Genomic DNA, 57,671 nt, shown 5'->3' on the forward strand with positions numbered 1-57,671 from the left:
AGAGATTGATTGGATCAACGAAGTGTTGAAAAAGTATCCGAACCGCAAAGCGATTCTGAACTTCCATGAATTCATGCTCGTTTCCAATAACCGCGCTCCGATGGCGGAGAAAGTATTTGAGCGTGTTATCAAGCCTAACAAGAACGTCATTGCCGCTCTTTCCGGTCATTATCATGATGCTGAGCTGAAAGTCGATCCGATCGACGATAACGGCGATGGCGTGCCGGACCGCAATGTGTATCAAATGCTAGCCGACTACCAGGGTGCGCCGGAAGGCGGACTTGGGTATATCCGATTGATGCAGTTCGATTTGGCGCATGGCAAAATCAACATGAAGACTTATTCGCCTCATTTGGACGATTACAACTTCTATGAACCGGATGAACATCCTGGGAAAGACGAGTTCAGTTTGGATCTGAATCTGGATGCCGTGACCAAACGTGTAGCTACAGATTATATCGGTGTGAACGTGTATACGAACAAAACGATTGGAAGCGCAGCGAGTGTGAAAAGCGGGGAAAATGCCTCGGTAACGTGGCCGAACCTTGCTCAGAATACGACCTATCAGTGGTATGCTGTCGCAGAGGATGCGTACGGCGGTTTGAGACAGTCGGATATCTGGAAGTTTACGACCAAAACGGCGACGACTGTTCCGTCCGATTCGGTTAATGATTTGAGCGGACTTAGTCTAAGCAGTGGAGCTCTCAACGAGCAGTTCGCGGCATCAAGAACGAATTACACACAATCGGTTGCGAATAACGTTGAAAGCGTGAAGGTTACTCCGACAGCAGCTGGTGCTGCGGCAACAGTGAAAGTGAATGGCGTGCAAGTTGCAAGCGGTCAAGAGAGCAGCGCGCTTCCTCTTCAAGTAGGAGAAAACACGATTACCATTGTTGTAACGGCTAAAGACAACACGAGCAAAATCTACACCATCGTTGTCACAAGATTAAGTAACAATGCATTGCTAGCCAACATGACGACAGATAAAGGCGTGCTAAGTCCTGCGTTTACTTCTACACAGTCTGATTACAATGTAGAAGTAACTAACAGCGTTACAAGTTTAAATCTGAATGTAACCAAAGATGAACCACACCAAAAAGTAACGGTAACCAGTGCGGAGAATGGCTCTGTTTCCGGCAATGTGTACACTTATACAGCTTCGAATCTGGTTGTTGGTTCTAATCCAATTCATGTTGAAGTTACGGCGCAAGATGGGACGAAGAATTCGTACAATCTGACAGTAAAACGCGCAGCTGATACATCATCGGATTCTGACTCGGATTCTGATTCTGGTTCATCTTCACCATCTGTCCCAATCGATACTAAAGTTACATCGACAGATGGTAAGCTAACACTTCCAGTAGGTAGTACGGGCGAAGTTAGCTACGAAAATGCGGTTACCGTCGCAATTCCGGCGGATGCCTCAGTGAAAGAATTGAAGTTGACTATTGAGAAGTTGAATGAAACGAAAGACCTTTTGACGAATAATGAGGTTCTAGCGAGTCCGATCTATGAGATCCTCAAAAACTTCTCCGAGAACTTTAATAAGCCGGTCACCTTGACGTTTACTTTCGATCCGGCAAGCTTGAAGGGCGACCAAAAAGCAGCTGTCTTTTATTATGACGAAGTGAAGAAGCTGTGGGTGGAAGTAGAGGGTGGCAAGGTCAATGGGAATCGCATCAGTGTAGAGGTCAATCACTTTACGAAGTATGCGGTTATGGCAGCTGGTTCATCCGTAGTGGAGCCAACCGCGCCGGCCATTACCTTAAGCGACATCAAAGGACACTGGGCAGAAAATAACATTCTTGAATTAGTTAAAGCGGGATCCATTAACGGTTACCAAGATGGAACATTTAAACCGGAAAATCGCATCACACGAGCTGAATTCGTTTCAATCGTTGTGAAATACCTGAAATTGAACGAGCAAGGCAGCAGCAATAAGTTCGCAGATGTAGCGAACCACTGGGCGAAGAATGCGATCGCCACAGCTGCAGCGCAAGGCATTATTACAGGATACACGGATACAACCTTTGGTCCGGATGATTTCATTACTCGTGAGCAAATGGCGGAAATCATCGTTCGTGCCGCTCATTTGGACAAGGTGGCAGGGAATACGAGCTTCTCCGATAACGCTGCGATTTCTGCTTGGGCACAAGCGGCAGTAGCTACGTTAACCTCCAAAGGGTTCATGAACGGTTATGAGGATGGTACGCTGAAGCCGCAAGGATTAACAACTCGCGCAGAAGCATCTGCACTCATTCTCAGAACATTGAAAACAGGAAAGTAGAAATGAAAAGGGCTCCTTCGTCTGAAAAGACGGGGAGCCTTTTTGTGTTCACAGGGTCTCGTGGGCAGGTGAAGAGGAACTACAGGGCGCTATTTTGCCCAAAACAGCCCTTTTAGCGAGGGAGGGGGAACTGTGTTCCGCTATTTAACCATTCTGGACAGATTGTTGGAAGGGAGGAGGTGAAGTAAGACCCTGTAGCTCCCCTTCATCATCTAAAACTCAAGATTTTCCCTAAATAAGGGAATGGAGTTCCCTTATTAATAAGACTACCTGCGTTTGCGCTTGGCTGTTCCGGATTTGGTGCCGCCTTTGCGTCTTTGGGCAGTCCCGGATTTTTTACGGCGTTTGCGTTTCGGTTTGAACACTTCAACCGAATCTTCCGAGGCGACCTTGCCTTTGCCAAGAGCGTTAAAGATCGTTTTCACCATCGGTGCCATTTGCTGAAAGCTGGACATGAACTTCTGAACCTTGCCCATCGTGCCGAGGATGCCGTCGATGCCGCCCATCCGCTCAACGAAGCCGGAGATTTGCTTCATATTGAGACCGCTCAGCGGGTTAGAGCTCCCGCCGCCTGCCGCAGCTCCGCCTCCTCCTCCGAGAAGGTTGCTGAGGAAATTGCCGCCACCGCCACCTCCGCCGGCATTGCCGCCGCCGCCAAAAAATCCGCCACCGCCACCACTGGGGTTACCGCCGCCAAAAAGCCCGCCACCGCCACCAGGGTTACCGCCACCAAAAAATCCTCCGCCGGCATTCCCGCCGCCTCCGAAAAGATCGCCGCCTCCTTGGAAAGGAGTAGGGAGACCTCCGCCTTGTGCGAAATCCGAGAACGGATTGCCGCCACCTAAGCCGGGATACTGACCGAATGCGCGATCATCACCAATTTGCGGGGGTAAAGTTGTGATACTTCTTGTATGCACATTAGGACGATTACCGCCGTTACCACCATTACCAATGAGTTGTCTTGAGTTAGTCACTGGGATTCACGATCCTTTTTATCAGATTTGTCTCCTACAGGATATGTCACTTGCCTATCGTTGGTATGGACGAATGTCACGGGTCCTAGATATTTGTCACAATTCAGCTCATTAACGCATAGAAATTTTAACGTTTCGCAATCCTAAAGGCAGGATTTAAACTCGCCGTGTCGAATGATACTCTGGAGCTTACTATGATAAGCTAACATGCCTTTCTACCAGGAGTTGATAACGTATGCAATTAAAAAAATTAAATGATAAAGCTATAGACCAACTTTTTGAGGCCATACTGACCCTTAAGGATATAGAGGAGTGCTACGTTTTTTTCGACGACTTGTGCACCGTGAATGAAATTCAATCGCTTTCCCAGCGTCTGGAAGTTGCCCGCATGCTGCGCAAGGGCTGCACGTACAATCAGATCGAAGCGGAAACTGGCGCATCTACAGCTACGATTTCCAGAGTTAAGCGCTGCTTGAATTATGGAAATGATGGCTATGTGCTGACATTAGATCGTTTAGGCCGTTAATTATTTGTGTTCTAAAAGAGTTCAATGATCCTGCATTACGATGCGTAATGCGGGATTTTTCGTGTTTATTGAAGGCTCAATTGACATGTGAGAACACATTCGTTAGCATAGGGTTGTAGGCATGGTTAGAACGGGTGGGGAAAACATAATGAGTAAGGTTGGTGTCCTGGTCATAAGCCATGGATCTAGGGATAAAGGCTGGGTGGAGCTGGTCGATGAGGCCGTATCTGCGGTTAGCACGTCGCCAGATGTTCCTATATATGCCTCCTATCTGGAGCTGGTGGAAGGCCGGTTAATTCAAGACGGTATTTATAGCTTAGAGGCGCAGGGTGTGACCGACATCATCGTCGTCCCCTTGTTCGTGTCCTCTGGGAGTACGCATATTGATGAAATCAGCTACGCCTTAGGGGTCATCCCGCAGCCGCTTCTGGAGACGGATATGGAGCCCTTCGATATCAAGGCGCGCATTCATTTTACATCGCCGATTGATGACGACCCTGTCATTGCTGAAATAATTTATGCGAAAATCAAAGAGCTGTCCACTGCGGGGGGCAAGGAAATACTCCTGCTCATCGGGCATGGCAGTGTAGAAAAGGGCTTTCATGAGAAATGGCTCCATGGACTGGAGCAGCTTGCTGCACGTTTGAAAGCATTAGGTGGCTATGCGGAGGCGGATGTCGCGATGCTTTTGCCGGATCAAGTGCATGCCCAAATGACAGCATGGACGCTTAAGAAGCCTGGTCATACGGTTATTGTGGCTCCACTTTTTTTGAGTGAAGGTTATTTTACTAGTCAAGTGATCCCTTCCCGTTTGGAGGGATTTGCATATAAATACAATGGACGGGCGCTGCTGCCAAGTCCGCTAATTTCCAAATGGATGGAGAAGCAGATCGCTTCCGCAATTCTAGACGGTGAACAGGTGATGAGACATAATGGTCAAAAGAGCAAGACTGATCTATAATCCGACTTCCGGTAGGGAAGAAATGAAAAAGCGCCTGCCGGAAATCCTTCAGCGCCTAGAGCGCGGCGGCTTCGAAACATCCGCTCACGCGACAATCGGCGAAGGGGATGCCACACTTGCTGCGGCTGAGGCCGTGAAACGTGGCTTTGATCTCATTATCGCCGCAGGCGGAGACGGCACCTTGTGCGAAGTCGTGAACGGCATGGCCGAAAGAGCGGGACGTCCTCCACTGGGCATTCTGCCGCTGGGGACGACCAACGATTTTGCCCGTGCGCTGGGCATCCCCAAAAATCTGGAGCAGGCCTGCGACCTGATCATCCAACAATACACAACCGACATTGATGTAGGCAAAATCAACAACCGCTACTTCATTAATATCGCCGGCGGCGGCTCGATGACCGAGCTGACGTACGAAGTCCCGAGCAAGCTCAAAACCATGATCGGCCAATTGGCCTATTATATGAAGGGACTCGAAAAGCTGCCTAGGCTGAAGCCTATCGAGCTGTACGTCAAAGCAGGCGATATGGAATTCCACGATGAAGTCATGATGTTCCTCGTCGGCAACTCCAACTCCGTCGGCGGCTTCGAGAAGCTGGCTCCGGAAGCGAGCATGAACGATGGGTTGTTCGATGTCCTGATTCTGCGCAAGTGTAACCTTGCGGAGTTCATAAGAGTAGTCACACTCGCGTTGCGCGGGGAGCATCTAAGTGACCCGAATCTGATATATTTTCAGACAAATCATATCGAGATTAATTCGCCGGACTACGTCCAGTTGAACTTGGATGGGGAATTCGGGGGTACGCTGCCTTGTGTCATGACGAATTTGAAGAGTCATCTCCAGATCATCGTCGATCAGTCCGGTCAGTCGATTTATAAAAAGAAGCTGATTGAGACGTTGACGACGCCGTTTCATTTGAAGGAGCGGCAAGGGGACGAGGAGCAAGAGTGGCAGTAGTAACCGCATAGGGAATAATGGCGGGGAATATAGGCAATACAGGGAAAGAAGAGATAAGTGAGGGTACTATGAGCGTAAAAGACAAATCTGGCTCAATGTCAGGTAAAGATAGAAGGACTGCGAAGTCAAACCGTGCAGGGAAATCTGCGGACAGAAGAGCAGGAAATCCTGCAGAACTTAGAGCAGGTAATTCTGTGGATCGAGGAGCAAGGAATTCCGCGGAACATAGAGCAGGTAATTCTGCGGATCGAAGAGCAAGGAATTCTGCGCCTAAAGCGGCGCCGGCCTGGATGGCTGATCTGCCGGTGCAGATCGGAGAGCAATACGAGGCTGAAATCATTGGGATTAGCCATGATGGGGAAGGGGTAGGCCGTGTGAACGGCTTTACCCTTTTTGTTGCTGGTGCGCTGCCAGGTGAGCGTGCGCTCGTGCGGGTGGAGCATGTGAAGAAGCAGTATGGGTATGCACGGCTGCTTCGTTTGGTTGAAGAGAGTGCAGAGCGTGTGATGCCGGATTGCGGCATTTATGAGGAATGCGGCGGCTGCCAGCTGCAGCACCTCAGTTATGAGGCGCAGCTTCGTGTGAAGCGGCAGCAGGTTGTGGATAATTTGCAGCGGATTGGGAAGTTGGCTGTACGGTCCGAAACATCTGAGGGCATTATTGTCCATCCCACACTTGGGATGTCCGATCCATGGCGGTACCGGAACAAGGCACAGGTTCCTTTCGGGGAAGAGCGCGGCGGCCTCATTGGCGGATTTTATGCGCAGGGGAGCCATCGCATCATTGATATGGAGGAGTGCCTGATCCAACACGAGGCCAACGACGAGGTTGTCGCTCGGGTGAAAGAGATCGGCGCGCGGCTTGGTATTCGTGCTTATGATGAAGAGCGTAATGCTGGACTGCTGCGCCATGTCGTCGTCAAAGTGGGCTTCCGCACGGGCGAGATCATGGTCGTCTTGGTGACCAACGGCAGCACGATTCCGCGTGCGGACGAGTGGGTGGCTGGCATTCGCGAGGCGCTGCCTGCGGTGAAAAGCATTTGCCATAACATTAATGTGAAGCAGACCAATGTTATTTTTGGGGATGAGACTCGCGTCCTGTGGGGCAGCGAAGTCATCTATGACTATATCGGCGATGTGAAATTTGCAATTTCCGCGCGATCTTTTTTTCAAGTGAACCCCGTCCAGACGGAGGTCTTGTACGGGAAGGCTTTGGAGTACGCCGGGTTGACCGGCGATGAAGTCGTCGTCGATGCCTATTGCGGCATCGGTACGATCTCCCTGTTCCTGGCGCAGCGCGCGGGACAGGTCTATGGCGTTGAGATCGTCGAAGAGGCGATCGCGGATGCACGGAAGAATGCCGAGTTGAACGGCATGACGAACGTGCATTTCGAAGCGGGCCCTGCGGAAGTGGTCCTCCCCGAGTGGACACGTCAGGGCATTCGCCCGGACGTGATCGTGGTGGACCCGCCCCGCAAGGGCTGCGACGCCGCGCTGCTCGCGACGATCTTAGAGCTGCAGCCGCGCCGCGTCGTCTATGTGTCGTGCAGCGCATCGACACTGGCTCGCGACTTGCGCGTGCTGGTTGATGGGGGCTACGGCGTCGCGGAGGTGACGCCGGTGGATATGTTTCCGCATACGGTGCATGTGGAGTGTACAGTGTTGCTAAAATGGGAGGAGCAGTAGGTTAACCTACGCTCCCTTTTTTGCTGTTGGATTAATAATGTTGAAATGAATTTTAATACGACTATCATCAAACACATCAACTTTTAGAACTAGCTTACTAATAACCTGTTTCAGGATCTTCTCATCTTCAAAATCGAGAGAAAGGAGCTTGTTGACTTGCTTTTCAAAAGCTTGGAAATCACTGTCTAAGTCATCTTCCTTTTCAGTTAATGTCTGTAACTCTGACTTGCGATTCGTAAGCAGAGTGAACTCGTCTCTAACAAGAGTGTTATGAGTTCGCCACTCTTGTTGAGTAAGATCACCATCATTCAGGAGATCAAGCAGTTTGCTCTGCTTTCTTGTAAGCTGGGCGATTTTGCTATCCACCTGTTTGATTTCCTTTTCGTAATTAACTGGAACGTGTCCTGATTCCTTTTTCAGCACATCAACAAGCTTTCGAGTTTTAACCCCATTACCCAATATCAGTGATTTGAGATTGTCCTTAACCTTAGTTAGCAGATCGTCAGCCTTAATGTAGTGAGAACTACAGTGCTTTTTTCCATACTTTCCGTATCGTCCACATGTATATCCACCTCTATCCTTTTTGAAGTGCATACCCATCCCACAATCGGCACAGACTGCAATATGGGCAAAGAGACTTTCCCGACCATTGCTTCTCTGCTTACCCTTCTTCGTCAGCTTGTTTTGAACTTCCTCGAACTCCTCCATTGAAATAAGAGCAGGGTGAGTGTCATAAACCGCTGTTCGGTCCTCCAAAGGAATTTTCTTTCGCTGCCTTGTTCGGATACTTACCGTCTCACTTCGATTTTGAATCATGTTACCCGTATATACTGGATTCGTTAAGATAAGCTTTATTATACTTTGCTGCCAAAGTTCACCTGCATTCTTGGCCCCAACCACTGTTCTAGGGGTTGGTATTTTTGCGTCGATTAGGTGGCGGGAAATCTTGTAGAGTCCCCAATTCTCATACAAGTAAAGACGGAATATGTCTACCACCACTGGGGAATATTCAGGGTGCAGTTCCAGAGTGTTGCCATCTTTCGTATAGCCGAAGGGCGGGAGGGAACCGTTAAACTTCCCCTTTTTCGCTTTTTCACGTCTCCCGAACTTTACCCGTTTGGAAATACCCTCGCAGCACTGACCAGGAATGCGCCGACGAAGGACATGAATTTGATTCAATACTTGGACCGTGCTAAGCAAAAGGGAGCTATCTCAAAAGAGGATATCATCGATGAAAAGCAAGTGAAATTGTTTGGATTCGACGCTTTACAATTAACTTATGTAAATAGACAGGATTGGGACAAAAGAATTGATACGTTAATTATATTCAAGTCTGGGTCGCAATTTTATAGCGTTCGAAATTCTTCCTATGAAGTTACATATAAAAGCTCGATTCAGGATTTTCAAAGTTTACTGGAAAGCATGAAGTTTAACGATAAGAAATAATATGTATTGTGAGGAAACTTTAATTCATTACGAGCAAAATAACTAATATTCGCTTGATAAAATGAAACAGCGGCTCGACTCCCCATGCTTTATGAACCCTATCCATACAGTCGTGATAAAGTGAATTTAATGCTATACAATCACTACTTTGCTCAAGAAAGCGACGATCTCGCAAAAACTACGACAATATTCGAGAAATATAATAGAAATTTAGATATTTTCACTTTCTTCCACTTTGCATAAAAGCTAGAATCTGATAGTATATAAGAAAATACCGATAGATTTAGTAAGAATTAAAAGGAGGCACCTTTCCATGCAAAAACTGATGCTTGATTCCATACAAGAAATGACGCATCTGGATCAACTCGAGGCTGAAGCGATTTATATTATCCGAGAAGTAGCGGCGGAGTGTGAAAATCCCGTGATGCTGTACTCGATCGGGAAGGATAGCTCCGTGATGCTGCATTTGGCGCTGAAGGCTTTTTATCCCGAGAAGCCGCCGTTTCCTTTCATGCATATTGATACAACGTGGAAGTTTAAAGAAATGATTGAATTCCGCGACCGCAAAGCGAAAGAATTTGGGATCGAGATGATTGTTCACTCCAATCAAGAAGGAATTAAACAAGGGATTAACCCTTTCGATCACGGTTCCGCGTATACGGACATTATGAAAACCCAATCCCTGAAACAGGGATTGGACAAATACGGATTTACGGCTGCATTCGGTGGCGGAAGACGTGATGAGGAGAAGTCGCGCGCGAAAGAGCGGATTTTCTCGTTCCGGAATAAGAATCATGCTTGGGATCCGAAAAACCAACGGCCGGAAATGTGGAAGCTCTTTAACACAAGAATCAATAAAGGTGAGAGCATCCGCGTCTTCCCAATATCCAACTGGACGGAAAAAGATATCTGGCAATATATTCGCAGAGAAAACATCGATATTGTGCCGCTCTATTTTGCCCAAGAAAGACCTGTCATCGAACGCGACGGACATCTCATAATGGTGGACGATGATCGCATGAAGCTGGAGCCTCATGAGAAAATTGAAATGAAGAAGATGCGATTCCGCACGTTAGGCTGCTATCCTCTTACTGGCGGAGGCGAGTCGGAGGCGGATACGCTGGATGCCATTATCGAAGAAACGCTTGGTGCGGTTTCATCCGAACGGACAACTCGTGTTATTGACCAAGAGGCGGCGGGAAGTATGGAAAGACGCAAACGGGAGGGTTATTTCTAAGATGAAAAGTTTGCTTAAATTTATTACTTGCGGAAGTGTAGACGACGGGAAATCCACCTTAATTGGACATATGCTTTATGAGGCGAAGCTTTTGTTCGCCGACCAGGAAAGAGCGTTAGAACTGGACAGCAGACTTGGCAGCCGCGGAGGCAAAATTGATTATTCGCTGCTTCTTGACGGGCTCTTGGCAGAGCGTGAACAAGGGATAACGATTGATGTGGCCTACCGGTATTTTACGACGGATCACCGTTCTTTCATTGTAGCGGACACGCCGGGGCACGAAGAATATACACGTAACATGGCCGTAGGTGCGTCCTTTGCGGATCTTGCCGTCATTCTTGTGGACGCAACCAAAGGCGTGATTACCCAAACGAAACGCCATACCCGGATTTGCGCACTTATGGGAATTAAACATCTTGTATTAGCTGTGAACAAAATGGATTTAGTTCATTTTGATCAAAAGATATTTAATGAGATTAAAGAAGATTTCTCCCAAACGTCCGCTGAATTTAACTTTCAAAGCATACAAGTGATCCCTGTTTCTGCCACAGAAGGGGATAACATTACCAAAAAATCACAACATACTCCTTGGTACGAGGGCCTTGCTCTATTATCGTATTTAGAAAATGTGGATGTTCTTGATACCAATGACACGAAACATTTTATGATGCCAATACAGCGTGTATGTCGACCGGACCATACGTTTCGCGGTTTCCAAGGTCAGATTGAGGCTGGGAGCATCGCGGTCGGCGATGAGTTGATGACTTTGCCGAGTCGCGAGAAAGCGAAAGTCAAACGTATCTTAGTGACAGACCAAGATAGGGAATCAGCCTATGCTGGACAACCCGTAACCATTCAATTGGATCGAGAAGTCGACGTTTCAAGAGGCTGTGTGTTCACGAAAGACAATGAAATCAAAGAGGCTGATCGGTTTACCGCTACAATTCTTTGGATGGATGATTCCGTACTGACCCCCGGTAAAAACTATTTGGTCAAAGTAGGAACGAAAGTCCTGCCCGGTACCGTGACGGCAATTACGCATAAGATCGATATTAATACTGGAAATACGGTTCCAGCCGATCAGATTGTCAAAAATGAAGTGGCAAAATGTGAATTCTCATTATCGGACGACATCGTTTTTGATTCTTTTGAACAATATAAAAGCATTGGCGGTTTTATTCTGATCGATCGTGTAACCAATATGACATCCGCTTGCGGAGTGATCGAACAAGCCCTTCAAAATTCCGACAGCGTTGTACGGTTAGATACGGAAGTTACCAGAAGTGTTCGTGCTGAGCAAAAAGGACAGAAGCCCTTGACCCTCTGGTTCAGCGGTTCGGTTTCGGATAACTTAGCCCTTGCGAAGGAAATCGAGAAACGTTTGGTATCGACAGGCTACCATACCATGCTTCTCGAGAATGGCCAGGGAGAATCGACGCGGCGATTGGCGGAAGTTGCCAAAGTGTTGAACGATGCGGGACTTATTGCATTGGTAGCGAATCAGAATGACAATGACAGAGCAATCGTGCGAGATATCATTGGTCAAGAGTTGATGGAAGTCGATACAAGCAAGAATTCGACTGAAGAGGCTGCCAGTGTTGTGAAGCGGGTTATGAGGTATTTGATTAATTCGTAGAAAACATTGTTCATAATTCAATAGTAACGAATAAAAAAGAGCGACCGCGGAGATCTCCGTAGTCGCTCTTTCATTTTTTCTTCAACAAGTTATCCCTCGAAATCTATACTAGTCATCAAGACAATCCTCACCTAAATACATATAAGGGCATGGCATCATTCGTTGAGAGGGGAAATGCCCGTGACCCAAGTGATCAGCATCATCAATCTCAAAGGTGGAGTTGGCAAAACAACAATCACCGTCGCTGTTGCGGAATTCCTGGCGGTAGAGCATCAGAAGCGCGTTCTGGTTATCGATCTGGATCCTCAGACGAATTCGACAGTGGCTTTGATCGGGGAGGAGGAGTGGGCGAAAAGAAATCAAAACAGCCAGACGCTGCACGCGCTATTTAAGGATCACATTGATGATACGTACACTTTTGAAATGGAGAAGAGTATTGTTCGTAAAGCATCTAATCTGCGGGGTGGGTTGGAGAACCTGCATGTGCTGCCGTCCAGTCTGGATTTTGTTAAGATTCAGGATCGACTCATTAACATCTGGCAGACAGCACTCATTCGTCCTTATGATGTATTGAAAAATGCAGTAAAAAGTCACCTAGACGATTATGATTATGTGCTGATCGATTGTCCGCCGAATCTCGGTATCGTGACGCAAAACGGCCTGAACATCAGCCATTGGTACCTCATTCCGACTATTCCCGACCACTTATCCACGTACGGCATCCCGCAAATTATCTCCAGTGTGAAAAATTTTAACCGCAAAAAAGAGGGCGGAGAAGTCAAGCTACTAGGCGTAGTTGCCTCATTGTACCGCTCATCAGTGAACAGGCATAACAACACGCTTGACCGATTAGCAGCAAAAGTTCAAAGTGGCGAACTGCCACGGCTTTTTGAAACCAGAGTACCTTTAGCTTCTAAGGCCGCAGACGCGACTTACTACGATGTAAACGGGATAAACACTCTCAAACAGAAGTACGGCAATTCGACTGAAAATTTGTATGGATCCTTTCAAAGCTTAACGGAGGAGCTTCTTACGTATGTCCAAATCTAACGATGCTGCGTTGAGGAAGCAGTTAGCTTCTATGCTCGTCAAGATTGCTGAACGTATTGAGCAGGATGAGGAGTTTGCGCGGTGGCTTTTGGAGGGGACGATCTGGGGTGCCGCTAATAAGGGTTCAAAAAGTAAGAAGCCAAGCACCGCAAGCGAGCTTCCGTACACGCCTGCAGGCAAAAGTCCATTACCCGACATATATGATATATTTTCCAAAGATGGGGCAGAGGCTTTACGAGAACTTTTGAATACATACGAAGTTGGATTTTTAATCGAAATTGTATTGGCGAATGGTTTGGATCCGGTCAGAAAGGTACGCAAATGGAAAACGAAGCACAAAATCATTGCTTATATGCTCGAGGCAGTTGCGAAGCAAATGGCGAAGGGGAAGGCTTTTGTAAAGTAATGGAATATTTAATACCCCATCCTCTAGCGGGTGGGGTTTATTTGAGCAATAGAACTAAATAGAAGTTTTGTGAAAGTTAATTATAGTAATAATTGCGTGTGTCGTAGAATCCATTCTATTTATTAATCTTTTGTCAAGATGTCGAATGCCGTAAAATTACCATGGAAAATACTGGGATGCTATAGTATGATTCAATTTAGTAGAAAAACCAAATATAGAAGGGACATCGTTTCATGAAACTTAGAAGAAAGAAATGGACTCTATTCGTATTATTGTTATTAATGTTGTTTAACTCATGGGGGATTGCTGCCCCGGTAGCCAGCGCGGACTCACCAACGGCGGCTCTGGAGCTTTCTCTTCCGAATGATTTGACAGACTGGATTTTGGATGAAAACGCGGGGTATATATATGCAATCTCTAGCACGGCGAATAATCTTTATTTTATTCGACTTAGCGATTTGAAAATTGAAAAAACGCTTAATGTTGGTTCAAACCCTTATTCTCTTGCGCGGGATGGGCAGTTTCTGCAGATTGCGCTTTCTGGAGCGACTATGATCAAGACGGTTAATCTTACAACTCAGCAAATTTCGGATACGATTACTACTAGCGCCACTCCTTACTCAGTAGCAGCTTCTTCTAACTATCTTTTTTACGGGAGTAGGGACGGGAAGATCTACAAGTATAACAAGGGTGCTCGTACAAGCAGCTTATTATTTAGTAATTTTATATCTAATGATTTAGCTCTATCGTTTGATGAATCAACGAACACACTTTATGCAGGCAATGTATCATCTTATGGCGGTATAATGGCTATTAATGCTGATACCGGAGCAAAGCTAAGCGAGGGCTTAGATGATAGAATGGAGTTTGGAGGATTTGCTTTATCACTTAAACATGTTTTTATTGATGATCAATCGGTATATTTTGGTGGACATCAAATGAATAAGGCGAACCTGCTGGAGACCACAGGAACCTACTCTAGAACGAATGACGACTACACCTATCTCGAATCGGTCATATTGGGTGTAACGGACGCTTATGTACTCACAACGCAAGGGGTATATGATAAAAATACTTATACGCCGTTGGTTCTCTTCCCTTCCAATAAAAGGTTTGCTTTGCTTGACTCGAAAGGTCATGCCTATCTTGCAGGCATTGAGAATTGGTTTACGGATGCAAATAAAATTACTCGAATCGATCTTACTATACCACCGAGGATTACCGCTAACTTTACAACGGATTCCAATTCGATCAGAAGCAATCAAGCGATTACGGATTGGACTACCACAGACAATTCTCCTTATATCTATGCCATTACGGCAAGTACCAACGAGTTGGTCATTATTCGCAAGAACGATATGAGTGCAGTCAAGAAGATGTATATTGGTTCTAACCCTAGTGAAATTAAAGTTCTAAATCATATGGCTTACGTCATTTTTAAAGGTGAAAACCACATTAAGGTAGTAGATTTAGGCGACGGTATCCCCACAGAAGCTGACATTGCGGAAATCACTACGAAGAACTTTCCGCTTCATGTTTATCCGGATAACAATAATCGGATATTGTATAATGGGGGATTAATTACTGGCAGCCTTAGCGTGACCTCTTCTGTCTACACTACTGTTACGGACACAGTTTATGAAAAAAGTACAGGAATTAATTCCTATAGTAACTACACGTTAGACCTCAAGAAGAACATTCTCTATGGCGCGGATAGTTTCGCCATGAGTAAATTTGATAGTCAAAATTTCAAGTTTCTTGAAAGCAAAAAGTTAGATAACCTTTCAAACAACTACAATCTTCTTCTAGACGAAAACGATCTGTACTTTGGCACTCGCAGGTACGATGCAACTGTAATTTCCACCGTATACGGGACATATCCGGAATACATTATTTACGCCCATGGCGGTTATGTGTTCAGTAGTGGTGCCATCTACGACAGAGACAGTTTTACAAAAATCTATGATTTGTTAACGTTCATCACACGCGCATATGTTGGCGCAGATCATAGCATTATCGTATCAACTGACAAACGTTTATATAAATTTAATAGCGTTGAAGAGATGCAGAGGGTAATGAGTGAGACTCGCCTGCCCTCTAATGCTGCTTTCTTAGATGAAGATTTGACACCTGGCCGCATAAAGGGGTATTTGACCTTTGATGCGCCGACCGATCAGGATGGCATTAAGAGGTATTCAGCGTATTATCTTGATCAAAATGGCAATAGGCTTCAGCAGATAGGATTAAATAAGAATATGGAAATATCGACTGATTCACGCTTCGTATACGAGATACCATATTCAAACCTTCCAAGTGGTGCAGTTAGCATTGGGCTGTACCCGGTCGTTTCTTTTAATAATGGCCTTGAGCGTATGTTGGACGCCCACCTTTCGGTTCCAATCTATGATGCACCCAACTATTTGCCTGTAGACTTGTCAGTGGCGGATATGAATCCGGACCCGAACAAGTTTGCTGGTTTAGTTAAATGGAAGCCGGGAACTGCTGAATTACTAGATGCTCGTTATAATTTGTATTTTATAAGTGAACAAGGTCTCGTTGGAGATAAGATAACCGTTGTGAATGGCGGACAAAGGGAGTACTCCATTACTATTCCAGAGACGGATGTGCCGACGGTTGCATTTGGAATCGGCCTTTTCATTGAAAATGATAATTTTGCATCCCCGTTTTATATCAGAAAACTATTAGAGGATAAACGAACGCCGGCTATCCCGTCATCATCCATTACCGTTCATAAATACATGGTACAAGCGGACAATATTGTCGTGAACAACCTTGCGCCTGGTGATATTATTCGTGTATACAATGAGGGACAAACCGCTATTATAGGGGGCGGGATCGTTGCACAGAGCCAGAGTTCCATTACAATTACCATTGGAAATCTTGGAAATCCAGGAGACAAGCTTTTTATAACTCGACAAACCTCCAATAGGGGTGAGAGCACGGGGACATTAGTTGTTGTACCACCGCTTACGAATGATAATAATGGTGTTGGTGGTATCGGTGGTGGCGGAGCCGGAGGCGGCGGAGGCGGTGGCAGCACAAGTCGGCCGTATACTGATCCTAATGGTAAAATGACGTACGAAGTGCAGCCAGGCCACGTTGACATGCTAATCGCCCTTAGCACTGATGCGAAGGAACTTGTATTGGATGCTACAGCTAAACAACATCTTGATATCACTACAGTTAGTTTTGATGGCGACATTGTGAATAAAGCGGCATTGAAGGGGAAAGCAATTGTTATAAAAGCGAACGAAGTTCAGCTCAAATTTCCTATTAATGCTATACCTGTAGCAAACGAAAACAACATGATGAAGTTCAAAGTTTCGTCTGAAGCAGCACCAGAATTGAGCAATTTTACTGCTGTATCTTCAGTACTGGATTTCACGTTGGCTGAGAAGGATTCGAAAATTATAAGCTTTAATACACCGATTGAAGCCACATTCCATTATGACCCTTCCAAAGTGAAGGAGACGAGTAATCTAGGTGTTTACTGGTTAGACGAGACAACGAACACGTGGACTTCCATGGGAGGGATGGTGAATGGTGATGGGACTATTACTGCTAATGTGCCACACTTCTCCAAGTACGCCGTCCTAGAGAAAACAGGAAGTGCGCCAACCTCCTCAACCGATGTAAAAACATTTGATGATATTCAAGGACATTGGGCACAAAAGGACATTGAGGAGCTTGTAAGCAAGCAGATTATTGATGGCATGAGCGATCAAGTCTTCCAACCGAATCTTGAGATGAACAGAGCGCAATTAGTTACGATTCTTACGAAGGCAATGAAACTTCAGGACCCGAACATGTCCAAAACCTTCGATGACGTTGCATCCGATGCTTGGTACAAGGATGCCGTGTACGCAGCTTACAATGCCCAAATCGTAAGTGGGGTTAGCGACAACTCCTTTGCACCGAACGCAAACGTAACTCGTGAGCAGCTAGCGGTTATGGTGGTAAATGCCTATTTGAACGCAACCGGTAAAATGTTGAGCGATGTCGCACCGGCACAAGCAGCTAGTTATGTTGACGCCATTAACATAAGCGATTGGGCTAAGCCATATGTGAGCGCAGCTACGGCTCTCGGACTGCTGAACGGTGTGGATGAATCCCACTTCGCACCAATGGAACAAAGCACAAGGGCACAAGTGGCTGCCGTTATGGTACGTATGCTTGGGAAGCTCGCTGAAGTCAAGTAAGTCTTATAATAGATCCCTTCATCATAGTGATGGAGGGATTTTTTTGCATCCTCCTTTGGATCGGAGGCAGATATCAGGACATGAATTTGAACGAAATGGAAAAATTTATGAGGAGTCGTAATACTTTCGCCATGTTCGTTATCTCAGAAATAAGCGAAGATAGGTACAGAAGGCCGATGCAGTAATGTGGCGGCTGACTAGATCATTGAGGCGCATGGAAGGGTTACTTCGACTTTTAATCGGCTTGTCGTTGGTTCGAGTCCAACTTTCTCCCAATGGAGGAATAGCTCAGTTGGTAGAGCAGCATGTACCTTTCCGACCAAATTCCTCGGGTGGTCTTTAACAAGTGATTAGCGAAGCGAGGCGCCAGAAAGGGTTCCTTCGACTTATTAGGGATAAGTATTGATGGTGTCTGTCGGACACTAACGGCCTTTTCAACTTATTTCCTCGCTTCGTTAAGAAATATTTTAATCAGCCGGTGAGGCGCCGGGATGGGTTACTTCGAGCTTAATCGAGCAATGGTTACCCGGGCAATACGGCAGGTTCGACTCCTGCAGCAAACCTATCCAGCCTCTTCCTCACCGGTGATTCTTCAAAAACGTTTAGGAGGGGAATCAATCATGAGTATTGCTAAAAAACTGTTCGGCTCACTTAGACCGAATACATTCAATAAAGAGCATTACCCGGCATTTACAAGATCTCTGGAGGAGCAGTACTTGCAGACACTTCTGACCAATACGATGAGCAACACCTTCTATGCAGATCGCAATGAACTGCTTGCTGATGCGGAGCAGATCCATCATGAGATAGCGGACAGCAATCCCAATTTCATGGCTAAGGCAATTGTGTTTGCTCGGAACGAGGGTTTTATGAGGCTGCAGCCATTGTTCGGCTTGGCGATCCTCTCCATTTATCGTCAGGATTTGTTTGCGAGGATCTTCCTGCAGGTGGTGCGGTTTCCTTCCGATTTGTCTGACTTTCTAACGATATTGCAGGGGCTGGGACGCGGGGAGGGAGGCCGTGCCGTCAAGCGGCAGGTCAATCGCTTCTTATACGGAGTGTCCGAGTATTGGGCCATTAAATATAACGGCCGTGGACGCGGATACAGTTTAGGTGATGCCATTGCAACTGCCCATCCTAAACCGGAAGATGTCAAGCAGCAGGCTTTGTTCCGATATTTGCGGGGATTGGAAGCAAACCTTACTTTGCTTCCCCAAGTCGAGGCTCTGGAAAATCTGAAGCTCGCAACAAACGAGGAGGATCAGATCGAGTGGATTGAACGAGGCAGGCTTCCATATGAAACAGTTACCGGTGTAATCAAGCCGTCCAAAGCTGTTTGGGAAGCGCTGCTTTACCAAATGCCGACATTTGCGCTGCTTCGGCATATGAATGCTTTGCAGAGGGCCGGAGTGTTGGAGGAGAAACGCAACCTGGACTATGTTGTAAACCGAATAACCGATGAACAGGCGCTGAGGAAAGCCAAAATCCTGCCGTTCCGCCTTGCGAGTGCTTTCAGCCAGGTGGATCATTCGGAGCTTCGGGATGCTTTGCGGGAAGCTGCCGAGCTTACATTCGCTAACCTCCCCGAACTTGGAGAAAAGACAGCGATTTTCCTTGATATCTCGGGTTCGATGAACGGTCAATACTTGGAGATCGGTTCGGTATTTGCTCTGGCTCTATACAAAAAAACGCAGGGCAGCTCGTTGTTCTGGTTGTTCGATACAGAGGTTACAGATGCCAAGCCTTCTCGTAAAGATAGTATTTTAACGCAGGCGGCGCAAATTCATGCCCGTGGAGGTACGGATACGGGGGTGCCCGTTCGGAAGCTGATCGAGGAGCGAAGGAAAGTTGACCAAATTATTATTATCACGGATGAGCAGCAAAACAGCGGCAGTCCTTTCTATGAGCAACTGAGACTGTACCGTTCGAAAGTGAACGGGGACGTGAAGGCATTTATTGTTGATATTGCCCCGTACCGGCATGCGATGGTACCGGAACAGGATCCTCAAACCTTCTACATTTATGGTTGGAGCGATACTGTGCTCTCCTACATCGCACAGTCTGTACAAGGCTATTCCTCGTTGATGGAACGGGTAGAGGGATTAAGTTTAGACTTTTAAAAGATAGAGAACAGATTGTGGATGCTGATCCATGGCCTGAAGGATTATGTGAAAAAGGTGATGAAAACAATGCTTATTTTCTTCAATAAAGCTGTCCGGCCTCTTTGGGAAGGCAGGCCCTCCATTTATTCATTTATGCTGGAGCAGGGCGAATCCGTAGGCGGATCCCTACCGGATGACGAAGAATTCTGGTCCGGCAGTAAGTTGAGGTGGGTAGCGGGCGGCCTGGATGGAGCTTTCGGGCACCACGCGGGGCCAGGTCAGATGACAGATGAGACACGCGAGTTGGTCCACCTGCTGGCGAAGCAAGCGAGAAAGCCGAAGAATTCAATTAGAAAGGCACTGTATGCTAAGCTTGTGAAGACGGATATCGGCAGCAAGATTGACGCCATTTTAGACGAGTTGCGCAAACAGCCGGGCATACAACCAGATGCCTTATTCCAAGAGGCACGATGGTTAGCCGAAAATGGGGCTCATCGCAATGTCGTTAAATTCGGAATTGCGCTGCTTGGCCTTTTTCAGAACGAGCAAGTGAAGGAACTGCTTCTGACACTGGGGAGACACGATGAATTTACGTTATATGCCGCGGTTGCGATTCGGAATGGAATGGAGGACAGCAACCAGGTTCTATTTGAACTAGCTAAGCACGTCCATGGGTGGGGGAAAATCCATCTCGTCGAGAGACTCGAGCCGGCTACTGAGGAGATCAAAGACTGGCTGCTGCGCCAAGGCTGCCAAAACAGCGTCATGAACGAATACTTAGCTTGCATTTGTGTGAGGAATGGCGGTTTGCGGGAGGCGTTATCGGCCAATTCTGTAAATAGTGCATTGTTTAATGGGGCGACGGATATCATGGAAGCGTTATTGAATGGCGGGCCGGCAGAGGACATCGACGATTACGAGTATGGTCCGCAGGTCGTGTCCGATTACGTGAGGCTAGCCCGGGAGATGGGCTCATCCGCTAAGCATTTGTCGGTTGTATTGAGCATTCGCGACTTCTTGGCTCAGGATGAGAAGAATTGGTCCCGGCGGATGTCGGAGGGATGGACCGAGCAGTTAAGAACCGATAATAGGGATGCATGCGAATCGATGATGGCCGAAGCCAAATGGGTAAGCATTGTAATGGATGCTGTTAGAACCGGCGATCCGTCGGATCGCTACTATGGTGCAGCATGTGCGGATAAGCTTGGCGTAGATATTTGGGATACGCTGTATGGACAGCTTGCCGCAGATCCGCTGCAAGATTTTCATTTCTTTCAGCTCATGAAATCGAACGATCCAAACCGTATCCGGCAATTGGTTCAATTCGCCACCGAACATCTTCCTCTTCAGCACATTGCTGCCGGTCCCGGTGATGAGATGGGGTTTGGCCAAGAATATACGGCACATCGGAATTTGGATACCATTTTGCAGAGTTTGGATCAGTATGAGGGGATTGGTGTAGAATTGATCCTGACCGGTCTGAATAGTCCTGTAACCCGAAATCGGAATATGGCGATCAAGGCATTAGAGGGTTGGCCTGTTGCCTCCTGGGATGATCGGCTTATTGAAGCGGTCAATCATTTATCGCAGATAGAACCCGACGACTCGGTCAAAGAACGGGTTCATAAGCTCCAGGAAGGCAAAGGGCTCTAAACACGGGGAAAGTAAACATGTAAGTAGGAGTTGAAAGATCGTGGCTTATCAAAATATAGACGGCGTTCGTGTCTGGGGAAATCCCGACAGTGGAGCGCTAGCTCAAGCAAAGACGTGTGCGGAAACCGGCAATGTTGTTCAAACTCTGCTTATGGCGGACCATCATAAAGGGTATAGCCAGCCGATTGGCGGGGTTGTCGTATACGATGGGCAAATCTCTCCTTCCGGTGTGGGATACGATATTGCATGCGGGAATAAAGCGGTGCGGACTAACTTGTTTGCCCCAAATATCAAGCCAACATTGGCAAAGTTAATGGATGAGATCGCCCGCAAAATCTCTTTCGGCGTGGGACGTGTGAATAAGGAGAAGGTCGATCATGACCTTTTCGATGATCCGGATTGGGCTGTTTATAACGCGGTAGGCAAACAAGAGCACGACAAGCTGAAAGCTTTGGCGCAGAGTCAGCTTGGTACAGTCGGCAGCGGCAACCACTTCGTAGACTTGTTCGAAGAAGCGGGAACCGGCCGGTTGTGGGTTGCGAATCACTTCGGGAGCCGCGGTTTCGGACACAAAACGGCAAGCGGCTTTATCAACTTGGCTGCAGGCAGAGAGTTTCTCGCGAACGCCCCCGGTGAGAAGATGGATCAGTCGCCTGTCCTGCTTAATCTAAGCAGCGAGCTTGGCGATATGTACTATCGCGCGATGAGGCTGGCGGGACGTTACGCCTATGCTGGCCGGGATTATGTAATTAAGGAAGTTTTGGCGATAATAGGAGCGGAAGCGGACCAAGAGGTGCATAACCACCATAACTATGCTTGGAAAGAGGTGCACAACGGCAAAGAAGTCGTGGTCGTCCGTAAAGGGGCAACTCCCTCGGCACCTGGTCAGGTTGGTTTTATCGGCGGCAGTATGGGGGATATTTCCGTTATTGTAGAAGGTAAGGATAGCATAGAGAACCGGGACTCTTATTATAGCACCGTGCATGGAGCGGGGCGGACCATGAGCCGGACTCAGGCGGCAGGAAAAATGAACTGGAGAACCCGCGCCCGAAGCGGCGGTCAAATCAGTACGGAGCAAATGATGAAGGCTGTTCGGGAATATGGTGTAGAGCTGCGCGGCGCGGGTACGGATGAGAGTCCTTTTGTCTATCGGAAGCTGCAAGAAGTGCTGGATGCCCATGCCGAGACGATCGAGGTCAAGCACGTGCTGAAACCGATCGGTGTTTGCATGGCTGGAGCGGATGAGTTTGATCCGTATAAGGATTAATAGTGATCTAACCAGCACTGCAGTTCCTGCCCTGTAAACCAGACATTGCAGGCTTTGACTGCTTCAACGACTTCGGTCGGCTTCCCTTCAATGGGAATTTGATTAGGGACTGAATCGAGCTTTACTATTTTACTACTGGAGTGATTAATGGTGTTAAATCATTGTTATAGTTTCATCACGCCTAGCCTGTAAGGGATAGCATGGATCCCCTTGGTTCCTTTGCAGGCTGGGCCTTCTGCCAAGGGGCGTGATGGAATGAAAAGCAAAGTTAAAAATCGTACTCGAGCGTATTACCGGCATCATCGAAAAAGGGTTATCTACCGTAAGAGTAAGATTGCAAAACGAATCGGTTGGTTTGAAGACTGTGTAGGGAAGTTTGCAAAAGGTAAGGTACATTGTTCTTGTCATTATTGTAGGGAAAAGACGTGGGATCTGGGATTCTCTAAATCTGATCTTGTAAGGCTTGAACGTATGAAGGATTTAGATGGCTTGGAATAGCAGGTAGTTGCAATGCTTGAAATCAGTCGTAGACGAAAAATCTAAGGCAAGTGTGCCTAATGAGGATAATATAGTCCAATTCCTAAGCAATTCCCGTAAGAAGGAGAATAGCCCCAAAACCCCATCCTAAAGTAGGTGGGGTTTATTTTCATTCGCTTATTTAGAAATATAAAAAGTGTTGTTTTCAAAATTTATGGTTAAACCCAACTCATCAACGGCATAGTGCCATGTCATTGGAAAATAAGTCACATCGTTTAATACCAACAACGGATATTCCTCTGATCCATTATCAATCCATGCATCGTTCACATAGATATTAAAATCTGGTTGACTAGCATACAGGTTTGAATTTGTAGAACCATAGTCAAGTTCAAGCTTTCCAGCTTTATTGGAAGTCTTTCGAATGACGAACCCAACTTCAGCATCCCATACTGTTTCTAGAGCAAGCGCTTGAGTAAACTTAAATGTCATTGGAAAATAAGTAACGTCTTTATAAGAGATGACGGGATATTTAATGGATGAATTTGCAATTGAAGTACCATTTACGTTAATACTGTATGTTGGTTTTCCAACCTTGAGATGTCCACTTGGAATCGTTTCTACTGGGGTTACTGGTTTAGTATTGGAAGTTGACCCGCCGGATGATGCTGATGATGAACTGCTTCCAGACGAAGAGCCGCCATTGTGATAATGATAGCCAGAACATAACCCTTTGGCCTTCGAGCTTGCTGAACAGTTATGCCCTCCACTGGAATCTGTTCTACCAGAGTGAGCATAAACAGATTGTGATAAAGATAATGTTGCAACTAATGTTAATGTTAGTAGTCCGATTTGCCTGAATTTCATTTACTTTTACCCCCTAAAATCTAGTATTATTTACCTGTGTGATAGTACCAGATATTTCAAGTATGATCAATTTTTATTTATAGACCCTAATTAATCCGACTGAACTTGGTAGCGGCAAAACGATTAAATCTACGGTAAGCGGCGCTTACTCGTATCCGTAAGGAGGACGGCTAGAAGGAACAACTGAACCAGGTGCGCAGATTCGAGTAGGATATGGAGACAAACAATCCATAGAAACACGATTGGCCGGAAGCGAATGTTTCCGGTTTTTTTGTTTTGCCTCACGATCAAAGCCTGCTTTCATGCGACCATTAGAGAATATTGAAAGAAATCGGAAGTTCCCCTCATACCCAACAAACGGTGAAGGCTGTAACATTATGAGTGAGCTGCCACGCAAGACGATTCGTTGATCTTTTAAATTCTAATTAGGATGTGAGCGAATGAAGCTTTTAACCTCAGCTTTAGTTGGTACAGGTGGAATTGCGGACTGGTTGCATGTACCCATTCATAAGAAGCTGCGAGGGTCTGAGTTGAAGTGGGTGTGTGACACGAATGCACAGGTTGCCAAAGAGTTCGCAGAGAAGTGGAATGTTCCCAATTGGACGGATCGCCTGAAGGATGTCTTAGCGGATACAGCTGTTGATTGGGTTGACGTTGCGGTACCGAACCGATTTCATGAACAAGTAACGATCCAATCTCTTGAGGCTGGTAAGCACGTACTTTGCCAGAAGCCGATGGCTGATTCCATCATGGCTGCGCAAAGGATGATTTCCGCGGCGGATAAGTCCGCTCGCAATTTAGGCATATACATGTGTTTTCGCGGAGATCCCGCATTTCGAATGATGAAACGAATGATTGCTGAAGGCGCCTTTGGCAGCATCATCTCTTTTAGAGGCAAAATGATATCGGGCAATGGGAAGAATTTGCGTGCAGGGCAGTGGCGTATGGATGATGCATCGGGAGCTTTGGATCTACTTGGCATCCATCTAATCGACTTGTTCGCTTGGCTGCACAGTGATATCCAGTGGGTCCAGGCATATTCCAATACGTTGTACGCAACAATGAAAGGCGACGACGTAACAACGGCCATTTACGGGCTAAAGGACGGCGTAACAGCTGTATTGGAAACGACCTATTGTTCCTACTCAGGTCCGGATATGCCTATTTATTTGTTTGAAGTCAATGGAACTGCGGGATATGCAAGCTATAACTTTGATATTGGGAAATTAGTTGTCCAACTTAAAGAGGGTTACCAATCCGAGATGTTCAGCTGCAAACCGAATGAAGTAAAGAACTGTACGATTGAGCATGCCCTTAACGGGGGGGGCTCCATTGCAAACGTACATCAAGATTTTGTTGACTCAATCCTGAGAGGAGAAGCTTTTGAAGCGGACGGTCAGGTAGGGATGAAATCCATTCACGTTATTGAAATTACTCGATTTGCTGCTAAAGAGAGAAGACAAATTATGGTTTTACAGTAATTCCGGTTTCGTGATTTCAAAACGAGTTTTTGTTTCATACCAACATTAGTCGGAGGGGATACCATTGAAAACATGTTTACATTCCGTTAGTTATTCGGGGACTTGGGGTGGACAGACTGCTCTTACCTTAAAGCAATTTATTGAAAAAGCATCTCGGCTAGGCTTTGAAAGTGTGGAGTTTGCTGCCAAAAGACCGCATTGTTCACCTCTCGACTTGGATAAAGAGCAAAGACAAGAAATTAAACAGCTGCTAGAGGAGAAGGGATTAGAGCTGGCTTGTATAGCCAGTTACCATGATTTTTCTGCTTTCTTCGAACATAAAGATATGGCTTATATGGAAAAAGAGCTGTTGTACATGAAGAGTATCATTGAGCTCGCCTCCGATCTGGGCTGTTCTCTTGTTCGAACGTATACGGGATATTTTAAGGAAGGGATACCTTACCGGAGCCAATGGGATGCTTGTGTAAAAGGGATAAAAGAGAGCGCGCAAATGGCAGCGCCCTATGGGATTACCATTGGTGTCCAGAATCATTCGTGCATTGCCAGCGATCCCGAAAGCTTGCTCGATTTTATGGCTGAGGTTAACGAACCTAACGCCAAAGTGGTGCTTGATGCGCCATTCATCGACAACCATTTTAGACCCATGCGTGAAACGGTACTTCAATTTAAAGGGATGATTGTTCATACGCATCTCACCGATTATATTCGCAGAGAGAAGTATAAGTATGTTTCTGAAACGGTGACATTTGATAAAAATGGCATTGAAATGATCTCCATCCCCATCGGAAAGGGCAGCATAAACTACGAAGAATTCATCGCCGCCCTGCACGAAGTAGGATACCAAGGCTCGTTGTCCTACGAAATGTGTTCACCGCTTGTCGGCGGCGGCAGCGAGGCAAATCTGGATCGCAGCGCTTTGGAGTCGTTGGATTATGTTAAGCAGATCTTGAATGGATTGTAAGCGGTTTCGAAAATGCGGTTAACAATGAGGTGATGGCGTGAGTAAAGTAAATGCCCCTTTGAATGCATTTCCTTCCAAGGGAAAGAAACGGCACCGATTTTTAAAACGTTGGGAATCTCCAATCGAGGGGTATATGTTTATCTCTCTTTGGCTGATAGGCATCGCTTTTCTTACCGTTTGGCCGTTCTTTCAGTCCATTTATTTTTCATTAACGAAGTATTCATTATTAGCATCACCCAAGTGGATTGGGTTACAAAACTACAAAACAATCATCATGAATGACGATCTCTTCCGGCAATCTCTGAAGGTGACGATCAATTTTGTTTTATTTACGGTACCTTTGAAAATGATTTTCGCTCTGTTTGTCGCGATGCTCCTGAACAGGAATATCAAAGGCATATCTGCGTACAGAACGATGATCTATTTTCCGTCATTAATTGGAACGAGCATGGCGGTTTCAATCTTATGGAAAAACATATTTGGCACCGAGGGACTTTTCAACCAACTTTTAAGTGTGTTTGGTATCCACGGCACCTCTTGGTTATCCAATCCTGCAACTTCGCTTCCGACTATCGGGCTGCTGGATGTATGGCAATTTGGCTCATCCATGGTCATTTTTCTGGCAGGGTTGAAACAGATATCAGCGGAGCTCTATGAAGCTTCATCAATAGACGGGGCCTCTAAACCTAGACAGTTTATTAGCATAACTTTACCGATGATTTCTCCCGTCATACTTTTCAACATGGTTATGCAAACCATTGGCTCGTTCCAAACCTTTACTCAGGCCTTCATTATTACCAAAGGCGGGCCGATGAACTCAACCTACATGTATGCCATGTACTTGTATCAAAGAGCATTTGGAAGATTTGAGATGGGTTATGCTTCGGCGTTAGCCTGGATTTTACTGGTCATCATCGGTCTTTTTACTATGCTTATTTTTGCCAGCACAAGATATTGGGTTCATTACGAATCGGAAACGGGGGGAGCCAAATGATCGTGAGGGCATCCGTCCGCTGGAAAACTCCCTTAACTCATCTTTTGTTGTTAGTGGTGGGTCTATTGATGCTCTACCCTCTATTTTGGTGGATCGGCGCTTCACTCAAGTCAAACACGGAGCTGCTTTCCCCCAATTTATTTCCTCAGGAATGGTTATGGAGCAATTATACGAAAGGGTGGGTAGCCATCCCTCGGTATACGTTCACCCATTTCTATTTGAATTCTTTTAAATTAATGCTTGCAATTCTGGTGACCACCATCTTTTCCTGCAGTTTGACAGCTTTTGGATTTGCGCGGCTTGATTTTCCGCTGAGAAAGTTCTTTTTCTCCATTCTTCTAATTACTTTAATGCTCCCTGGTCAAGTTACACTTGTTCCACAGTATGTCTTGTTTAACGGGCTGGGGTGGATCAATACGTATTGGCCGTTAATTTTACCCCACTTGCTGGCGGCAGATGCCTTCTTTGTCTTCTTGCTCATCCAGTTCATACGTGGTATTCCAAGAGAGCTGGATGAATCAGCCAAAATGGACGGCAGCTCTTCGTTCGGCATTTACTTGAAAATCGTTATGCCCTTAACCAAGCCGGCATTAGTTACGGTAGGGATTTATTGCTTTATTTGGAATTGGGACAATTTCTTTGGCCAATTAATTTATTTGAACTCTGTGAGCAACTACACGGTTGTTTTGGCTTTAAGAATGTTTATCGATACCCAGGGCAATTTACCTTGGGGCCAACTGCTCGCGATGTCCTTAATCTCAGTGATTCCAGCAACCATCATCTTCTTTATGCTTCAGCGTCACTTTGTTGAAGGAATTGCAACAACAGGAATTAAAGGATAGGAAAGTGCACAGATGGAGGGAGGGAGGTGCAGGTCATGTATAACCCTTTCAAAAGACACAGGATCGACCACTTGTTATTCGGCAGTTTTGCCTGTTTGATTGTGATTCTGATCATTGCTGTTATCGTAATTAGCTACAATTATTCTGCTCGAGAGCTAGTCAGTAATACGTCGTATTATCAGCAGAATCTATTAAATCAATTGAATAAACAGATCGTTACGCAAATGAATTCAATTGAACAAATCTCACTTGCAGCATCCCGGAATACGAATGTACAGAGCTTTTTAGGTGCAGAGGGGGACAGTTATTCCAATTATCAGCAGCAGAAAACGGTTGTAGAGTATATGGCTAATATTGTGTTCAGCACCAACATCATTGAGTCCATTGATCTGTACGTCCTTCATCAGCCAATGAGAATTTCAGGGACTCCTGTCAATTTCAAAAGCATCGAGGCATTGAAGGAGGAATCGTGGTATCCGTTAATACAAGATACGGATTTTACTTGGATACCGGAGAGTCGTATGACCACGGAGGATGGCTCGACACCTGTTATTAGTTTTATTCGGAAAATATATTCGTACACAGGTCGATATCAAGGTGATCTTGCGTTCCATATGAAGTCTTCGGCAATTCGGAATTTATTAAAAGATGAAATCAGCGACAGTACGCATCGATCCAGTACCCGGGTCATGATGGATTTTAAGGGCAGAATTATTTCTACACTCGGAGATTACTCTATTGGGCCTGACATGCAGGAATTGATACTCAACCGTATTGATAACAGCAGGACGGGAAATGCCCATATTCGTTTCGGCAGCAGTAAGGATAAGGAAATCAATGACTCTCTAATTGTTTGGACGCGGCTTTATAATTCGAATTGGATACTTGTAGAGATTACACCTTGGAAGGAAATAACCCGAGGAAGTACAAAAATTTCAACGATTTTATTATTTGTTGGACTAATCGCAATTGGATTTGCCATTATTTTAACGCTGGTGCTGTCTAATCAGTTTACGAGACCGATCCGTATCCTATTGCGCGAAATGAACCGATTCAATAAAAAACTTCCGCAAAGCAGCCAGAAGACCCAGCTTCCTAGTGATTACCACAATGAATTCGGAACGATTTTTATCGTCTATAAAAATATGCTCGACAGCAATGCAGAAATGTTTCAATCCTTGGAGAATCGCTATATTCAACAGAAAGAATCTGAAATAAAGGCTTTACAAGCTATGATTAATCCGCACTTTTTATATAACACGCTCGATCAGATTAACTGGATGGCGATTGAGCTTGGCCATTTTGAAATTAGCAAAGTTGTGGGATTAATGGGGCGTATGTTTCGGATTGGTCTCTCCAATGGCGAATATTTAATTGAAGTTCAAGAAGAGTTGGAACATATACACTGTTACATGGAGCTTCAGCGGATTCGTTTGGGAAATAAATTTGATTACGTTGTCGAAGTGCCGGAAGCGATATTGAATGGTTATATTTTAAAATTGACGCTGCAGCCTTTTGTGGAGAACGCCGTCATGCACGGTCTGCATGGCGTACAGCAGGGGAGAATTGTCATCCGGGCTGTTGAGTCAGCTGAGGGCATTTTATTCACGATTACCGATAATGGTAAAGGAATGAAGGAAGCGTGGGAAAACCAAAAACGTCGGAAAACAGGCGGGTATGGAATCCGGAACGTGAAGGAACGGATGGATGCTTATTATAGCGGTACATACGGAATCCATATCAAAAGTGAACCAGGGCAAGGCACGGAAGTCTGTATTCGGCAGCCAAGAATTGAAAATTCAAATCACTGGAGAGAACAATATGTGGAAAGTGGCAATCGTCGATGATGATCCGAATGTGCTTCGGGGAATGAGAAAAATCATCCCTTGGGCGGAACTTGACTTGGAGTTTATCGGTGAAGAGCAGGATGGACAGAAGGGGCTGGAGCTCATCCGTGCCACATGTCCAGATATCGTGATAACCGATATTTATATGCCTGTTTTAAACGGCTTGGATATGATTGAGAAATTACGGGAAGAGGGATTTCAAGGTAAAATTATCATTCTGAGCGGATATTCCGATTTTGAATATGCCAGACAGGCCGTACGCTTGGATGTGGATGATTATTTATCGAAACCAACATCCGTTGAAATGCTGCACACCGTCATGAAGAAAATGATTCACCGGTTAGAAGAAGAGGTCATTCAAAAAGAAAAAATGGATGAAGTCTACAAGAAGCTGCTAAGCTACGAACCATTCGTCACAAAAGAATGGATCAAGTCGATTGTAGACGGGACTTACAAAGAAAGTGTATACCATGAACGCTTGCTAGGTATGCAGCCGGATTACTGGTTAAATGGAAAGCATCTCGTAATTGGTATAGAGATACTTAGAGATCAGCGGAGTGATCAAACTTCTATTTCCGACTGGAATTTGCTGCGATTTTCCGTTGGCAATGTAGCCAATGAGGTTTTGCAAAAGGAATGGCCAAAATCGCAAATTGTCGAACTGCAGACAAGATATATGGCGATTATTTTACATGGCGATAGAGAAGTGCCAGACGAAATAAATCAAAAAAGAGTTAATCCTTTATGCCAAGAAATGCGTGAATGTGTAGAAAGATATGTAAAGGTCAACATTTTAATCGGAATCGGTCATGTAAAGGATCATTGGCAGCGAATATGCGAATCTAAAACCGAGGCCTTTTTATCCATACAAACGCAAGCTGCAACAGTTAACTCTGGATGGAACGAAACTCAGTTGGCATTTTATCATGACTTCGCACAAGCGATACGAAACTCTAAGTCGAGTTACGCGAAAGAGCTGGTGAATAGCTACATCGTTCATTTGCGGGATATCAAGCTGGCACCCGAAGAGCATCTTCAGCAGCAAACCAAAGAAATGTGGACTATTCTTGCTTATACTTTATTCGATGCGGGTGTTGTACTGAACGACATTTATCCCACCAATACGCTGCAAAATGATTTGGACAAAATCACATCGGTTATCCAGTTTGAGCTATGGTTGAATCATATTATTGATGTCATTCTAGAAAGTCGCAAATATAAGGACAACCTTAAGCATCAAAAAGCAATGGATACGATTATTGCGTATATTCATGAGCATTATACAGAGGAGATTTCATTAGAGGAGTTAGCGGACATTGTATCCATTTCGAAAAACTATTTGTGCTACATCTTTAAGAAAGTTACCGGTGAAACATTCAATCAGTATTTGACAAGGGTGCGGATTGAGAAAGCAAAGGAAATGATTCTGGACGGAAAATGGCTTGTTTATGAGATTGCTGAGAAAGTCGGATATAAGAATATTCCTTATTTCAGCACCTTATTCAAGAAGATAACAGGCCATACGCCGACGGACTTAGTGAAGAATTGAAGGATTAGAATATTTTGAAATAGTTCGGAAGTTTCCCGCATACCCAACCTCGGTCACAGACATTAAGATGATAGTGTATCCAGTTAGACATACTCAGTTGAGAGGGGTAATTATTGCATGAGAAAAACGGTAAAAAGGGTTCTTGTACCTGGAATGCTTGCCATCTCTATGTTTTCTGTAACCGCTTGCAGTACTCCAAAGGAAACAGCTTCTGGAGGCAGTGAGAACACTGCAGTGTCAAGTGCCCCCGTAAGTGCAGGCGATGCTGCCAAACCGGTTAAATTGCGAATTGATTGGTGGGGTGCGCAGACAAGGCATGATTTGACTTTGAAGGTTCTTGATCTCTACACGAAGCAGCATCCGAATGTTACCTTTGAACCTGAGTATTCTGGCTGGGATGGTTATTGGGATAAGCTCGCGACTGAGGTTGCGGCGAAAAATGCACCGGACATTTATCAGATGGACCCGGCTTATCTAAATCAATATGTAACCAATAATCAATTAGCTGAGTTAAAAAATACGAATACTTCTAATATGGAGCCATCTCTACTAAACACGGGTAAAGTCAATGATAGGCTGTATGCTATTCCGCTTGGCAAGAACATTAATGGGATGGCTTACAATAAAGTACTTGTTAATAAGCTGGGAATTACGGCACCGCATAATGATTGGACTTGGGATGAGTATTTCCAGTTCGGACGGGACGCCAAGGCTAAACTAGGCAAAGACAGCTATGCTTTACTGGATTCCACAACCAATATTGAAATGGCAGACATGTACCAGATTAGTCAAGGTAAAGGCAGTATGATTCTTGATAACGGTAAATTTAATCTAGATAAAGACTCCTTTATTAAATTCCAAACCACTTATGCGCAATTAAGAAAAGAGGGCGTTGTACCCCCACCGGAAGTTTCGGTTACGAATCAAGATTTAGATCCGCAAAACGATTTGATGGTTAAAAATAAAGTCTTAATCAGACAGCTTTATGCCGCACAGTCTACGGCGTTAGACAGTATGAGCCCTGGCTCGTATGCGATGGTAACCGTTCCTAAGGAGAAACAAAAAGGAGGCTGGCTAACTCCTTCCATGTATTGGAGCATTAGCTCTAACTCACCCAACAAGACGGAAGCGGAGAAATTCGTTGACTGGTTTATTAACAGCAATGAAGCGGGCGATATTCTTGGCACCAGTCGCGGGGTTCCTGTCTCAAGCAAAGTTCTTGATCACGTATCACCCAGCTTCAGCGCTGCCGACAAAATGGGAGTTGATCTGCTGACCAAAGGGGCTCAGGATGCACCGCCATTTCCTTTTACACCTGAAAAATGGTCAGGCTGGAGAGCCAAAGATTACGTAACCGCTACGGAAAAGTTAATGTTCGGTAAATCCACGCCGGAGCAAGCGTATAACGAGTTGGTAGAAATGAGTAAACAGTATCAATAGATCCAGAATGATATGAGAGGTCTTCCTATGATGAAATTGACAGGATTCGCAGATGAGATATCCCCTGATCTCATGCAGCAAATAGCTGTGTGCAAGGGGGAACAGATTCAGCATATTGAATTTCGAAGTGTCTGGAATACCAATGTGCTTAAATTAAAAGATGGAGAGTTGCTAGCAGTAAAGGCAGCACTCGAGAGCAATCAGATGCTTGTATCTGCTATCGGTTCCCCCATAGGCAAAATCGGCATTCTGGATGACTTCGAAGATCATCTTCTCGCATTGGAAAGAGCATTCTATGTAGCCAAATTGTTCGGGACAAAATTTATCCGCATGTTTTCTTTTATATTGCCACCGGGAGATGAATTAAGCAAACATCGCGAAGAGGTCATGCACCGAATAAAGCGGATGGTCAAACGAGCGGAAGAGGAGAATGTCATTTTACTACTTGAGAATGAATCAGGTATGTATGGAGATACACCAGATCGGTGCTTAGATGTGCTGGAGACTTGTGCTTCACTAAACCTGCGTCAAGCTTTCGATCCGGGCAATTTCCTGCAGAGCGGGGTAAATTCCACGGTAGAAGCCTTTCATACACTTAAGCCTTATATCTCCTACATTCATGTTAAAGATGTCACACTTAACAACGGAAAAGAAGTACCCGCTGGAAAGGGAGACGGGCATCTTATCGAGTTGCTGGGGCAATTGCAAAGTTTGAGATATGACGGATTTTTATCCTTAGAGCCCCATTTGGTCTATTCAGGTATGTACCCGGATCATACGCCTGTCGAATTGTTCGAAATCGCCAGTCAGGCATTAAAAGGGTTATTGAAAACGATCGATGAAGATTGGATATGAACGAACTGCGAAGTGCATAGTTAGGAGGATAGAAACGTTGGAAGTTCAAACTGTACTTTCGAGTCATGTTGAGAAATTGAGTGTGCAAGTATTTTCAGATCGAAAGTCGCTAGGCAAAGCCGCCGCTGCCCAAGTGGCCGCTGTTGTGAAGGAACTGTTAAGCAGCCAAAACGAGATTAGAATGATCTTTGCAGCGGCACCTTCCCAGAATGAGTTCTTAGAGGAACTTCTTCTGATCGATGGGATAGACTGGACCCGAATAACAGCCTTTCATATGGATGAATATATTGGACTTCCAGCCGGAGCTCCCCAAATGTTCAGTGCCTTCTTAAGGCATCGGCTGTTTGAGAAGGTGCCTTTTGCGAGCGTTCATCTCATTGATTCTACGAACCTCATTAAAGCTGAGTGTGACAGGTATGAAGCACTGCTTCAGGAAAAGCCAATCGACATTGTCTGCCTAGGCATAGGAGAGAATGGCCATATTGCATTTAATGACCCGCCTGTTGCCGATTTCGGGGACCGCTCTTGGGTAAAGCCGGTTGAACTCGATCTCGCCTGCCGCTTGCAGCAAGTTAACGACGGCTGCTTCACTGCTTTAGAAGATGTGCCTACTCATGCCATTACTTTAACAATTCCTGCACTTCTATCAGGGGCACATTTATTTTGTATGGTTCCCGGTCAGAACAAGCGGGAAGCCGTTCGAAGAACGCTGTACGAGCCGATATCGACGAGCTGTCCGGCCTCCATCTTGCGTCATCATTCCTCCTGCCGCCTGTATGTGGATTTAGATTCCTACTAAGGATAAGCCCTTTTCTAGGGCTTATTTTTTTGCACTTCTTTCTCTCAATAATCACAAAAAACCAACGTCGTAATACTTTCACCATGTTCGCGCCATCCAAATTGTGGGAAGATGACATCAAGAAACATTTCCCATCCGTCGCTTCAGGCTATTGCCGTCCTTCCTTCTACAACATCCCTGGTATCTAGGGCGGCAGCTTTCCTGAAATGATACCCGATCAGGCTATTGCATCTCTTCCTTCTAAATTAATCGTATTGGGCGAAATAGAGATGCAAGTTACCTGATTTTATTAAAATCCCAAGAGGAGGCGTTATGCCAAAATGAGAAATACCGTTTATTTAAGAAGAAATAGGAAGCTCATTGTACATCCTGGTCATAGCCGCCTTCCTCGAACATATATCGCTACAGCAATGAAAAATATAGAGTACTTAGGATTTACTTTTTCCAAAGAGCTTATGGAAGTGCTTCAGACTTTATCTATTGAAACGTTTACCGAGCTGTATCATCAGCTTGTAATGGATTTGAAATCGCTCATAGGAGCGAACGTCAACTTCAAACCTATGTATCCGAATTTCCCGAAACAAGTGATGTTGGCAAGTGAAGCGGAGCTTTACGTGAACGCCATTCTTCACTATGTAACATTTCAGCTGCCCGAACATGTAGCCTTGGAGAGGTTCCCGCTGTTGGATCAGGTGGATTTGAAGGTTATAGATCTCGGAAGCTTGGCAGATTTTGATCAAAATATGCGTAATCTCATTGGGGCGAAAGGCTCGATCTCCGAATTGGATAGGGTAGATATTGAATTGGTGATCTTAATGTATGATGATCTGAGTACTGTATTGCCGGATGAGATCCCGATGAAAGAAAATGTGGGGTTTGTCGTGGGCGCACTCCTCAAATACGAAAAGGCCAACATCAAGCACATAGCAAAATACATGACGACTGCAACGGATGTACTGCGGTTAGTTGTCGCCCTATCGGACGGGGATGTAAGTCTTGCAACGAACACAAAGTTTCGGAAGTTTAAGCGCCCTGAAAGGCGGTTGCTGCTGGAGCTGCTGGAGCAATGTGGAAACAGGATTGAGGATATGCTGCGCTATAAAAATCGCTGGATCCGTCTTGGAGAAATCCTACACCCTGCTGAGTATAAAAATAAATATGAAGGCTGCAAGGAAGCATTTGATATCCTTCGAAATAATAAGCCTTTTGCAACATTTGGTGGCAGGGTTGAACATGTGCTCCGCATGCAAGATACAAGTTTGGCTGCCGATCTATTGAAAAATCGTGCCGGAGAGTTCGCTAGACGGCTGGATCAATTGCTTAGAATCAACGAGGATTTCACGCCGGTTGTTGAAAAGTTTGCTGAAGTTGCAGAACAAATATCAACTCCCGTATTACTTCAAGTGATGGCTCATTTTGGCCATAGGCATGAAAGGCATGACCTGCGTACGTTCTTTCCGAAGGGGAATGTGGGCAATGCAGTTGCCATCCCGAATATCCTTCCTGACATTGAAGCGGCAGCGTGTGAAACGATCGTACAAACGTGCAAAAGCACGTTAATCACTCGATTCGCCGAGCTTCCCTCATTGGGAGACGTGTATGTTGATGCGAGATTGAAGCAATATGTGATGCCTTTTTCACAAAGATCGGCAAGTAAGGCGCTTCGTACGATAGTTCGTGGCAGTCGGCTTGAGATGCCGGAGGGCGACACGATCCGCTTTTTCTTATGGTGGAAAGAAGGGACGGTTGGTGGAAAGCATACAGGAAGAGTCGATATTGACCTCTCTGCCGTCATGTATGATGAGCACTGGCAGTATGTCGAACATATCTCTTACACGAATCTGCGCTCGAATAAATATAAAGCTGCTCATAGCGGGGATATTACATCTGCGCCCTTTGGGGCATGTGAGTTTATAGATTTGGATATTCCCTCTGTTGTTAAATATGGTGGACGCTATGTTGTCGCCTCATTGAATTCTTTTACGGAGCAGCCTTACTGTGATCTGCCTGAATGTTTTGCGGGCTGGATGATGCGGAAGCATCCTAACTCTGGGGAAGTTTTTGAACCTTCGACTGTGATGGATCGCATTGATATTGCAGCAGATACGAGGATTGCGATTCCGGTTATTTTGGATCTGGTGGAGCGGGAGGTCATTTGGTGTGACTTAGCGCTGCAAAAGCACCCTCATTTTTACAACAATGTAGAGGGTAATCAAAAAGGCATGGTCCTAATGGGGAAAGCGATGACCTCGTTAATAAAGCCTAATTTGTATGATCTATTCATGCTTCATGCTGCGGCTAGGGGCCGAATCGTGGAAGATGCCGATAGGGCTCAGACGGTGTTTTCGGTGAGTGAGGGGATTACTCCTTTTGATATTAGTAGGATTATGGCCGAGTTTATTGCTTGAGGAATTTTCCGTTTACAATATTTGGGGTTGCAGTTAACTGTATATATCAATCATCTCTCATCGGTTCATCTGGTATTAGCGCGGGCGGATTCAACTAGGCATTTCTGCTGGTTTCTCTGTGTGAGCTGTATGTACCTGGTCATGGACTTTGGAGTCCATGGCCTTTTTTTATACTTTGATATCCAAGGGGAAGATAACGATGGCTATTGTTCAAGTAAGATCGACCAACCCGCAGCTTTCTTTTATCATCAAAAAGAACCCGGAATCCGGTGTCATGCTCCGATCCATTCGGAAGGGTATGGCATATGGCTGGTATACGGACGCCTCCGCGTTCAATGTGTATTTTAAGGATGCGGATAATGAAATCTCGTATAAACAAAACGAACAAGAGAACTTTGAATATCTCAATGTATCTCGCTATAACACGCCTTTATTTCCGTTAAATGCAATTAATGAGTTTTTCTCGGCTCCGCTTAAGGCGCAGGACGAACGGGATGTAGAAGGGTACGAGCATACTTTTTATATCAATATGATTCATATTGAAATGGTACGGTACGTGGAGTTTTTCCAAAAATACTTGAAAGACTTTACGTTTGAAATCGTGCATCAAGCTCACAAAAGCTACTCGCTTACGGTTACAACACGGCGAAGCCTCTATCATCTGATGCATGCCGTGAGTGTGCTGTGCTTGTTTTTATCCATGTTTGGCAACGAATATATCGATATCTCAGAAAGCATTTTGGATAAATATATCAAGAGTATCAATGTAATTGACGCGCCATTTTATATTCGCAGCTTGTTTGTTCGCCATTTCCTATCTTCAAAAGAACGCTTCAAGAATTACAAAACGGAGCTGGAGAACACAAGCCGGTACGATATTCGTTTTGATTATGGGGGTACGGGACTGCAGCGGAGGAATTATATTGCTCGTGCGCTTCCTTTTGACAAGTCCATCTTGGACGTTGGTTGTGGAGAAGGCTTCTATGCAATTCCGTTCTCGGCGAAGATTGAGGGTACCTACTACGCGATTGATATTAATGAGGAACTGCTCGAAACGGTTACCCGGAAAGCCAAATCCAAAGAGATCGACAATATCGTCCCGTTCAGCTCGATTGACCGCTTCTTGGAAGCTTATAACGGGGAAAAGGTCGATATTATTTTGACGGAAGTCATCGAACATATGAGTGAGGATGAGGCCAAGGGGCTGATTCGGCACATTTGCGAGCAGGTTGATTTTGACCATTTTATTATTACGACGCCTAACTCTGACTTCAATGTGTATTACGAGCTGCCAGGATTCCGGCATGAGGATCATAAATGGGAGATGGGGCAGGAAGAGTTCCAACAGTGGTTGATGGATGTCATTTGTGAAACCAGATTTGACTATGAATTCGTTTCCATCGGGGACGGGGTCAATCATATCCAGACAACGCAAGGCGTTATTCTTAAGAAAAGGGGGGCGTAGGAGATGGAGATCCAAACCAAAGTTCATACGATATTCATGCTGATTGGGTCAACGGAGTGCGGGAAAACGACTTTCGCGAAGGAAGTCTTGATTCCCGGGTTGAGGTTCGCTGATGAGTCTAGGAATGTAAAAGCAAACGTGCAGTATTTATCTTCCGATAGCCTCCGCCAAGAGGTTTTGGGCTATGACTATGATAAATATGATCAAGTGATGTTGGAGGCGAGTGAGCAGGCGTTTCATCTGTTGTTTGAGAAGCTGAAGATGGCTACTTCATTCCCGGTCAACGCGGAATTCGTAATTGTGGATACGACGGGGCTGGCCGAGGAATTCCGTGCTAAGGTTCGGGAGATTGCGCATGCCAATAACTATAACTTGGAAGTTATTCTGTTTGATTACCGCAAGCGCGAAGATTATTATGCCTCGGATCGCTCGAAGAAACTGATTACAAGTCACATTAATCGGTTGAGAAAAGAAGTGCTGGGCTCACTCTCACGGGAGGGGTACTCCAAGATTCATAAAGTCCGTTATAAGGACTTTTACTCGTTGACTGAGGGTGGGGCGAAACCTGCCTACCAAGTGGTTATTGAAGATCAAGAGGAATACCTTTCAACAATTCTCCCACAAAACATGAAGTATATTGTCATAGGTGATATTCATGAGTGTGTGGATGAACTTAAAGCGCTTCTGCTGAGCTACGGCTATAGAATCGAGGGTAACAAGCTGGTGGTTACAGATAAAGTACGCCATATGAAGATCATCTCTGTCGGAGACTGGATCGATAAGGGGAAGAAGACGAGGGAAATCGTTGAGTTTCTATATGAAAATCAGGAGCACTTTCTGTTTGTCATGGGGAATCATGAGAATTTTGTTTATAAGTTCATGCGGGGAGAGATCGGCGGGGTCGATCAAGAACTGCTTCATACTTACTTCGATTCAACACAATTGCTTTCGCAGGATGCGGTGCTGCTTGAGAAGTTTAATGAACTGGTAGCGATTGCTAAGCCGTTTTATCGATTGAATGGCCTGAATAGTCCTTCCTTTTACGTGACACATGCCCCGTGCAAAAACAAATATATGGGCAAATTGGACGCGAATTCGATTCGTCATCAGCGGAATTATCGCATTGATCGTAGTGCGCCATTGGAGGAGCAGCTTACTTTTCTCCGAGATGAAGCGGTGAAGAATCATCCGTATCACATTTTCGGGCACGTTGCCGCCAGAAATGCGTTCCGTATCAAAAACAAAATCCATATCGACACAGGAAGTGCGCATGGTCATATGTTGACTTCCGTCAGCATTTCATACAAGCCGTTCATGAAATCACAGAAGTCCGAGCAAACCGTGATGACGGATGCACTTCAGACTTTGTTTCATGAAGAGAGAAAGGTGTCGCTGCAAGATATGGGTGAGGATGAGATTCGCAGACTGCATTACGTGTCCAGGAATAAGGTCAACTTCATCTCAGGGACAATGTCTCCGGCTGATAAGGATGAGGCTGCGCAGGACTTGGAATCTTTGCGTTGTGGCTTGGGTTATTTTGCGGAGAGGGGTGCTTCAAAGGTTGTTCTACAACCGAAGTACATGGGTTCACGGTGTAATATTTACTTGAATAAGGATATAGACCAGTGTTTTGCGGTCAGCCGTAATGGTTATCGCATCAACCAGGTCGATTTGACGGAAATCTATGGAACGCTGCAGCATAAGTTCAGCGCTTATATGGAAGAAAATCAGATCGCAATGCTCATTCTGGACGGCGAGCTGCTGCCGTGGAAAGCGATCGGCGACGGGTTGATTCAAAGGCAGTTCAAGCCGATTGAGAAGGCTTTGGAGAGCGAGTTGGCTTTTTTGCAGCAAAATGGCTTTGAGCAAGCATTTGACAAGTTGACTGCCGATTACCGGGCAAGCGGGTTTGAGAAGGATCAGTACAACATGTCCAAGACCTCGCTCAGTGACAAATACGGCTCACACATTTATCAAAACTATAAGAATGTCCACGATATTCTGAGCTCCTATGTTCCGGTGAAGCAGCATGTTCAAGCGTACCAAACCTATATGCGGAAGACGGGGAACTTACCTACAAACCTTTTGCTTTGTTGAAAATCGTTTATGAAAACGGCGAAGAGTGCATCCCAGATTGGAAGACTTCGGAGGTATACAGCTTTTTGTCGGAGGATGAGTTTCTACTGCTGGATCTTGCCGATCCGGATTGCTATGAAAAGGCTGAGTGCTACTTTTCAAGGCTAACTGTGGATAACTATATGGAAGGCGTCGTGATCAAGCCTGAAGTCATCCAAGCCAATTTGGCGCCTTATATGAAGGTTCGCAATAAGGACTATTTGTCGATCATTTACGGCTATGACTACCGTTTCCCGCACAAGTACAAGAAGCTGATGAAACAAAAGAACATAAATCAAAAGCTTCGCACCTCGATGAATGAATATCGTCTTGGGGATCGGATGCTCTCGATTAGGTTCGATGAGATCACACCGGATCATGACAAGTATAAGGAAGTTGTTGCGAATTTGCTGTTCGAGGTTGCTGGGGAGAGGGAGATGGATCCTCGGTTGTAGGCTTTGATAGAGTAACTGAGGTGATCAATTATTCGGAAGCTAACCGGGAATAAGCACGCACTTTTAGCTTGACTAGTAATCTATCTCTTACTCAAAACGACCGTCAGGGTGAAACTGGCGGTCTTTATTTTCCTCCTTTACTTCTCCTCCCATACTTACTCCAACGTTACTAACTGACAACTTTTTCAGTTCTTATGCAGCTTTTCCTTTCCCTGTATAATAGCAGTGAAAGCAAACAGTTAATGGATGGAGGGCTGCATATGAACTATAGAACTCTTGGAAAAACGGGCTTACAGATATCGGAAATCGGATATGGCGCATGGGGAATCGGTAAAACAGCTTGGATCGGTGCATCCGATGACGAATCGATTCAAGCGTTAAATCGTTCTATCGAGCTGGGATTGAATTTTATAGATACAGCCTTGGGCTATGGAGACGGTCACAGTGAACGACTTGTGGGGCAAGTCGTGAAAGCCCACGATAAGCCTATCTATGTGGCTACCAAAATCCCTCCGAAAAATAGACAATGGCCAGCACGTGATGGCGTACCTGTAGAGGAGGCTTTTACGGCGGAGCATGTCATTGCGAGTACGGAGCAAAGCCTGCGCAATCTGGGCCTAGAGACGATTGATGTGCAGCAGTTCCACGTCTGGTCGGACGAGTGGGTGGGGCAAGGAGATTGGCTGGAAGGGATCCGCAAGCTGAAAGAGCAGGGCAAAATCCGCCATTTTGGCATATCGATTAACGATCATCAACCGAACAATGCCCTTAAGCTGATTGAATCCGGGCTCGTTGATACGGTGCAGGTTATTTATAACATTTTCGATCAAAGTCCTGAAGATCAACTGCTCCCTGCCTGTGCAGCGCACAACGTCGGCGTCATTGTCAGAGTTTCGCTGGATGAAGGCGGTTTGACGGGGCGCATTACGCCGGATACGACTTTTAGCGAAGGCGACTTCCGCAACAGCTATTTCCGAGGCGACCGCAAGCAGCAGGTGTATAACCGCGTTCAGAAGATCGCTGCTGATCTGGATATTTCTATGGAGCAAATGCCGGAAACCGCACTGCGGTACGTACTGAGCCATCCCGCTGTATCAACAGTCATTCCGGGTATGCGCTCCGTTCGAAACGTGGAGGCTAATATGCGGGTGGGAGACGGGCAAGGACTAACCGAGGCACAACTTGAGAAGCTGAAGCCGCATCGCTGGATTCGGGATTTTTATAGAGGCTGATAAGACCTAAGGAGGATTAAAGATTCATGGAAAAAAAGCGGATCATTGTAACTGGCGGCAGCGGGAAAGCTGGCCAGTGGATTTTAAAGCATTTTGTAGAAAATAACTACGATGTCATTAATTTGGACGTGAAGGCTCCAGCGGAGCCGATTTGTCGGACGATTATTACCGATCTCAATGATTTGGGTCAGGTACATAATGCGATATCACAATTTAGTACTGGCAATCGTAAAGAGGTGGTGGGTATTGTGCATTTTGCCGCTATCCCTCAAGCCTATACACACACGAATGATGTATGCTTCCGTAATAATGTGATGAGTACCTACAATATTTTGGAGGCTGCAGCCAACTTAGGCATCGGTAAAGTCGTGCTCGCGTCGAGTGAGTCGTCTTATGGCATTTGTTTTGCCAGTGAGTTTTTCGAGCCTCAGTATCTCCCGATTGATGAAGAGCATCCACAGTTGCCCGAGGACAGTTATGGCTTGTCCAAGGTCGTGAACGAAGTAACCGCGCAGGCGTTTCACCGGCGTACCGGGATGCAAGTGGTTAGTTTCCGATTAGGAAATATTCTTGTGCCCGAGAGCTATGAGCAGCTGAAAGCTAATTTCGACAATACGGACGCGCGTTTGCGCATCCTGTGGTCTTACATCGATGCAAGGGACGTGGCTTCTGCTTGTCTCAAAGCGATTGAAGTCGATGGACTTGGCGCGGAGGCGTTAATCATTGCAGCGGATGATAGCTCGTCGAATCGACTAACTCGTGAGCTAGTCGAAAAATACCTTCCAGGCGTCAAAGAAATTCGCTCCCCGCTTGAGGGAAGAGCATCTCTCATTTCCAACGCGAAGGCGAAAAGATTGTTGGGCTGGGAGCCTCAAATTAAGTTGATGGAGCAGTAATGAGAAGAGCGGCCAATCCTTTAGGGGGTTGGCTTTTTTTGAAATCGGGGTAGGCTTGTAAGGGAAAACAAGTGATTAGTTGTTACTGGGGTGTGGTATAATGGTAAAAGTAATATAAAGGCGGTGTAACAGATGAGCGTGAATCGTGAAGAGTTGAAACGTTTGATCGACCGTATTCCTGAACAAGATGCTATGGAAGTGCTTGATTTTATTGGTTACTTGAACATGAAGCGAGAACGTGAAGCTGCTCAGCAATTGGATATCAAAGCTCTTTCTGAAGATGATGATGTCTTCTATATGATTCAAAAAAGCCGTGAAGATCGAAACGCCGGACGAGTCTATGGCGAGCAAGAAGGGCTGGATTATCTCCGTATCAAGATGAAGGAGTTTGAGCGTGGAGAAAGTTTATAAAGTATATTGGTCGCAAACGGCTCTAATTGAACTAGCTAGTATACGGGCTTATCCACCTGAAGTTAAGGAAAGTATCTATCTCGAATCTATCCAGCGACTTTCCTTTACGCCGACACTTACGGCGAAACAAATATCATTTGGTAAATTAAAAGGATATTGGGCGAGACTTGGCCTTTATCAAGACATTCTCATATTTGAGGTTGAGGAAGATAAATCAATTGTTTGGATAGATGGAATTAAGCATAAGCGTGAAAATATGTATTGGAAGAAGTAAACAAAGCTGTACTTCTGAGAAACTACAAAAAAGAAAGCCTAGAGGCTAAATGAGCTTTTGGGTTTTCTTTTTTTGTTGGTTGAAGTAGAGAAAATGCAGCCTCCGTTTAATTCATGATTGCTGTGATATACTGGTAATAACATGACAATCGGGAACTAAAGCGCCTATAAAAAGGAGAAACCATGAAGGAAAAAATCACGTTCTCATCCATTGATGAATACATCTCAACATTTTCGCCAGAGGTTCAGGAAATACTTCAAAAGCTAAGAGAAGTCATCAAGGAGTCCGCACCGGATGCTAAGGAAAAGATTAGTTATGCAATGCCTACTTTCGAGCAGCATGGGAATTTGGTGCATTTTGCAGCTTTTAAAAATCATATCGGATTCTACCCAGCACCGGACGGGATTAACGAGTTCCAAGATGAAGTGGCAGAGTATCATTCGTCGAAAGGGACTTTGCAATTTCCTTTAGGAAAGCCAATACCTTATGAATTGATTGGCAGGATAGTGAAGTACAGGGTTGCTCGGAATTTGGAGAAGGCGAAGGCGAAGCGTGCGGGGAAGAAGTAATAATTAAGCATATCCCCACCACCTACCGCATATCCATTAACAAAAGCATAAAACAGGCAAAGGTGCCTCAGGTCCAAGAACGTCGAGCGTTCTCCGAACCGGGGCACCTTTTTGCTTTCAATCCAGGCGGAGAGGTGAAGGGAGTGAGCTCTAACGAAATACCGATACGCGCTGTACCGCTTGCCGTCCGGATCATCCCTAACGTCGACGCCGGGCTCGCGCAGCAGCTGGAGCTGAAGCCCGGCCTCCGCAGTCTTGGCCTCCTGACCTCATCCATCGACGATGTAGGCTACACCGCAATCGATGAAGCGACGAAGAATGCAGCGGTGGAGGTGGTGTATGCCCGCTCATTCTATGCGGGATCGGGCCATGCATCGGGGCCGCTGTCCGGTGAATTCATCGGCATCATCGGCGGCGCTTCGCCGGATGAGGTGAGAAGCGGGCTGGACGCCGCCATCCAAGTGATGGAGACCGGCGCTTGCTTCTACGCGCTGAATGCCGAAGCCACACACGCGTACTATGCGCATGTGGTATCCCGCACAGGCTCGTATCTCTCCAAAGAGGCGGAGATCCAGGAAGGCGAGCCGCTTGCTTATTTAATTGCTCCGCCGTTAGAAGCCGTCTACGGCCTGGATGCTGCACTCAAAGCCGCCGATGTGCGCATGTGCAAATTCTACGGTCCGCCGACGGAGACGAATTTTGCGGGAGCATTGCTGACAGGCAGTCAATCGGCTTGTACGGCGGCAGCAGAGGCGTTTGCGGAAGCCGTTCGAAGCATCGCCAGAGATCCGAAGAGAATAGGCTATTAAGAGGCGGGTGTACCGTAATGGATGGACAGAAGTTGTCCTTAGGCATGATTGAAACTTACGGCTTGCCGGCACTGATTGCAGCGGCTGATGCTGCAGCGAAAACGGCGGATGTCAAGGTCACGATGTACGAGAAAGTAGATGCGGGCATCGTAACGGTTTATATATGGGGCGATGTGGCAGCAGTCAAAGCGGCTGTAGATGCTGGGGCTGCAGAAGCGACAAGAGTGGGCAAGCTGCTCGGCACACAGGTGATTCCACGCCCTGACCCCTCGGTCTATACGATGCTGCAGGGTATCGGACGGAAGGATCCACCCCAAGCTTCTGCACCAGAAACGCGGAAACAGGAAGAGCCTCCTGCAACGACAACAAACTGGAACAAAATGACGGTAGCCCAGCTCCGGGAGCTTGCCCATAGCACATCGAAGTTCCCGCTTTCCGGTCGCGATATCCAGTTGGTTAGCAAAGCGGAATTGATCCGGCTATTCACGGAACTAACGGCTGAAGGAGGCGAACCGCCCACATGAAGCTGGACACTGATTTACTGGCGATCCAGGAGGTCCGGGGCCATCTTCAAGAGGCAAAGGCAGCCCAAAAGCTCCTGGAAAAAATGACGCAGCCGCAAATCGATGCCATCGTAACCGCTATGGCCCGAGCGGCGGAGCAGGAAGCAGAGCGGCTGGGAGCTATGGCCGTCCAAGAGACGGGCTTCGGGAAGGCCGCCGATAAGAAGGCCAAAAATCTTTTCGTCGCAAGGGACGTCTACTCGGCAATAAAGGACATGCAAACGGTCGGTATCATCCGCAAGGACGAGGCCAAGCAGGTTTGGGAAATCGCCCAGCCCGTCGGAACCATTGCGGCGATCATTCCCTCAACGAACCCAACCTCCACCATCTTTTTCAAATGCATGATTGCTCTGAAAGCACGGAATGCGATCGTAATCTCTCCGCATCCCTCAGCGCTGCGCTGCTCATTGGAGTCCGCAGCTGTTATGCGGGAAGCGGCAGAGACAGCGGGAGCCCCGCCTGGGCTCATTCACTGCCTCTCGCATCCGTCATTGGAGGCGAGCGGGGAGCTGATGCGGCACAAGTGGACGGATCTCATCTTGGCAACAGGCGGAACGGCCATGGTGAAGGCCGCCTACAGCTCCGGCAAACCCGCTTACGGTGTCGGGCCCGGCAATGTGCCGGTGTACGTCCACCGCAGTGCGAACATCTCGCAGGCGGTGAGCCGCATTATTCAAAGCAAAACCTTCGACTATGGAACGATTTGCGCTTCCGAGCAAGCGCTCGTCGTGGATCAAGCGATTAAACCAGCCCTAATTGAAGAATTAAAACGACAAGGAGCCTACTTTCTTCATACACAAGAGAAAACAAAGGTTGCTTCCATCCTCATCGCCAATAAAGGGATGAATCCGCAGATCGTCGGCCGTCCGCCACAGGACATCGCGGGCAAGGCCGGCATCACCGTCCCGGAAAATGCCCAGATGTTAATCGCCGAAGAGACGGAGGTCGGGCACAATTACCCTTTTTCCATGGAAAAACTTTGCCCTGTGCTTGCTTTATATACGGTGAACGACTGGCAGGAGGGCTGCCAAAGGTGCATCCAGCTTCTTACACTCGGAGGACTCGGCCATACCCTCGGCATACATGCCGAAGATCTAACCGTCATTGAAGCGTTCGGACTGGAAAAGCCGGCATCGCGCATTGTAGTTAACACAGGAACAACTTTCGGCGGAATAGGTGCCACGACCGGGATTTTCCCCTCCATGACACTTGGCTGCGGGACCTTCGGCAATAACATCACATCGGACAATATCGGGCCGCAGCATTTGCTGAATATCAAGCGAGTTGCTTTTGGCATCAAGGAAATGCCTGAGACAAAGGAGTCTGTACCCAATTCCGAGCCTGAGCAAGTCGTACATAAGGCGGCGGACAGCTTAATCAGCACCAATCAGCTTGGTATTACGCGCGAGGAAGTTGCGCAGATCATCAGGAACGTCCTTTCCGAGATGCAACTGAAATAACCCAAGGAGGAGATCGCAATGGCAGGTGAATTGGCTGCATTAGGTTTAGTAGAAACGAGGGGCTTGGTAGGTTCAATTGAAGCGGCAGATGCGATGGTAAAGGCGGCGAATGTGAGATTGGTCGGGAAAGTGCATGTTGGCGGCGGGTTGGTAACGGTTATGGTCAGGGGAGATGTCGGCGCTGTCAAAGCGGCTACAGATGCAGGGGCGGCAGCGGCGGAGAAGGTGGGAGAGCTGGTATCGGTGCACGTGATCCCTCGTCCGCATTCGGATATTGAGTTCATTCTTCCTAAACTTGAAGGGTAAAATATGGCGCTCATTACGGAAACGCAACTGCGCGCGCTGCTGATCAAAGGCCTGCCGAATCCGTTTCCGGTCATGGAGGGGGATAAGCTAACCCCGGCAGCCGCTGATTTCCTGAAGGAGCGGGGCATTCCTTTGCGGCGTGTAGCGCCCGAGCAAATCAGCAATCCGCCTTTGCATTTGGAGGCGTCACCGTCACCCAACCTCATTCCCGTAGGTGTCTCCAACCGGCATGTGCACCTCTCGCTCAATCACATAGAACGTTTGTTTGGAAGTGAACATAAACTAACTCCTCTACGCGAGTTGTCTCAGAAGGGGCAATTTGCCGCTAAGGAAACGGTGACGCTCCAAGGTCCGAAAGGCAGTATCACCGATGTCCGGATCCTGGGTCCTTCAAGAGGAGAGACCCAAGTGGAGATCTCGCGTACGGACGGATTCGAGCTTGGCATTCATCCCCCGGTCCGGCTGTCCGGCAAGCTGGCGGGCACACCAGGAATTACCATGATTGGCCCTAGGGGAACCATCACCTTGTCCCAAGGGTTGATCATCGCTCAAAATCACGTGCATGCGTCTCCGGAAGAAGCCCAGCAGCTGCAGCTCAAACATGGGGACCGCATCATGCTGCAAGCGATGGGGAAGCGGCCGGTCATTTTTGCCGATGTGACGGTGAGGGTGAGTCCGCCGTTTTCGCTGGATTTCCATATTGACAGGGATGAGGCGAATGCAGCCCATTTAAGTTCAGGCGACACGGTTCAGATCATTCGAAAGAACGGTGTTATCGCGAATGCTGAAAGGAGGCCCTACTTAAGTGGAGATCAAGCAGATGGTCGAAGCGATCATTCGTGAGCTTTTGGCACAGCAGGTCACAAGACCGAAAGTGCTCTACCTCTTTTACGACAGCACAGCGCATGAGGCTTTTACCGATCATTTTATCACATTAAATATTCACGGCATTGACCATGATCTTATGTTTCTGGACGGCGAAGCCTCCTGCTGGCTCGGCAAGCACAAGATTGAATGCGGTGGCCGAGGCAAAACGATTGCCTCTGACGAGTTCGCTCCGGCCCCTCTGGAGGTGCCGCTTGAGTACGAAGGCATCGTGATCCCGGAAATCGATTTGGATAATGCGGCGAGGGCAGCCCTCGGCATGAAAGGGACGATCGTCTCTGAGATCATTTTTGCTGCATTGGTTCAACATAAATTTGTCCTCATCGGCGAGGACATCTCAGGGCTTAAAAGGGCCGACCGCCGGACGCTCCAAACCCTAACGCTGCCCACCCCGTATCGCAATCTTTTTGATTATTACAAAATGGAGCTCCAGATGTACGGCGTCGAATTCGCCCCGATGAAGCTGCTTGCCGAAAAGGCTGTGAGCACAATCCGCGCCGAAACTCCGCAAACTCCCACAGCTCCCACAGCTGAGGGCGCCGCATCTGTATCACCTGCCGCACCAACACCTGAATACGCCACCGTCGTCTACGATGGAAGACTGGTCTCGGCGGAATGGATCACGCGTGAGCTGCGAAACCAATCCTTCGGCTCGCTGCGAGTAGGTAAGCAAACGATCATTTCCGCGTTGGCGCAAGACATGCTGAAAGATCGGGGCATCACGATCGAATATATCGCCGAAGGGTGAGGTTCTATGTTTTATGGAAAAGTCATCGGCAGTGTATGGGCGACGCAGAAAGAAGCGGGCATGGACAACCTGAAGCTGCTCGTGATCCAGCCGATGGATTTCAAAGGCCGCGAAGCCGGCACGCCGCTCATTGCCGCAGACCGCATTGGAGCAGGCGTTGGTGAAAATGTGATCGTCTCCCGGGGCAGTCCGGCCAGAACGTTGTTCAAGGACAAAATGGTTCCCATCGACGCGATGATCGTCGGCATTGTAGACAGCTTCGAGGTCACGAAGGAAGCCGAGGAGGAAGCATGGAAGAGCAGAAACAGAGAGTGATTCAGGAATACGTCCCGGGCAAGCAGCTGACACTGGCTCATGTGATTGCGAATCCAGATCCGGTGTTGTATATGAAGCTTGGCATCGAGGAGAGAAGTGCGATCGGGATCCTTACGCTGACACCGACGGAGACAGCCATTATTGCTGCGGACGTTGCGACCAAAGCGGCCGACGTGGGCATCGGCTATTTGGACCGGTTCACCGGCTCGCTGGTGCTTACAGGAGAAGTTGCTGCTGTGGAGATGGCGATTGCCGCCGTGAATGTATTTTTGCTGGAGAAGCTGAAATTTTCGACGGCACCGATCACGAGGTCGTAAGGTTATGAAAAAAGTGATGATCATCGGTGCCGTCGGAGCAGGCAAATCAACGTTAATCCAAGCCTTGTTCGGGGAGTCCCAGCCCGCCGCCAAAACGCAAAGTCTCATCTATCGGGACTGGGTGATCGATACGCCCGGCGAGTACAGCGAGAATCCGCTGTATTACCGCTCACTGATGGCGACCTCGCACGAGGCCGCAGCCGTTCTGCTCGTACAGGACGCTACGCGCGACAGGAACTATTTTCCCCCTGGATTTGAACAAGGTTTTGCTATACGAACATTAGGGGCTGTGACCAAAATCGATCACCCCTTAGCAGATATAGACCGAGCTATTGATCTTCTGAGGCAGTCGCTGCCGGAAGGCGAGATTTTTCTCACCTCTGCCACGTCCAGCCAGGGAATTGACAAACTGAGAACGAGGATTATGCAAATCGTACGCTCCTAATCATAAAAATGAAGAGGGATTCACCATGGCGTCCATTATGGAATTGTGCAGCATGTACACGCATTTGAATGAGGAAGAAGTCCGAATCATCCAAGAGATGGCGGATCACCTGCAATTGATTGCCGATGTGTCGGAATCCGATGTCTTCATAGACTGTCCGCTCCCTAATAAAGGTTCGGCGCTCGTCGTTGCTGAAGCGCACCCTTCCGGAGGCTCCTCCTTGTACAAGACTTCGGTCGTTGGACAGTATGCTTTTGCGCAAAATGAACCTGCCGTCATGTTCTGCCTCCTATCCGGTCAATCTGTAATCGGCTCGCGAGGCATCTCTCAGGAGCAGATTGCCATCCAGCAGAACGTCGTGCCGATCCGTTCCAAAAGCGGTCAAATCATTGGCGCCTTGATCATGGAGAAGGACATTTCCGAGAAGCTTGAGCAGGAGAAGAATGTGACCCGGCTGATGGAGACAACGGAACAGCTGAGCGAAACGCTGTTAGCCGTGGCGATGTCGCAGGGCAGTATGCAGTCGCTGATGCATGAAGGCATTCTTGTTTTTGATGACAAGGAACGGGTTACCTACACCAATCCGCGCGCGCTCGACATGCTGAAGGAAATCGGTCATCCGACTGATGCCGCTAACGGCTCCCCGATAACCCAGTTGTTTTATGGGAAATTGGCTGTTCTTGGCCGTTCAGGGCCTCTTCATCAGGAACTGCAAATCGGGCATGTGACTTTTGAGTTGAAAGCCATGTCCATATACCGGGAGCAGCGGGAGGTTGGCGGTATTATTCTGCTTCGCGACATCTCGGATATGAAAGAGAAAGAAAAACAGCTTGTGATCAAATCCGCCGTCATCAAAGAGATTCATCATCGCGTGAAAAATAATTTGCAAACCGTATCCAGCTTGCTCCGCCTGCAGATGAGGAGAACGAAGCTCGAAGAAGTGGAGCGAGTGTATCGCGACAGCATTAACCGCATTAATTCCATTGCCGTCATTCATGAAATGCTTGCTTTTGAAGGACTGGAAACGATCCACTTTAACGAAGTGGTAGACAGAATAATCAAAAATATCATCTCCTCCTCATCAAAACCGGACCAGACCATCGTCCCGCTGATTTCGGGAGATGAGCTTATTTTACAGTCCGATGTGGCCACGACGCTTGCGCTTGTTGTTAATGAACTTGTGCAGAACTGCGTGCTGCATGCTTTCGGAGAGAGACGTGCCGGTCATATCGAAGTTTCTCTGCAGCAGCACGACACCTTCATCCGGGTCCGTGTATCCGATAACGGCATCGGCTTTAAAGCTGCGAACCATGCCGACAGGAAAGGCCATCTTGGCTTGAAAATCACAGAAACACTGGTGGAAGAAAATCTGGGCGGCGTTCTCGACATTATGACGGATGAGCGGGGGACTAACATTCAGTTAACTTTTCCGATAGCCAAAACGCAGCCAAAGGAGGATGAATCCTCATGAAAAATGCGATCGTCGTCGTTGATGATGATCCGATCATCCGCATGGATATTCGCGAAATGCTGGAAGAGGGCGGTTACTTCGTCGCAGGCGAAGCCAAAAATGGCGAGGAAGCTGTAGAACTTATAGCCCGAGTGAAACCGGATCTCGCGATTATGGACATCAAAATGCCTCTCATGAACGGCATCAAAGCCTCCAATATTATCCGCAAGCTGCAGCAGGATACCTCTGTCCTGCTCCTGACGGCTTACAGCCAGAAGGAGTTGGTGAAGGAGGCGCGGGAGGCGGGAGTGGCCGCTTTCCTGGTTAAACCGGTGTCGGAGGTGGATTTGCTGCCGGCTGTCGAGATTGCGCTCAGTCAGAAGGAGAAGATGGACTCGCTGAAACAGGACATCAAGCTTCTGAAGCAATCCATCGAGGAACGCAAGCTCATTGAAAAAGCGAAAGGCATCGTTATGCAGACTTTCGCCCTGAATGAGGAGGAGGCTTACGCCAAAATGCGCGATGTGAGCATGTTGACTCGCATCCCACTTTCCAAGCTGGCGGCGGACATTCTCCGGGATGGTACCCAGACGTTGTCCGTATCGGCACAGGGCGGGTGAGCGGAATATGGCTGACCAGTGGATCACAAGTGTCGGACTTGATATTGGCACGAGCACGACGAAGATGGTGATTTCCCGGCTGAAAATCGTACGCTCCTCCGGCGCGCTCAGCCTTCCCCGCTTTGGGATTACGGAGCGGGAACTGCTGTATGCCAGCCCGATTTACAGCACTCCGCTCCTCAGCAGCAATGAGATCCATGCGGAGCGCATTTGGGACATCGTGGCTGGGGAGTACGCGCAGGCTGGCATCGGGCCGGCGGATGTCAAATCCGGCGCAGTGATCATTACCGGCGAAACGGCGAATAAAACAAACGCGAAACACATTCTGCATCTACTTGCAGAACGCGCAGGGGATTTCGTGGTCGCGACAGCCGGTGCTGACCTCGAAGGGCTGCTCGCCGGCAAAGGCGCCGGCGCAGAGCGGCGCTCCCTGCAGCTGCGGGGCGCAGTGGCCAATATCGATATTGGCGGCGGGACGGCGAATGCAGCGATTTTCCTAAGAGGCAAGCTGCTCGGCACGGTAACCTTTCATGTCGGCGGCAGGCTCATCCGGATCGATTCGACCGGTACGATTCTGGAGGTGTCGCCATCCATACGCCCTTGGCTGATCACAAGTGGATATAACATGAACGATGGCGATAGAATCAGCCTCGCACAGCTGAACAAAATTTGCACAGCCATGTGCCGCTGCATGATGGACTATTTAAGCGGCCGTGATCCAGGGGCGGCGCTGCGGGCTTTAATGATCGGCTCGCCACTGGCAATGATTCCTTCTATAGAGGAATGGATGGTATCCGGAGGCATCGGTTTGCTGATGGCGCAGACTTCGCCCCAGAGCTTGGCGGATGCTGCGCTGCACGGAGATATTGGCCCTCTGCTTGCGCAAGCGTGGAAAGAGCTTGCCGCAGGGTATCCCATTCGCCATACCCTGGCGGATCAGACAGTTAGAGCGACTGTCATCGGCGCGGGGATGCAGAGCACGGAAATCAGCGGCGCTACGGTGCATTTGGATGCCACGCTGCTGCCGATCCGCAATCTGCCTGTACTCAAGCTTGAATTATCGCCTCAACTGCTTGCCCGGAGCGGAGAGCTGGCCGACCTGCTTGATGCCCTCATGCGAAGCGGCGCAAGCTTATTCGATCAAGAGCTTTCGCCTCCGTTCGGACTCGCTTTGTCAGGAACGAATCACTTGACCTATTCATCGCTACAGTACACAGCCGACCAGCTGTATGCGAGCTTCAGCCGTCATTTTCCTCATAGCGAGGCTATGGTAATCATCTGTGAAACGGACATCGCCAAGGCGCTCGGCCAATCCCTGTCAAGACGCTGCGGACTGCGTCCGAAGATCATTTGCATCGATCAGATCCGTGTCGAGCACGGGGATTATATCGATTTAGGGGAACCGATTTCGGGCATCATGATTCCCGTGGTGGTCAAAACGTTGGCATTCCAAGGCAAAGCCTGAGGGGAGGAAAGCCGCCAGTGAATTTGAAAACAACGCTGCTTGGCACAACTTTTCAATTCAAAGATTTGAAAGAAGTAATGGCGAAAGCGAACGAAGAGAAGTCAGGCGATCAACTTGCAGGCATCTCTGCACGGGATGTCAAAGAAAGGATCGCTGCCAAAGAGGTGCTTGCCGATTTGACGCTGGCGGATATCCGGAACCATCCCTTGCTGCCGCCGGAAACCGACGAGGTATCGCGAGTCATCGAGGAAGCGCTGAATGAGAAGATCTACGCCGAGTTACGCAATTGGACGGTGGCTGAGCTTCGGGAGTATTTGCTGCGGCAGGAAACGGATAATCAGGAAATACGCCGGCTCTCCCGAGGTCTAACGAGCGAGATGGTCGCTGCCGCCGCCAAATTAATGAGCAATCTCGATTTGGTGCAAGCCGCCTCCAAGATGGAAATCACGACGCATTGCAACATCACGATTGGCCAAAAAGGCGTGCTGGCCGGGAGGGCTCAGCCCAATCACCCTACTGACAACATTCAGGGCATTAAAGCGGCCCTCTTTGAAGCTTTAAGCTACGGGATCGGCGATGCGGTGATCGGTATCAATCCAGTGATCGACTCGGCGGACAGTGTGAAGCAGATTTTGCAGATGACCAAAGAGGTCATGGCGAAATGGCAGATCCCGACGCAGAATTGCGTTTTGGCTCATATCAAAACTCAGATGCGCGCAATTCGCCAAGGCGCTCCAGCTGATATGGTGTTCCAGAGCTTGGCCGGTACGGAGGACGGCAATAAAGCTTTTGGCATTGATGTCGCTTTGCTGAACGAGGCTGACGAGCTTATCGCTCGGGAAGGCACCGGGACGGGACCGAACTTGTGGTATTTTGAAACGGGCCAAGGCTCGGAGCTGTCCGCCGAAGCGCATCACGGCATTGATCAGGTGACGCTGGAGTCGCGCTGTTACGGGCTTGCTAGACGATATAAGCCTTTTATCGTGAACACGGTCGTTGGTTTCATAGGGCCAGAGTATCTATATGATAGCAAACAGGTCATTCGCGCCGGGTTGGAAGACCATTTCATGGGCAAGCTGCAGGGATTGCCGATGGGAGTTGATGTTTGCTATACCAATCATATGAAGGCGGATCAGAATGATATGGATAATTTGGCGGTGCTGCTTTCCGCTGCTGGCGTCAATTACTTGATCGGTGTGGCTATGGCCGATGACTGCATGCTCAACTACCAGTCTACCAGCTATCACGATATAGCCACTTTGCGTGAACTCATGAGACTGCGGCCGGCTCCGGCATTTGAACAATGGCTGGTGAAGATGGGCATCATGGAAAACGGCCGGCTTACGCCGCAGGCTGGGGATCCGACTCTATTTATGTGAAAGAGGTGTAAGCATGAAAGAAGCAGTCCCCCTCGATGCTCTGGTGGATAGGGTTATGGCAGAACTGGAGAAGAAGCTTTCCATTTCAGCGTCAAAAGGGGGGGATCACGCGCCTCCTCTGCCTGACACACTCCCTATTCCGGTGGAAGAGGAGCCGCTGTCCCACGTCCCTGATCCCAAATGGGAGGAAGGGATGAATGAGCTGCTGGCCAGCACGCCGGCGCGGATCGGTGTATGGCGTACAGGAACGAGAGCGCTCACCAAAGAAGTGCTGAAATTTCGCCGTGACCATGCCGCTGCTGTCGATTCCATCTATGGTGAAGCGAGTCAGGCGCTTTTAGACCAGTTTGGTTTGTTTACAGTGGAAACACGGTATGAGAACACGGAAAACTACTTAAAGCGCCCCGACATGGGCCGGATCGTCACCGAGGAGGGAGTCGCCCTCATTCAGCAAAAGTGCAAGAAACATCCTCAAGTGCAGATCGTTGTATCGGATGGGCTGAGCGCCAACGCGGTAGATGCCAATCTGGCGGATGTGTATCCTGCCCTTCTTGACTCGCTGAGCGCATACAAGTTATCCACAGGTACTCCGTTTTTCGTTCGTGGCGGCCGTGTTGCCGTAATGGATCACATCGGCGAAATTGTGCAGCCTGAGGTGCTTGTGCTGTTGATCGGAGAACGGCCCGGGCTCGTTTCGTCCAAATCATTAAGTGCTTATATTTGCTACAAACCACGCAAAGGCACGGTAGAAAGTGACCGCACGGTCATTTCCAATATCCATCGCGGGGGAACGCCTCCTCTGGAAGGCGGGGCGCATATCGGCACCATTGTGAAAAAAATGCTCGAACAAAAGACGAGCGGCATCAACCTGGAGATCTAAATTGAACGTCATTGTCTTTCGGTAAAGGAGGTGGAGACGGAATGGGAGTGGCGATTGGGATCATAATCGTTGTGATCACGTGTTTGTTTGCGGGGTGGATCGTTAAAATCGCGAACCGGAGCATTCGTGAATTCGATGAAAGTAAGCATGAAAGCTTCTTGGGAAAATGAGACAGGCTAGAGTTAGGCACGTATCGTATCGATCCGAATAACGATCTGATGAGGAGGAGTCAAGATGAGCCTGTCTTCCAATCATCACGACAAAGACAAAAGTGATTTGAACAAGTTCGGCTATGCCCAGGAGCTGCTGCGCAGTATGGGCGGGTTTTCCAACTTTGCGATCTCATTCTCCATCATTTCCATTCTGACTGGCGCTGTTTCATTATATGGCCACGGACTGACCTATGGCGGAGCGGGCATGATGGGCTTTGGCTGGCCGATCGTCGCGTTTTTCGTCATGTGTGTAGCGGCTGTCATGGCTGAACTGGCCTCGGCCATTCCGACGGCTGGCGCTTTGTACCATTGGGCTGCTATTTTGAAAAACAAACGCTGGGGCTGGTACACGGCCTGGATCAACCTCATCGGCCAAATCGGCATTGTGGCCGGCATCGATTATTCCGTTGCGCTGTTCGCTGACCCACTGATCGCGAGCGTCTTCGGTTATGAGTCCAGCAATACAACCGTGCTGATTTGCTTCACTGTCATTTTGCTTTCGCACGGGATCTTGAACCATATAGGAATTCGGATTGTTTCGAAGCTTAACGACTTCTCCGCTTGGTACCACATTGCCGTGGTGGCGGTGCTGGTTCTCTCCCTCGCCTTCTTCACCAAAGGCAGCCTAAACCCGGTCACGTATTTGTTCAAAGTGGGAGAAACCTTTTCCGATAAACCATATATGTTCGCTTTTTTGATTGGACTTTTGCAAGCGCAGTGGACTTTTACAGGCTATGATGCTTCCGCGCATACCATTGAGGAAACGATCAATCCGCGTGTGCGTGCGCCCTGGGGGATTTTTACATCCGTTGCTTATTCCTTTGTCATCGGCTTCATCATGCTTGCTTTTGTCACTTTGTCCATCAAGGATGCCGGGGCAGCTGCCAGCTCCAGCAATGCGTTCATCTATGTGATCAGCGAAGCGCTGGGCGGCACGTTCGGTTCCGTCATTTTATGGCTGGTCACCGCGGCGATGTGGTTCTGCGGACTCGCATCGATTACCTCTTTTTCCCGTATGATGTATGCTTTCTCTAGGGACAAAGGAATGCCGCTGAGCTCACAATGGGCGCAAATCTCCAAGAAGTACCGCACCCCTGCCAAAGCCATTTGGCTGGCTATCATCCTGTCCTTCCTGCTCGCTTTCATCGACTATCTCATCAAAATGGTGAACCCGGATGCAACGTATACGACCATTGCGTTCCTGACGGCTGTTAGCGTTGTTGGCCTTTATGTCGCTTATGGCATACCGATTTACCTGAAGCTGCGGGCTAAAGCCGAGGGCAGATTTCAAACTAAACATCTCGGGCCTTGGAATCTAGGAACATACAGCACATTGATCTCCGTAGTCGCGCTGCTTTGGATTGTCTTTATTTGTATCATCATGGTCATCCCTCCGAACCAAATGGCCGGTTACGCTGTAGCGGGAATGCTTATTCTCCTTGTCATTATGGATTTGACCTATTACAAAAAACACT

The 57,671-nt window shown here is 47.4% G+C and carries 49 protein-coding genes and 1 pseudogene (2 of these 50 cut by a window edge); 47 read left to right on the top strand and 3 right to left on the bottom strand.

Annotated features, from left to right (window positions below):
- Positions 1-2,287 carry the final stretch of an S-layer homology domain-containing protein gene (locus J2Z65_RS27605; protein ID WP_167068819.1) on the top strand. 3,812 nt of this gene lie to the left of the window's left edge, so 2,287 of the gene's 6,099 nt are visible here — the last part of the coding sequence; its start codon lies off the left edge, out of view; its stop codon occupies positions 2,285-2,287.
- Positions 2,288-2,553: 266 nt separating this feature from the next.
- Here J2Z65_RS27605 and J2Z65_RS27610 read toward each other — a convergent pair whose 3' ends face one another.
- Complete coding sequence (locus J2Z65_RS27610) at positions 2,554-3,261, bottom strand: aminotransferase (protein ID WP_167068816.1); 708 nt, start codon at positions 3,259-3,261, stop codon at positions 2,554-2,556.
- Between the two features lie 235 nt (positions 3,262-3,496).
- Here J2Z65_RS27610 and J2Z65_RS27615 point away from each other — a divergent pair, with 235 nt between their 5' ends.
- The 4 genes from J2Z65_RS27615 (at position 3,497) to rlmD (ending at position 7,388) form a co-directional block, all read left to right on the top strand.
- Positions 3,497-3,787, top strand: coding sequence for a YerC/YecD family TrpR-related protein (locus tag J2Z65_RS27615; RefSeq protein WP_079414635.1), 291 nt, complete (start codon positions 3,497-3,499; stop codon positions 3,785-3,787).
- 148 nt (positions 3,788-3,935) lie between these two features.
- Complete coding sequence (locus tag J2Z65_RS27620; protein WP_167068813.1) at positions 3,936-4,748, top strand: sirohydrochlorin chelatase; 813 nt, start codon at positions 3,936-3,938, stop codon at positions 4,746-4,748.
- Complete coding sequence (locus J2Z65_RS27625) at positions 4,720-5,703, top strand: diacylglycerol kinase (RefSeq protein WP_167068810.1); 984 nt, start codon at positions 4,720-4,722, stop codon at positions 5,701-5,703. The genes J2Z65_RS27620 and J2Z65_RS27625 overlap by 29 nt, the downstream gene beginning before the upstream one ends.
- A 17-nt stretch (positions 5,704-5,720) precedes the next feature.
- Entirely contained in the window at positions 5,721-7,388 is a 1,668-nt protein-coding gene (rlmD, locus tag J2Z65_RS27630; protein WP_420850891.1) for a 23S rRNA (uracil(1939)-C(5))-methyltransferase RlmD, read from the top strand.
- 6 nt (positions 7,389-7,394) lie between these two features.
- On the opposite strand, the gene J2Z65_RS27635 is transcribed toward rlmD, so the two are convergent.
- A complete protein-coding gene (locus J2Z65_RS27635) occupies positions 7,395-8,567 on the bottom strand; it encodes a recombinase family protein (protein ID WP_167068807.1) in 1,173 nt (390 codons plus the stop codon).
- 580 nt (positions 8,568-9,147) lie between these two features.
- On the opposite strand from J2Z65_RS27635, the gene cysD reads away from it, so the two are divergent.
- From cysD to J2Z65_RS27680, 9 genes are all read left to right on the top strand, one after another.
- Positions 9,148-10,071 carry a sulfate adenylyltransferase subunit CysD gene (gene cysD / locus J2Z65_RS27640; RefSeq protein ID WP_167068804.1) on the top strand — a complete coding sequence of 308 codons (924 nt, stop codon included), beginning with the start codon at positions 9,148-9,150 and terminating at the stop codon, positions 10,069-10,071.
- A 1-nt stretch (position 10,072) separates the two neighbouring features.
- Complete coding sequence (locus J2Z65_RS27645) at positions 10,073-11,707, top strand: GTP-binding protein (RefSeq protein ID WP_167068801.1); 1,635 nt, start codon at positions 10,073-10,075, stop codon at positions 11,705-11,707.
- 180 nt (positions 11,708-11,887) lie between these two features.
- Positions 11,888-12,757: an AAA family ATPase gene (locus J2Z65_RS27650; protein WP_167068798.1), complete on the top strand. Its 870-nt coding sequence runs from the start codon at positions 11,888-11,890 to the stop codon at positions 12,755-12,757.
- Positions 12,744-13,163 (top strand): hypothetical protein, encoded by a 420-nt coding sequence (locus J2Z65_RS27655; RefSeq protein ID WP_167068795.1) that lies wholly within the window; start codon positions 12,744-12,746, stop codon positions 13,161-13,163. The genes J2Z65_RS27650 and J2Z65_RS27655 overlap by 14 nt, the downstream gene beginning before the upstream one ends.
- A gap of 233 nt (positions 13,164-13,396) precedes the next feature.
- On the top strand, positions 13,397-17,383 hold the full coding sequence (locus tag J2Z65_RS27660; protein ID WP_167068792.1) for an S-layer homology domain-containing protein: 3,987 nt from the start codon (positions 13,397-13,399) through the stop codon (positions 17,381-17,383).
- 620 nt (positions 17,384-18,003) lie between these two features.
- On the top strand, positions 18,004-19,503 hold the full coding sequence (locus J2Z65_RS27665) for a TROVE domain-containing protein (protein ID WP_167068789.1): 1,500 nt from the start codon (positions 18,004-18,006) through the stop codon (positions 19,501-19,503).
- Positions 19,504-19,563: 60 nt separating this feature from the next.
- Positions 19,564-21,138 (top strand): limonene hydroxylase, encoded by a 1,575-nt coding sequence (locus J2Z65_RS27670; RefSeq protein WP_240160095.1) that lies wholly within the window; start codon positions 19,564-19,566, stop codon positions 21,136-21,138.
- Between the two features lie 40 nt (positions 21,139-21,178).
- Entirely contained in the window at positions 21,179-22,405 is a 1,227-nt protein-coding gene (locus tag J2Z65_RS27675; RefSeq protein WP_167068786.1) for an RtcB family protein, read from the top strand.
- Between the two features lie 255 nt (positions 22,406-22,660).
- A complete protein-coding gene (locus J2Z65_RS27680; RefSeq protein ID WP_167068783.1) occupies positions 22,661-22,903 on the top strand; it encodes a hypothetical protein in 243 nt (80 codons plus the stop codon).
- A gap of 156 nt (positions 22,904-23,059) precedes the next feature.
- Here J2Z65_RS27680 and J2Z65_RS27685 read toward each other — a convergent pair whose 3' ends face one another.
- Complete coding sequence (locus J2Z65_RS27685) at positions 23,060-23,749, bottom strand: YHYH domain-containing protein (protein WP_167068780.1); 690 nt, start codon at positions 23,747-23,749, stop codon at positions 23,060-23,062.
- A gap of 440 nt (positions 23,750-24,189) precedes the next feature.
- Between J2Z65_RS27685 and J2Z65_RS27690 the strand changes: the two genes are divergently transcribed.
- From J2Z65_RS27690 to J2Z65_RS27845, 33 genes and pseudogenes are all read left to right on the top strand, one after another.
- Complete coding sequence (locus tag J2Z65_RS27690; RefSeq protein WP_167068777.1) at positions 24,190-25,230, top strand: Gfo/Idh/MocA family protein; 1,041 nt, start codon at positions 24,190-24,192, stop codon at positions 25,228-25,230.
- Between the two features lie 64 nt (positions 25,231-25,294).
- A complete protein-coding gene (locus J2Z65_RS27695) occupies positions 25,295-26,191 on the top strand; it encodes a sugar phosphate isomerase/epimerase family protein (protein ID WP_167068774.1) in 897 nt (298 codons plus the stop codon).
- Between the two features lie 37 nt (positions 26,192-26,228).
- Positions 26,229-27,185 carry a carbohydrate ABC transporter permease gene (locus J2Z65_RS27700; protein ID WP_338111831.1) on the top strand — a complete coding sequence of 319 codons (957 nt, stop codon included), beginning with the start codon at positions 26,229-26,231 and terminating at the stop codon, positions 27,183-27,185.
- Positions 27,182-28,027, top strand: a complete 846-nt coding sequence (locus J2Z65_RS27705) for a carbohydrate ABC transporter permease (protein WP_167068771.1) — start codon at positions 27,182-27,184, stop codon at positions 28,025-28,027. The genes J2Z65_RS27700 and J2Z65_RS27705 overlap by 4 nt, the downstream gene beginning before the upstream one ends.
- A gap of 35 nt (positions 28,028-28,062) precedes the next feature.
- The gene (locus J2Z65_RS27710) at positions 28,063-29,874 is read left to right on the top strand and encodes a cache domain-containing sensor histidine kinase (protein WP_167068769.1); all 1,812 of its coding nucleotides are present in this window, start codon (positions 28,063-28,065) and stop codon (positions 29,872-29,874) included.
- On the top strand, positions 29,849-31,423 hold the full coding sequence (locus J2Z65_RS27715) for a response regulator transcription factor (protein WP_167068766.1): 1,575 nt from the start codon (positions 29,849-29,851) through the stop codon (positions 31,421-31,423). The genes J2Z65_RS27710 and J2Z65_RS27715 overlap by 26 nt, the downstream gene beginning before the upstream one ends.
- Before the next feature lie 117 nt (positions 31,424-31,540).
- Positions 31,541-32,863: an ABC transporter substrate-binding protein gene (locus J2Z65_RS27720; RefSeq protein WP_167068762.1), complete on the top strand. Its 1,323-nt coding sequence runs from the start codon at positions 31,541-31,543 to the stop codon at positions 32,861-32,863.
- A gap of 27 nt (positions 32,864-32,890) precedes the next feature.
- On the top strand, positions 32,891-33,718 hold the full coding sequence (locus J2Z65_RS27725) for a sugar phosphate isomerase/epimerase family protein (protein ID WP_167068759.1): 828 nt from the start codon (positions 32,891-32,893) through the stop codon (positions 33,716-33,718).
- 37 nt (positions 33,719-33,755) lie between these two features.
- Positions 33,756-34,517 (top strand): glucosamine-6-phosphate deaminase, encoded by a 762-nt coding sequence (locus tag J2Z65_RS27730; RefSeq protein ID WP_240160089.1) that lies wholly within the window; start codon positions 33,756-33,758, stop codon positions 34,515-34,517.
- A 320-nt stretch (positions 34,518-34,837) separates the two neighbouring features.
- Positions 34,838-36,925 carry a TerD family protein gene (locus J2Z65_RS27735; RefSeq protein ID WP_167068753.1) on the top strand — a complete coding sequence of 696 codons (2,088 nt, stop codon included), beginning with the start codon at positions 34,838-34,840 and terminating at the stop codon, positions 36,923-36,925.
- Between the two features lie 199 nt (positions 36,926-37,124).
- A complete protein-coding gene (locus J2Z65_RS27740) occupies positions 37,125-38,390 on the top strand; it encodes a class I SAM-dependent methyltransferase (RefSeq protein ID WP_167068750.1) in 1,266 nt (421 codons plus the stop codon).
- Between the two features lie 3 nt (positions 38,391-38,393).
- A pseudogene (locus J2Z65_RS27745) lies at positions 38,394-40,960 on the top strand (metallophosphoesterase).
- A gap of 260 nt (positions 40,961-41,220) precedes the next feature.
- Positions 41,221-42,192 carry an aldo/keto reductase gene (locus J2Z65_RS27750; protein ID WP_167068747.1) on the top strand — a complete coding sequence of 324 codons (972 nt, stop codon included), beginning with the start codon at positions 41,221-41,223 and terminating at the stop codon, positions 42,190-42,192.
- A 26-nt stretch (positions 42,193-42,218) separates the two neighbouring features.
- Positions 42,219-43,088: an NAD-dependent epimerase/dehydratase family protein gene (locus tag J2Z65_RS27755; protein ID WP_167068744.1), complete on the top strand. Its 870-nt coding sequence runs from the start codon at positions 42,219-42,221 to the stop codon at positions 43,086-43,088.
- A gap of 132 nt (positions 43,089-43,220) precedes the next feature.
- On the top strand, positions 43,221-43,499 hold the full coding sequence (locus J2Z65_RS27760) for a hypothetical protein (protein WP_167068742.1): 279 nt from the start codon (positions 43,221-43,223) through the stop codon (positions 43,497-43,499).
- On the top strand, positions 43,483-43,773 hold the full coding sequence (locus tag J2Z65_RS27765; protein WP_167068739.1) for a type II toxin-antitoxin system RelE family toxin: 291 nt from the start codon (positions 43,483-43,485) through the stop codon (positions 43,771-43,773). The genes J2Z65_RS27760 and J2Z65_RS27765 overlap by 17 nt, the downstream gene beginning before the upstream one ends.
- A 182-nt stretch (positions 43,774-43,955) precedes the next feature.
- The gene (locus J2Z65_RS27770) at positions 43,956-44,342 is read left to right on the top strand and encodes an iron chaperone (RefSeq protein ID WP_167068736.1); all 387 of its coding nucleotides are present in this window, start codon (positions 43,956-43,958) and stop codon (positions 44,340-44,342) included.
- 143 nt (positions 44,343-44,485) lie between these two features.
- Positions 44,486-45,151, top strand: a complete 666-nt coding sequence (eutL, locus tag J2Z65_RS27775) for an ethanolamine utilization microcompartment protein EutL (RefSeq protein WP_167068733.1) — start codon at positions 44,486-44,488, stop codon at positions 45,149-45,151.
- Between the two features lie 17 nt (positions 45,152-45,168).
- Positions 45,169-45,675: a BMC domain-containing protein gene (locus J2Z65_RS35795; RefSeq protein ID WP_167068730.1), complete on the top strand. Its 507-nt coding sequence runs from the start codon at positions 45,169-45,171 to the stop codon at positions 45,673-45,675.
- A complete protein-coding gene (locus tag J2Z65_RS27785; RefSeq protein ID WP_193581171.1) occupies positions 45,672-47,174 on the top strand; it encodes an acetaldehyde dehydrogenase (acetylating) in 1,503 nt (500 codons plus the stop codon). The genes J2Z65_RS35795 and J2Z65_RS27785 overlap by 4 nt, the downstream gene beginning before the upstream one ends.
- An 18-nt stretch (positions 47,175-47,192) precedes the next feature.
- Positions 47,193-47,480, top strand: a complete 288-nt coding sequence (locus J2Z65_RS27790) for a BMC domain-containing protein (RefSeq protein ID WP_145668697.1) — start codon at positions 47,193-47,195, stop codon at positions 47,478-47,480.
- Between the two features lie 3 nt (positions 47,481-47,483).
- The gene (gene pduL / locus J2Z65_RS27795) at positions 47,484-48,323 is read left to right on the top strand and encodes a phosphate propanoyltransferase (protein ID WP_167068727.1); all 840 of its coding nucleotides are present in this window, start codon (positions 47,484-47,486) and stop codon (positions 48,321-48,323) included.
- Positions 48,286-49,113, top strand: coding sequence for a hypothetical protein (locus J2Z65_RS27800; RefSeq protein WP_167068724.1), 828 nt, complete (start codon positions 48,286-48,288; stop codon positions 49,111-49,113). Before pduL ends, J2Z65_RS27800 begins: the two co-directional genes overlap by 38 nt.
- A 6-nt stretch (positions 49,114-49,119) precedes the next feature.
- A complete protein-coding gene (locus tag J2Z65_RS27805) occupies positions 49,120-49,428 on the top strand; it encodes a EutN/CcmL family microcompartment protein (RefSeq protein WP_167068721.1) in 309 nt (102 codons plus the stop codon).
- The gene (locus J2Z65_RS27810) at positions 49,404-49,745 is read left to right on the top strand and encodes a BMC domain-containing protein (protein ID WP_167068718.1); all 342 of its coding nucleotides are present in this window, start codon (positions 49,404-49,406) and stop codon (positions 49,743-49,745) included. The genes J2Z65_RS27805 and J2Z65_RS27810 overlap by 25 nt, the downstream gene beginning before the upstream one ends.
- A gap of 4 nt (positions 49,746-49,749) precedes the next feature.
- Positions 49,750-50,190 carry a EutP/PduV family microcompartment system protein gene (locus J2Z65_RS27815; RefSeq protein ID WP_167068715.1) on the top strand — a complete coding sequence of 147 codons (441 nt, stop codon included), beginning with the start codon at positions 49,750-49,752 and terminating at the stop codon, positions 50,188-50,190.
- 25 nt (positions 50,191-50,215) lie between these two features.
- Positions 50,216-51,661 (top strand): sensor histidine kinase, encoded by a 1,446-nt coding sequence (locus J2Z65_RS27820; protein ID WP_167068713.1) that lies wholly within the window; start codon positions 50,216-50,218, stop codon positions 51,659-51,661.
- A complete protein-coding gene (locus tag J2Z65_RS27825; RefSeq protein WP_167068710.1) occupies positions 51,658-52,260 on the top strand; it encodes an ANTAR domain-containing response regulator in 603 nt (200 codons plus the stop codon). The genes J2Z65_RS27820 and J2Z65_RS27825 overlap by 4 nt, the downstream gene beginning before the upstream one ends.
- A gap of 7 nt (positions 52,261-52,267) precedes the next feature.
- The gene (locus J2Z65_RS27830; RefSeq protein ID WP_167068707.1) at positions 52,268-53,725 is read left to right on the top strand and encodes an ethanolamine ammonia-lyase reactivating factor EutA; all 1,458 of its coding nucleotides are present in this window, start codon (positions 52,268-52,270) and stop codon (positions 53,723-53,725) included.
- A 17-nt stretch (positions 53,726-53,742) separates the two neighbouring features.
- Positions 53,743-55,104: an ethanolamine ammonia-lyase subunit EutB gene (locus J2Z65_RS27835; RefSeq protein WP_167068704.1), complete on the top strand. Its 1,362-nt coding sequence runs from the start codon at positions 53,743-53,745 to the stop codon at positions 55,102-55,104.
- Between the two features lie 13 nt (positions 55,105-55,117).
- A complete protein-coding gene (gene eutC / locus J2Z65_RS27840) occupies positions 55,118-55,984 on the top strand; it encodes an ethanolamine ammonia-lyase subunit EutC (RefSeq protein ID WP_167068701.1) in 867 nt (288 codons plus the stop codon).
- 41 nt (positions 55,985-56,025) lie between these two features.
- Positions 56,026-56,154, top strand: coding sequence for a hypothetical protein (locus J2Z65_RS35800; protein WP_275691094.1), 129 nt, complete (start codon positions 56,026-56,028; stop codon positions 56,152-56,154).
- 64 nt (positions 56,155-56,218) lie between these two features.
- Positions 56,219-57,671, top strand: the 5' portion of a protein-coding gene (locus J2Z65_RS27845) for an amino acid permease (protein ID WP_167068698.1). Its footprint extends 71 nt past the window's final position; 1,453 of the gene's 1,524 nt are visible here — the first part of the coding sequence; its start codon is at positions 56,219-56,221; its stop codon lies beyond the right edge, outside the window.

The organism is Paenibacillus aceris (genome assembly GCF_017874035.1).
Taxonomy (GTDB): Bacteria; Bacillota; Bacilli; order Paenibacillales; family NBRC-103111; genus Paenibacillus_E; species Paenibacillus_E aceris.

Excerpts from the sequence above, each read along its gene's own strand:
- J2Z65_RS27760 (WP_167068742.1), top strand. The coding sequence starts at position 43,221 with ATGAGCGTGAATCGTGAAGAGTTGAAACGTTTGATCGACCGTATTCCT.
- cysD (WP_167068804.1), top strand. The coding sequence starts at position 9,148 with ATGCAAAAACTGATGCTTGATTCCATACAAGAAATGACGCATCTGGAT.
- rlmD (WP_420850891.1), top strand. The coding sequence starts at position 5,721 with ATGGCGGGGAATATAGGCAATACAGGGAAAGAAGAGATAAGTGAGGGT.
- J2Z65_RS27665 (WP_167068789.1), top strand. The coding sequence starts at position 18,004 with ATGAGTATTGCTAAAAAACTGTTCGGCTCACTTAGACCGAATACATTC.
- J2Z65_RS27755 (WP_167068744.1), top strand. The coding sequence starts at position 42,219 with ATGGAAAAAAAGCGGATCATTGTAACTGGCGGCAGCGGGAAAGCTGGC.
- J2Z65_RS27645 (WP_167068801.1), top strand. The coding sequence starts at position 10,073 with ATGAAAAGTTTGCTTAAATTTATTACTTGCGGAAGTGTAGACGACGGG.
- eutC (WP_167068701.1), top strand. The coding sequence starts at position 55,118 with ATGAAAGAAGCAGTCCCCCTCGATGCTCTGGTGGATAGGGTTATGGCA.
- J2Z65_RS27720 (WP_167068762.1), top strand. The coding sequence starts at position 31,541 with ATGAGAAAAACGGTAAAAAGGGTTCTTGTACCTGGAATGCTTGCCATC.
- J2Z65_RS27715 (WP_167068766.1), top strand. The coding sequence starts at position 29,849 with ATGTGGAAAGTGGCAATCGTCGATGATGATCCGAATGTGCTTCGGGGA.
- J2Z65_RS27825 (WP_167068710.1), top strand. The coding sequence starts at position 51,658 with ATGAAAAATGCGATCGTCGTCGTTGATGATGATCCGATCATCCGCATG.
- J2Z65_RS27710 (WP_167068769.1), top strand. The coding sequence starts at position 28,063 with ATGTATAACCCTTTCAAAAGACACAGGATCGACCACTTGTTATTCGGC.
- J2Z65_RS27830 (WP_167068707.1), top strand. The coding sequence starts at position 52,268 with ATGGCTGACCAGTGGATCACAAGTGTCGGACTTGATATTGGCACGAGC.
- J2Z65_RS27680 (WP_167068783.1), top strand. The coding sequence starts at position 22,661 with ATGAAAAGCAAAGTTAAAAATCGTACTCGAGCGTATTACCGGCATCAT.
- J2Z65_RS27735 (WP_167068753.1), top strand. The coding sequence starts at position 34,838 with ATGAGAAATACCGTTTATTTAAGAAGAAATAGGAAGCTCATTGTACAT.
- J2Z65_RS27770 (WP_167068736.1), top strand. The coding sequence starts at position 43,956 with ATGAAGGAAAAAATCACGTTCTCATCCATTGATGAATACATCTCAACA.
- J2Z65_RS27620 (WP_167068813.1), top strand. The coding sequence starts at position 3,936 with ATGAGTAAGGTTGGTGTCCTGGTCATAAGCCATGGATCTAGGGATAAA.
- J2Z65_RS27785 (WP_193581171.1), top strand. The coding sequence starts at position 45,672 with ATGAAGCTGGACACTGATTTACTGGCGATCCAGGAGGTCCGGGGCCAT.
- J2Z65_RS27705 (WP_167068771.1), top strand. The coding sequence starts at position 27,182 with ATGATCGTGAGGGCATCCGTCCGCTGGAAAACTCCCTTAACTCATCTT.
- J2Z65_RS35795 (WP_167068730.1), top strand. The coding sequence starts at position 45,169 with ATGGATGGACAGAAGTTGTCCTTAGGCATGATTGAAACTTACGGCTTG.
- J2Z65_RS27655 (WP_167068795.1), top strand. The coding sequence starts at position 12,744 with ATGTCCAAATCTAACGATGCTGCGTTGAGGAAGCAGTTAGCTTCTATG.
- J2Z65_RS35800 (WP_275691094.1), top strand. The coding sequence starts at position 56,026 with ATGGGAGTGGCGATTGGGATCATAATCGTTGTGATCACGTGTTTGTTT.
- pduL (WP_167068727.1), top strand. The coding sequence starts at position 47,484 with ATGGCGCTCATTACGGAAACGCAACTGCGCGCGCTGCTGATCAAAGGC.
- J2Z65_RS27815 (WP_167068715.1), top strand. The coding sequence starts at position 49,750 with ATGAAAAAAGTGATGATCATCGGTGCCGTCGGAGCAGGCAAATCAACG.
- J2Z65_RS27625 (WP_167068810.1), top strand. The coding sequence starts at position 4,720 with ATGGTCAAAAGAGCAAGACTGATCTATAATCCGACTTCCGGTAGGGAA.
- J2Z65_RS27670 (WP_240160095.1), top strand. The coding sequence starts at position 19,564 with ATGAAAACAATGCTTATTTTCTTCAATAAAGCTGTCCGGCCTCTTTGG.
- J2Z65_RS27740 (WP_167068750.1), top strand. The coding sequence starts at position 37,125 with ATGGCTATTGTTCAAGTAAGATCGACCAACCCGCAGCTTTCTTTTATC.
- J2Z65_RS27660 (WP_167068792.1), top strand. The coding sequence starts at position 13,397 with ATGAAACTTAGAAGAAAGAAATGGACTCTATTCGTATTATTGTTATTA.
- J2Z65_RS27750 (WP_167068747.1), top strand. The coding sequence starts at position 41,221 with ATGAACTATAGAACTCTTGGAAAAACGGGCTTACAGATATCGGAAATC.
- J2Z65_RS27690 (WP_167068777.1), top strand. The coding sequence starts at position 24,190 with ATGAAGCTTTTAACCTCAGCTTTAGTTGGTACAGGTGGAATTGCGGAC.
- J2Z65_RS27790 (WP_145668697.1), top strand. The coding sequence starts at position 47,193 with ATGGCAGGTGAATTGGCTGCATTAGGTTTAGTAGAAACGAGGGGCTTG.
- J2Z65_RS27805 (WP_167068721.1), top strand. The coding sequence starts at position 49,120 with ATGTTTTATGGAAAAGTCATCGGCAGTGTATGGGCGACGCAGAAAGAA.
- J2Z65_RS27810 (WP_167068718.1), top strand. The coding sequence starts at position 49,404 with ATGGAAGAGCAGAAACAGAGAGTGATTCAGGAATACGTCCCGGGCAAG.
- J2Z65_RS27685 (WP_167068780.1), bottom strand. The coding sequence starts at position 23,749 with ATGAAATTCAGGCAAATCGGACTACTAACATTAACATTAGTTGCAACA.
- J2Z65_RS27820 (WP_167068713.1), top strand. The coding sequence starts at position 50,216 with ATGGCGTCCATTATGGAATTGTGCAGCATGTACACGCATTTGAATGAG.
- J2Z65_RS27615 (WP_079414635.1), top strand. The coding sequence starts at position 3,497 with ATGCAATTAAAAAAATTAAATGATAAAGCTATAGACCAACTTTTTGAG.
- J2Z65_RS27725 (WP_167068759.1), top strand. The coding sequence starts at position 32,891 with ATGATGAAATTGACAGGATTCGCAGATGAGATATCCCCTGATCTCATG.